At 61.2% G+C, this 56,748-nt stretch carries 53 protein-coding genes (2 of these 53 running past the window's edge); 25 read left to right on the top strand and 28 right to left on the bottom strand.

Annotated elements, in window-relative coordinates; genetic code table 11:
• From FBT96_RS09355 to FBT96_RS09340, 4 genes are all read left to right on the top strand, one after another.
• Positions 1–850, top strand: partial view of a DUF2493 domain-containing protein gene (locus FBT96_RS09355; RefSeq protein WP_136906017.1) — the 3' portion only. It extends 77 nt beyond the left edge of the window; 850 of the gene's 927 nt are visible here — the last part of the coding sequence; the start codon falls outside the window, past its left edge; its stop codon occupies positions 848–850.
• Between the two features lie 277 nt (positions 851–1,127).
• Positions 1,128–2,891 (top strand): hypothetical protein, encoded by a 1,764-nt coding sequence (locus FBT96_RS09350; protein WP_136906036.1) that lies wholly within the window; start codon positions 1,128–1,130, stop codon positions 2,889–2,891.
• Complete coding sequence (locus tag FBT96_RS09345) at positions 2,888–4,438, top strand: hypothetical protein (protein WP_212635377.1); 1,551 nt, start codon at positions 2,888–2,890, stop codon at positions 4,436–4,438. Before FBT96_RS09350 ends, FBT96_RS09345 begins: the two co-directional genes overlap by 4 nt.
• Entirely contained in the window at positions 4,435–9,843 is a 5,409-nt protein-coding gene (locus tag FBT96_RS09340; RefSeq protein WP_212635376.1) for an FtsK/SpoIIIE domain-containing protein, read from the top strand. The genes FBT96_RS09345 and FBT96_RS09340 overlap by 4 nt, the downstream gene beginning before the upstream one ends.
• A gap of 12 nt (positions 9,844–9,855) precedes the next feature.
• Here the strand turns inward: FBT96_RS09340 and FBT96_RS09335 are convergent, their stop codons facing one another.
• Genes FBT96_RS09335 through FBT96_RS09320 form a run of 4 tightly spaced genes read right to left on the bottom strand, consistent with a single transcriptional unit; the run spans position 9,856 to position 16,162 of the window.
• Positions 9,856–10,695, bottom strand: a complete 840-nt coding sequence (locus FBT96_RS09335) for a phosphoadenosine phosphosulfate reductase family protein (RefSeq protein ID WP_136906016.1) — start codon at positions 10,693–10,695, stop codon at positions 9,856–9,858.
• On the bottom strand, positions 10,692–14,006 hold the full coding sequence (locus FBT96_RS09330; protein ID WP_136906015.1) for an ATP-binding protein: 3,315 nt from the start codon (positions 14,004–14,006) through the stop codon (positions 10,692–10,694). Before FBT96_RS09330 ends, FBT96_RS09335 begins: the two co-directional genes overlap by 4 nt.
• The gene (locus FBT96_RS09325) at positions 14,003–14,923 is read right to left on the bottom strand and encodes a DUF4007 family protein (protein ID WP_136906014.1); all 921 of its coding nucleotides are present in this window, start codon (positions 14,921–14,923) and stop codon (positions 14,003–14,005) included. Before FBT96_RS09325 ends, FBT96_RS09330 begins: the two co-directional genes overlap by 4 nt.
• Positions 14,924–14,932: 9 nt before the next feature.
• On the bottom strand, positions 14,933–16,162 hold the full coding sequence (locus FBT96_RS09320) for a cysteine desulfurase family protein (protein WP_212635375.1): 1,230 nt from the start codon (positions 16,160–16,162) through the stop codon (positions 14,933–14,935).
• 275 nt (positions 16,163–16,437) lie between these two features.
• Between FBT96_RS09320 and FBT96_RS09315 the strand changes: the two genes are divergently transcribed.
• On the top strand, positions 16,438–16,800 hold the full coding sequence (locus FBT96_RS09315; RefSeq protein WP_136906013.1) for a bactofilin family protein: 363 nt from the start codon (positions 16,438–16,440) through the stop codon (positions 16,798–16,800).
• A 6-nt stretch (positions 16,801–16,806) separates the two neighbouring features.
• On the opposite strand, the gene FBT96_RS09310 is transcribed toward FBT96_RS09315, so the two are convergent.
• On the bottom strand, positions 16,807–17,067 hold the full coding sequence (locus FBT96_RS09310; protein WP_136906012.1) for a WGR domain-containing protein: 261 nt from the start codon (positions 17,065–17,067) through the stop codon (positions 16,807–16,809).
• A gap of 96 nt (positions 17,068–17,163) precedes the next feature.
• Positions 17,164–17,373: a hypothetical protein gene (locus tag FBT96_RS09305; protein ID WP_136906011.1), complete on the bottom strand. Its 210-nt coding sequence runs from the start codon at positions 17,371–17,373 to the stop codon at positions 17,164–17,166.
• A gap of 124 nt (positions 17,374–17,497) precedes the next feature.
• Between FBT96_RS09305 and FBT96_RS09300 the strand changes: the two genes are divergently transcribed.
• Positions 17,498–17,923, top strand: coding sequence for a hypothetical protein (locus tag FBT96_RS09300; RefSeq protein WP_169583352.1), 426 nt, complete (start codon positions 17,498–17,500; stop codon positions 17,921–17,923).
• A gap of 39 nt (positions 17,924–17,962) precedes the next feature.
• Here FBT96_RS09300 and FBT96_RS09295 read toward each other — a convergent pair whose 3' ends face one another.
• Together FBT96_RS09295 and FBT96_RS09290 are read right to left on the bottom strand one after the other, a co-directional pair.
• The gene (locus FBT96_RS09295) at positions 17,963–18,637 is read right to left on the bottom strand and encodes a hypothetical protein (protein ID WP_136906009.1); all 675 of its coding nucleotides are present in this window, start codon (positions 18,635–18,637) and stop codon (positions 17,963–17,965) included.
• A complete protein-coding gene (locus FBT96_RS09290) occupies positions 18,634–19,398 on the bottom strand; it encodes a ParA family protein (protein WP_169583350.1) in 765 nt (254 codons plus the stop codon). Before FBT96_RS09290 ends, FBT96_RS09295 begins: the two co-directional genes overlap by 4 nt.
• A gap of 1,056 nt (positions 19,399–20,454) precedes the next feature.
• Between FBT96_RS09290 and FBT96_RS09285 the strand changes: the two genes are divergently transcribed.
• From FBT96_RS09285 to FBT96_RS09270, 4 genes are all read left to right on the top strand, one after another.
• Positions 20,455–20,928, top strand: coding sequence for a plasmid mobilization protein (locus FBT96_RS09285; RefSeq protein WP_169583348.1), 474 nt, complete (start codon positions 20,455–20,457; stop codon positions 20,926–20,928).
• Positions 20,925–22,802, top strand: coding sequence for a relaxase/mobilization nuclease domain-containing protein (locus FBT96_RS09280; protein ID WP_136906006.1), 1,878 nt, complete (start codon positions 20,925–20,927; stop codon positions 22,800–22,802). Before FBT96_RS09285 ends, FBT96_RS09280 begins: the two co-directional genes overlap by 4 nt.
• A 10-nt stretch (positions 22,803–22,812) precedes the next feature.
• The gene (locus FBT96_RS09275; RefSeq protein WP_136906005.1) at positions 22,813–24,657 is read left to right on the top strand and encodes a type IV secretory system conjugative DNA transfer family protein; all 1,845 of its coding nucleotides are present in this window, start codon (positions 22,813–22,815) and stop codon (positions 24,655–24,657) included.
• A 265-nt stretch (positions 24,658–24,922) separates the two neighbouring features.
• Entirely contained in the window at positions 24,923–25,564 is a 642-nt protein-coding gene (locus FBT96_RS09270; RefSeq protein ID WP_169583346.1) for a VRR-NUC domain-containing protein, read from the top strand.
• 115 nt (positions 25,565–25,679) lie between these two features.
• Here FBT96_RS09270 and FBT96_RS09265 read toward each other — a convergent pair whose 3' ends face one another.
• The 14 genes from FBT96_RS09265 to FBT96_RS09200 all read right to left on the bottom strand — a co-directional run bounded on the left by FBT96_RS09265 (position 25,680) and on the right by FBT96_RS09200 (position 37,090).
• A complete protein-coding gene (locus tag FBT96_RS09265; protein ID WP_136906003.1) occupies positions 25,680–26,654 on the bottom strand; it encodes an ATPase, T2SS/T4P/T4SS family in 975 nt (324 codons plus the stop codon).
• Entirely contained in the window at positions 26,654–27,976 is a 1,323-nt protein-coding gene (locus tag FBT96_RS09260; protein WP_136906002.1) for a TrbI/VirB10 family protein, read from the bottom strand. The genes FBT96_RS09265 and FBT96_RS09260 overlap by 1 nt, the downstream gene beginning before the upstream one ends.
• A 1-nt stretch (position 27,977) precedes the next feature.
• The gene (locus tag FBT96_RS09255; RefSeq protein ID WP_136906001.1) at positions 27,978–28,727 is read right to left on the bottom strand and encodes a TrbG/VirB9 family P-type conjugative transfer protein; all 750 of its coding nucleotides are present in this window, start codon (positions 28,725–28,727) and stop codon (positions 27,978–27,980) included.
• Positions 28,724–29,383 carry a virB8 family protein gene (locus FBT96_RS09250; protein WP_169583344.1) on the bottom strand — a complete coding sequence of 220 codons (660 nt, stop codon included), beginning with the start codon at positions 29,381–29,383 and terminating at the stop codon, positions 28,724–28,726. The genes FBT96_RS09255 and FBT96_RS09250 overlap by 4 nt, the downstream gene beginning before the upstream one ends.
• Before the next feature lie 32 nt (positions 29,384–29,415).
• The gene (locus FBT96_RS09245; protein ID WP_136905999.1) at positions 29,416–30,435 is read right to left on the bottom strand and encodes a type IV secretion system protein; all 1,020 of its coding nucleotides are present in this window, start codon (positions 30,433–30,435) and stop codon (positions 29,416–29,418) included.
• A 3-nt stretch (positions 30,436–30,438) separates the two neighbouring features.
• Positions 30,439–30,945, bottom strand: a complete 507-nt coding sequence (locus FBT96_RS09240) for a hypothetical protein (protein ID WP_136905998.1) — start codon at positions 30,943–30,945, stop codon at positions 30,439–30,441.
• Positions 30,942–31,664 carry a type IV secretion system protein gene (locus FBT96_RS09235; RefSeq protein WP_169583342.1) on the bottom strand — a complete coding sequence of 241 codons (723 nt, stop codon included), beginning with the start codon at positions 31,662–31,664 and terminating at the stop codon, positions 30,942–30,944. The genes FBT96_RS09240 and FBT96_RS09235 overlap by 4 nt, the downstream gene beginning before the upstream one ends.
• Positions 31,665–31,747: 83 nt before the next feature.
• A complete protein-coding gene (locus FBT96_RS09230) occupies positions 31,748–32,800 on the bottom strand; it encodes a lytic transglycosylase domain-containing protein (RefSeq protein ID WP_212635374.1) in 1,053 nt (350 codons plus the stop codon).
• A gap of 59 nt (positions 32,801–32,859) precedes the next feature.
• Entirely contained in the window at positions 32,860–33,066 is a 207-nt protein-coding gene (locus tag FBT96_RS09225) for a hypothetical protein (protein ID WP_136905996.1), read from the bottom strand.
• The gene (locus tag FBT96_RS09220; protein ID WP_169583340.1) at positions 33,063–35,441 is read right to left on the bottom strand and encodes a VirB4 family type IV secretion/conjugal transfer ATPase; all 2,379 of its coding nucleotides are present in this window, start codon (positions 35,439–35,441) and stop codon (positions 33,063–33,065) included. The genes FBT96_RS09225 and FBT96_RS09220 overlap by 4 nt, the downstream gene beginning before the upstream one ends.
• Positions 35,431–35,706 carry a type IV secretion system protein VirB3 gene (locus FBT96_RS09215; RefSeq protein ID WP_136905994.1) on the bottom strand — a complete coding sequence of 92 codons (276 nt, stop codon included), beginning with the start codon at positions 35,704–35,706 and terminating at the stop codon, positions 35,431–35,433. The genes FBT96_RS09220 and FBT96_RS09215 overlap by 11 nt, the downstream gene beginning before the upstream one ends.
• A gap of 66 nt (positions 35,707–35,772) precedes the next feature.
• Positions 35,773–36,045 carry a TrbC/VirB2 family protein gene (locus FBT96_RS09210; protein WP_249306404.1) on the bottom strand — a complete coding sequence of 91 codons (273 nt, stop codon included), beginning with the start codon at positions 36,043–36,045 and terminating at the stop codon, positions 35,773–35,775.
• 51 nt (positions 36,046–36,096) lie between these two features.
• Entirely contained in the window at positions 36,097–36,807 is a 711-nt protein-coding gene (locus FBT96_RS09205; RefSeq protein WP_346655936.1) for a lytic transglycosylase domain-containing protein, read from the bottom strand.
• Positions 36,779–37,090: a hypothetical protein gene (locus FBT96_RS09200; RefSeq protein ID WP_126976265.1), complete on the bottom strand. Its 312-nt coding sequence runs from the start codon at positions 37,088–37,090 to the stop codon at positions 36,779–36,781. Before FBT96_RS09200 ends, FBT96_RS09205 begins: the two co-directional genes overlap by 29 nt.
• Positions 37,091–37,268: 178 nt before the next feature.
• Between FBT96_RS09200 and FBT96_RS09195 the strand changes: the two genes are divergently transcribed.
• The 3 genes from FBT96_RS09195 (at position 37,269) to FBT96_RS09185 (ending at position 39,323) form a co-directional block, all read left to right on the top strand.
• Entirely contained in the window at positions 37,269–37,571 is a 303-nt protein-coding gene (locus FBT96_RS09195; protein WP_136905992.1) for a hypothetical protein, read from the top strand.
• A gap of 54 nt (positions 37,572–37,625) precedes the next feature.
• On the top strand, positions 37,626–38,261 hold the full coding sequence (locus tag FBT96_RS09190) for a hypothetical protein (RefSeq protein WP_249306403.1): 636 nt from the start codon (positions 37,626–37,628) through the stop codon (positions 38,259–38,261).
• A gap of 216 nt (positions 38,262–38,477) precedes the next feature.
• Positions 38,478–39,323, top strand: a complete 846-nt coding sequence (locus FBT96_RS09185) for a hypothetical protein (protein ID WP_136905991.1) — start codon at positions 38,478–38,480, stop codon at positions 39,321–39,323.
• Between the two features lie 74 nt (positions 39,324–39,397).
• Here FBT96_RS09185 and FBT96_RS09180 read toward each other — a convergent pair whose 3' ends face one another.
• The 4 genes from FBT96_RS09180 to FBT96_RS09165 form a co-directional block, all read right to left on the bottom strand.
• Complete coding sequence (locus FBT96_RS09180) at positions 39,398–42,568, bottom strand: efflux RND transporter permease subunit (RefSeq protein ID WP_136905990.1); 3,171 nt, start codon at positions 42,566–42,568, stop codon at positions 39,398–39,400.
• Positions 42,565–44,028 (bottom strand): efflux RND transporter periplasmic adaptor subunit, encoded by a 1,464-nt coding sequence (locus FBT96_RS09175; RefSeq protein ID WP_136905989.1) that lies wholly within the window; start codon positions 44,026–44,028, stop codon positions 42,565–42,567. The genes FBT96_RS09180 and FBT96_RS09175 overlap by 4 nt, the downstream gene beginning before the upstream one ends.
• On the bottom strand, positions 44,025–44,420 hold the full coding sequence (locus FBT96_RS09170; RefSeq protein WP_136905988.1) for a FixH family protein: 396 nt from the start codon (positions 44,418–44,420) through the stop codon (positions 44,025–44,027). Before FBT96_RS09170 ends, FBT96_RS09175 begins: the two co-directional genes overlap by 4 nt.
• A 556-nt stretch (positions 44,421–44,976) precedes the next feature.
• Positions 44,977–45,417: a MerR family transcriptional regulator gene (locus FBT96_RS09165; RefSeq protein ID WP_136905987.1), complete on the bottom strand. Its 441-nt coding sequence runs from the start codon at positions 45,415–45,417 to the stop codon at positions 44,977–44,979.
• Between the two features lie 89 nt (positions 45,418–45,506).
• Here FBT96_RS09165 and FBT96_RS09160 point away from each other — a divergent pair, with 89 nt between their 5' ends.
• The 5 genes from FBT96_RS09160 to FBT96_RS09140 are packed head-to-tail and all read left to right on the top strand — an operon-like array spanning position 45,507 to position 49,964.
• The gene (locus FBT96_RS09160) at positions 45,507–47,774 is read left to right on the top strand and encodes a heavy metal translocating P-type ATPase (protein WP_136905986.1); all 2,268 of its coding nucleotides are present in this window, start codon (positions 45,507–45,509) and stop codon (positions 47,772–47,774) included.
• A 4-nt stretch (positions 47,775–47,778) separates the two neighbouring features.
• Positions 47,779–48,402: a methyltransferase family protein gene (locus FBT96_RS09155; protein WP_136905985.1), complete on the top strand. Its 624-nt coding sequence runs from the start codon at positions 47,779–47,781 to the stop codon at positions 48,400–48,402.
• Positions 48,399–48,884, top strand: a complete 486-nt coding sequence (lspA, locus tag FBT96_RS09150; RefSeq protein WP_136905984.1) for a signal peptidase II — start codon at positions 48,399–48,401, stop codon at positions 48,882–48,884. Before FBT96_RS09155 ends, lspA begins: the two co-directional genes overlap by 4 nt.
• Positions 48,871–49,308, top strand: coding sequence for a disulfide bond formation protein B (locus FBT96_RS09145; RefSeq protein WP_394347664.1), 438 nt, complete (start codon positions 48,871–48,873; stop codon positions 49,306–49,308). The genes lspA and FBT96_RS09145 overlap by 14 nt, the downstream gene beginning before the upstream one ends.
• Positions 49,305–49,964, top strand: a complete 660-nt coding sequence (locus FBT96_RS09140) for a DsbA family protein (RefSeq protein ID WP_136905983.1) — start codon at positions 49,305–49,307, stop codon at positions 49,962–49,964. The genes FBT96_RS09145 and FBT96_RS09140 overlap by 4 nt, the downstream gene beginning before the upstream one ends.
• A 6-nt stretch (positions 49,965–49,970) precedes the next feature.
• Here the strand turns inward: FBT96_RS09140 and mntR are convergent, their stop codons facing one another.
• The gene (gene mntR, locus FBT96_RS09135; RefSeq protein ID WP_136905982.1) at positions 49,971–50,423 is read right to left on the bottom strand and encodes a manganese-binding transcriptional regulator MntR; all 453 of its coding nucleotides are present in this window, start codon (positions 50,421–50,423) and stop codon (positions 49,971–49,973) included.
• Positions 50,424–50,544: 121 nt separating this feature from the next.
• Between mntR and FBT96_RS09130 the strand changes: the two genes are divergently transcribed.
• Complete coding sequence (locus FBT96_RS09130) at positions 50,545–51,870, top strand: Nramp family divalent metal transporter (RefSeq protein ID WP_136905981.1); 1,326 nt, start codon at positions 50,545–50,547, stop codon at positions 51,868–51,870.
• Positions 51,871–51,964: 94 nt separating this feature from the next.
• Here FBT96_RS09130 and FBT96_RS09125 read toward each other — a convergent pair whose 3' ends face one another.
• Complete coding sequence (locus FBT96_RS09125; protein ID WP_136905980.1) at positions 51,965–52,558, bottom strand: L,D-transpeptidase; 594 nt, start codon at positions 52,556–52,558, stop codon at positions 51,965–51,967.
• 265 nt (positions 52,559–52,823) lie between these two features.
• On the opposite strand from FBT96_RS09125, the gene lnt reads away from it, so the two are divergent.
• The 6 genes from lnt to FBT96_RS09100 form a co-directional block, all read left to right on the top strand.
• Positions 52,824–54,386 carry an apolipoprotein N-acyltransferase gene (gene lnt / locus FBT96_RS09120; protein ID WP_136905979.1) on the top strand — a complete coding sequence of 521 codons (1,563 nt, stop codon included), beginning with the start codon at positions 52,824–52,826 and terminating at the stop codon, positions 54,384–54,386.
• On the top strand, positions 54,383–54,556 hold the full coding sequence (locus tag FBT96_RS20660) for a hypothetical protein (protein ID WP_164517408.1): 174 nt from the start codon (positions 54,383–54,385) through the stop codon (positions 54,554–54,556). Before lnt ends, FBT96_RS20660 begins: the two co-directional genes overlap by 4 nt.
• Before the next feature lie 104 nt (positions 54,557–54,660).
• Complete coding sequence (locus FBT96_RS09115; RefSeq protein ID WP_136905978.1) at positions 54,661–55,254, top strand: SCO family protein; 594 nt, start codon at positions 54,661–54,663, stop codon at positions 55,252–55,254.
• Positions 55,255–55,257: 3 nt separating this feature from the next.
• Complete coding sequence (locus tag FBT96_RS09110; RefSeq protein WP_136905977.1) at positions 55,258–55,731, top strand: copper chaperone PCu(A)C; 474 nt, start codon at positions 55,258–55,260, stop codon at positions 55,729–55,731.
• Positions 55,732–55,769: 38 nt separating this feature from the next.
• Positions 55,770–56,312 (top strand): SCO family protein, encoded by a 543-nt coding sequence (locus FBT96_RS09105; RefSeq protein ID WP_169583339.1) that lies wholly within the window; start codon positions 55,770–55,772, stop codon positions 56,310–56,312.
• Between the two features lie 16 nt (positions 56,313–56,328).
• A protein-coding gene (locus FBT96_RS09100; RefSeq protein WP_169583337.1) for a M23 family metallopeptidase crosses the window boundary here: on the top strand, positions 56,329–56,748 show its 5' end (the start). 744 nt of this gene lie beyond the right edge of the window; only the first 420 of its 1,164 coding nucleotides appear in the window; it begins with the start codon at positions 56,329–56,331; its stop codon lies off the right edge, out of view.

Below are 56,748 nucleotides of genomic sequence, written 5' to 3'. Positions count from 1 at the left end.
TGGCTACCGCCCCGCAGCGGGCGAGGCCGATCCCCGGATCACGCCCGAAGACCACGTCATCCAGACCGCGGTCGCCGACATCTTTGACGCCCTGATTTCCACCATGGCTGACACTAGCCTCGATTTCGACCTCGACGAGATCCTGTGGTCGACCGTCAACACCTTCCACCGCGCCGCCGAGCGGATCGAGACCAAGCTCGATGATAACGAGCAATCGCAGAAACGCCTTCAGAGCGAACAGGACGGCTCCGAGGTGAAATCCGTCCAGCTTGAAACCCTGATCGACATTGGGCAGGGCCTGATCGACCGGCGTGAGAGCATGGAACTCTTCCGCGAAACCGCTGCCGACCTCTTCCTCAAGGCCACCGGAACCCATTGGTCACCGCGTTCGGGATCGCGCACCAGCCATCGCCACCTGACCGCCGCGATGATCGACAGCCGCGACTTCATCGCCGCCAAGAAACGCGCAGAGACGGAAAGCCTGGTGCCTCCGGGCCCGAAGGTTGCCTTCTCGGGTGGGGACACCACTGATCATCGGCTGATCTGGAATCGTCTCGATCAGATCCACGCCAAACACCCCGACATGGTGCTTTTGCACGGTGGATCACCCAAAGGTGCCGAGCGCATCGCGTCCACCTGGGCCTCCAACCGCAAGGTGCCGCAGGTCGCCTTTAAGCCGGACTGGACCAAACACGCCAAGGCCGCGCCCTTCAAGCGCAACGACCAGATGCTGGACTGCATGCCGATCGGCGTCGTGGTCTTCCCGGGCACCGGCATCCAGGACAACCTGGCCGACAAGGCCCGCAAGATGGGCATCCCGGTTTACCGCATGGCGACAGGCAGCGCGTGAGCGCTGCCTACCAATTGCTGACAACCGCTTTTATCAAGGTTCGGCACTGGCTGGTCAGCAGGAAGACCCTGCGACCATAGCCGTGCAGTTGTAGCGATTGGCTCCCTTTTCGCGTAGGAGCAATGTGTTGGCCGCATCTTTGCTCTTTGCGATCATGCCTTGATGTCCTACCAGTTAGGGTAAGCGGATTTGGGGGGTGTATTTGTCTGAGGTTTCTTCGGCAGCGACTTGGGTGCGGTTTCTGCGGAACTATGGCCCCATTCCAACCAACGACAACATGTACGATGAGTCGATCCAGCGTGCGCTTAAACGCCACAAAATCGTCCCGATCGCGTTACCAGCCCAGTTCCTGGCGGATTTCCTGATCAATTTCAAAAGCGACTCGCCACTTTCGCAGATCATTACCGGTACGGCGGGCGACGGTAAGACCTACCACTGCCGCGAGGTCTGGCTCGCACTCGGTGGTGATCCAGAGGTCTGGAACCTGGGGTCGAAGATACAAAAGCTTGATCTCGGCGGCCGCACTTTGGTCATTGTCAAGGATCTAAGTGAGCTCAAAGACGACGAAGGAGCCGAACTGATCGAGGCGGTCGCGCGGGATGTGGTAGACCCGGCCGCGCGCACCTTCTACCTGCTCGCTGCAAATCACGGCCAACTGTTGGAGAAACTCAAGACTTCGCCTCACAACGCGGCGGTTAAGCGTTTCGCGAAGGCTGTCGAGGATCTGCTCGTTACGGGGAAAAGCGAAGATCTTGACGTTCGATTGCAGCTGAAGGACTTGAGCCGGGCACCGGCGGCAAAGATGACCGCTGACATCATAGATGCGATCACTCAGCATGGTGGGTGGAGCGGCTGTGCTAGTTGCCCGTCCCAGGCCGATGGTCTCATTTGCCCAATCCGCGAGAACCGTCGTCGCCTAATGGCGCAGGACGACGGAAATCCACTTCAGCATCGTCTCACGTCGCTGATTGAACTGAGTGAGCGCAATGGGGGTCATTTCCCTGTTCGTCAACTTCTAGCTCTGATCGCGAATAGCTTACTAGGGCATCCTGAAGCCCGGGATGGGCTTATGTCGTGCGCAGACGTGCCGAATATTCAAAGTTCAGGGAGTGCCGATCTGGCAAGCATCTATCGCAACATCTTCGGCGAAAATCTCAAGCCGAGCCGTGCTGAGAAAACCGAACTGTTCAAAAAGCTGAACTTGTTCGGAATCGGATCGGAGACCAGCAATCGAGTAGATAATCTTCTCGTCTATGGCGCCGACGACCCGGCCCAAGCCGAACATTACGCAAAGCTGGTTCAATCTGATCAAATTTATGGTGTAACGCCCGCTTTCAGCCTGGCACAGCGAAGCTATCTCGAAGGAGAAGAAGGATCCGATCGAAGCCAGTTTCTCGATGCTCTACGCTCCCAGCGTCAACGGCTCTTCTTCACCCTGCCAAGTGAGTTGGTCGAGACATATCAGCTCTGGGATCTGACGGTGTTCCGATATGCGGGCCTCTACTTGGAAGTCGCAGAAAAGCTCAAGGATAAACAAGCGCTTCCACGTCAGGCGCTTGGCCAGATTGTGCGTGGTTTGAACCGAATATTTACTGGGATGCTGGTGCAGAACCAAGATGAACTCGTCCTCGCAACGTCGGGAAGCTACTCGCAATCAAAACGGAGCCCGCTCCTTGACGAAGTGATTTCGGTCCCGCGCGCTTCGGGCGAGGAAGTCAGTCTTGTCGCGGACGGCGTCGGTGGGTTCGGAGCGTCAGTTAGGTTAGTCAGAGGCAATGACCTACCACTTGTCACGCTTGCGCTTTCGCCGACACGCTTCGAATTCCTGGGTAGGGTTGCGGAAGGGGCGCTGCCTAGCAGTTTTTCTCTTGAATGCCATGAAGATCTGCTCGCGTTCAAAGCCCGGCTGCTCAGGGAGACAGAGAACCGACGGAACCTGGATGTTGAAGCGCAAACTGTCGAAGGAGAGCTTGTGCTGAGATTTATCGAACTTGGAAGCGATGGGCGCGCGAACCCACGCCGCGTTGTGGTGCGCGCATGAAGATTGAAGTACTTGGCCGCCCAGAGTTTTTCGAGGATAAGAATGGGCCTCAGCTATGGGTAGATGAGGCGATCTGGGGACATCGCCTCCATGACGAGCAATCGCCTTGGCTCACTTTTATGGAATTCCTGACAGTGCTTTTGGCAGAGCACAAAGCTGGTCGGACGCTCGTTGAGGGGGCACTTAACAGCCTTTCCTATCGCCCCCAAGTTCAGCTCAAGCTGCGAAATATCGTCTTCAACAACCCCCACGTTATGACGGTCGAGGCCGAAGCTCGGTCAGATGACATGGCCTGGTCTCTTTGGCTGGATAAGATGGCACAGAGCGCAGGCGGACTCGAGCACTCCGATTTCTCCTACCTGCGTGATCGCTTCGAGCTGTTTCAGGACTTTGCCGCCGTCGTGAAGTTCCTTCAGGGATCGGCGATCGAGGGAGCCAGCAACAAGCGGTGGAGTTCAAAGTTCGTCTTCCCATTTGGGCCCAGTGCACTTTACGAGGACGTGAGCGTTAGCCCAAAGGGAGGCATTTCAACTGACCGGCGCTTCTTCGCTCGGACCGGAGAAATCTTGTACCTGATGCTGTGCCGCAGCAGTCGCGCTGCCGACCTGCGAAAAATGCTGGTTGAGAAGTTTCTCGAGAGCCCGGCACCCTATGATGGCATGGTCCGCGCCCTACAGGGCGAGCCTCAACTGGCCCGGGTTGAACGTGCCGGTTCGTTTCTGCCATGCGCATCCCATCCCATTTTCGACAAGCTGGCGGAAGACTGGTTGGCGATCCTTGCAATGCCGATCCCAGCTTACGACATGATCCCACACTTGGTATCAGTCACGGGCCTCAACATCATCCTGTATCAGCTCGATCGTTCTTGCGAAGTTCTCGAGCGCGATCCCGCTACGATAGTCTGTGAGATCGTTTCACCGAGGAAGTCAGTCGTTCGCGATTTGTCGGCTGACTCATTCCAGTACAACAACATGCTCTCTCATCAGGCGCTGGAACGCTACATCCGGACGGCAACAGAAGGACCCGATTGGCTCGCGGCTGTCGCTTCAGACGAACCGATGCTCAACGCCGCAGACATACTAAAGAGGGCTTTTGACTGGCCAGATCCCGACGAAAGCGAAGACATAGCCGACGCTCCCGACCAACTGGTTGCCAAGCTCATAGAGCGGGCTCTCACTCGACACAGGCAGCATGTCGGTAAGGTGCATGCGACTTGGGCACGTGCGATCGGCCTGTCTTCGCGCCGATCGAGTCGCCGCGTCCGCTATGCGCCAACCGACCGTTTACTCAAAACTCTCGTGATCACTTGTGTTGAACGCCGTATAGAGTTCAAAGATTTTCTGGCGCGACTGTATGATCGCTACGGGATCATCATTGGAGATGGGCAGGCCCGTGCCTTCGTCGACAGCGGGAATGCTGATCAAGAAGATTTTTCTGACAATGCTCGGCGCTTAGAAGAGCGTCTCGCGAGTCTTGGATTATTGAAGCGGCTGTCAGATTCCTGCGCTTACGTCGAAAACCCATTCTATCGGTCCGAGTCAACGTGAAACCTTCAGAACTCATCGGCGCTGCAGGCGCCCAGTCTCTTCGCATGCGTCTCAACAGTTTGGCCGACGATGACGGAGTTGCGCGTTTCCTGCTTGATCGCCTGACCGGTGAGCAGGTTGCCGCCATCGTAACAGCATTGCTGAAGGATCCAGCTACCGATCTGCGCCTAAAGATTGCGATTCCCAGGTCTTTGGTGGCCGGATACGAGTTGCCTGATCATATTGTGACGGACGAGCGCACTGTTGCGATCCGGAATGCGGACTGCGACAGGCCAGCCCTTTTACTTGCCAACACGGACGATGATCAGGGCGCTTCCCTGCAGGATGTTACCTTGCTCGGTGCCAAGCAACTCACGGAGGATCCTCATCCGTGGGTAGAGTCGGCAAGCGCGGGCTTGGGACTGCCTGAAAGCCAAGTCGGCATTTGGAAGGCTGCCCTCCGAGGACTGAATGCGGCCGATGACTGGACGCTGCATCAAATTTCTCACTACGTTGCTCAGACCCGCCTCTGTGTTGCGGAACAGTCCAAGCCGGTTGTGGAAGCTTTGGGTTGGGCACTTCCTGCCCTACACTTGCCTCGCGACAGTGGCTACTTTCTCAGTATCCGTGAAAAGGACTCTGGGCAGGCGCCTCGATGGAAACGGATGTACGAGAAACTCGTCACAGATCGGAAGCCGTTGTTGGTCAAACAGCGGTCGAATCGTCAAGTCATCGATAGCGAGGAGCTTCGTTCCCATTTTGAAGTGGTGCGCGATGAGATCGTCGTCGAAGCGCATACGACCATCGAGAAGTTCATCGAGGCTGCGCCCAGTTGGGGCCCGGAAGCAGCGGAGCTTGCTGCCTTCGAGTGGGAAGCGGAAAATATTCTGCAGCTCTTTTCCGGGCTTAAGCAGAAGAAGACGACCCTTCCCGAAGAGACAATGAATTTCTTTGAGTTCGATCTACCTGGGCGATTGAGTGACGCCGATATCGAGTACCTTAATCTCCTCAAGAAGCGATCGCTTAAAGAAACGCGAGACGACGATCGTGACTTCTTTGAAAGTCACAGGGAAGATCTTGCGCAAGACAGATCGCTGAGGGCGAAGTGGGAGCGCTTCATATTCGGGCGCCCAATTGAATGTGGCGATTTTTCCGACGGTTTACTGCGGGCTGTAGAGCGGCTTTTCGGACAAGTTACGCCCTCTGTCGGCGCGCGCAAACTGGTCATCAGATCCTCCCGCCGAACGAAAGGCCAATGGTTGGATATCAACGCCGATGTCGGCCTTGCATTCGGTTTGCGCTACAGAGGTCTGAAGCCGTTGATGGGGCCGAACGTCCTTTGGGATGTCCCTCATCTGTTTGAGTATGAAGCGCTACTTGAGAGCGCCAAGCGTCGAAAGAAGTATCGCAAGAACGTTTCTACGTCGCGCTCAAGCCTTCAGATCAAGTTCGATATCGCCCTGGAGACTGGGACTGGTGCCGGTGCGGATCGCGCCGTTGTGCAATTGATTTGGCAGGCCCAACCGAATGCCATAGGTCTTGAGCTGCCGCACGAGATCGCTCGTCTCCTCAAGCGCCCTTTGGTGCGTGGCAAGGTCGCAAGACTTTCGGTCAGTCAGAAAGGGGCCCTGCAGTCCGTTTCACTGGCCGATGTCGGAACGCTGCAGCCAGCCTTCGGCCAGGACGCAGGTTCATTGGTGCCGCGAACAAATGTGGGCGATGACATCGGAAAGCTCTTTCCAAAGCAGTTGAAGCTTGCACTTTCAGGTGGCCGCGTAACTGCAGCTGGCGGGCAGGCCATAGAGGCGGCTTGGAGGAGATTTTCTGACCTTTACTGCAGCGCCTTGAGCGACCTGCAGAGGTCCGGATATGCGTCGTCAGTGCTTCTTGAGCAGGCGAACTCGTATGCCGATTTGCTTCGAAGCCTCCAAGTGCACGCTAGCGGCGACATCAACCGTCGTGACCTTTGGGAGCCAGTTCTGGCCATCGGAACAGTCCAAGTCACCGGTGGAGCGCCCTCCGCCATTGTTGCCCCGTGGCATCCAATGCGCCTCGCGGGCACTGCTGTAAAGGCCAGATCGTTGACCGGCCTGATCGACTACTTGCTTTCCGACGTTGATGTCAATTTTGGTGACTCGAGACTCTTCTTTTCGGATCTGAGAGAAGAGCTTGCCCACCCACTCTATCCAGAAATCGCGGTTGGCTACGACGGTACCGAACCAGTGCTTTTGGCAGAGACCGGGACCGTGAATGACTACTCGCTGCTTGAACGCCCGGTCCGAGATCCATCCGAAGCGTCGACGGATGTCGACCCCGCTGAAGCTGCCAAGCAGATCCGGGGACTCATTGAGCGTTACCTCGACCTACAGCCACACGAGGGCTCAAATCTGAGTATCATGCTGTACAATTGCGATGCGGCAGGTCTCCCGCTCGCGACAGTGAATGCGCTGAGCTCTGTCCAGGACCAAGACGAAGTGCACTGCAATGTTTTGGTTCGGCATCGCGATCGTTCGAAGCTTGGACATGTCTACGGGGAGCTATTGGACCGTTCCGATGGCGATCCTGATGCGGTGGTTGTCAGTGAAACGTCGCGGAACTTCATGTCCAAGCTACGCATCGGAGTAATGCTAGACAGTGGAAGTCCTGCCAGTGACGGAACTACTCGCGAAATCGATGTAGCTTTCCTCCATGACGTCGTGTCGCGGCAGGCAAAGGAGGCATGGTTCTCGGTCCCTGCTGAGGCTCATAACCCAACAATGCTGGAACATGTGCCGGCACGTTGGTCCTACCGACGCGTTACTGCGGAGGATGAACTCAAGGCGACGAGCTATCTAACATGCCCCAGGCAGCCAGACGCGGGTTGGGCTTATGTAGACGCTGTCGCTTGCATCATTCGGCGTCAGTCGCACAGCGCAAATGAGCACTACATCCCCGCCCGGCAGATCTCGTTCCAAGATCAAAGCCTGAAGTTGATGTTCGACGAGGTCCATTCTCTTGCTGAATGGGTTGCGACATATGATGACCTTCTCGACAAGCGACAACTTGCCGCCCAAGGCATAAACGTTATTCGGTACAGGCGGCAGCGTTCCCACGGCCGAAACATGGTCGTTTCCTCGACTTCTGAACTGCGGATTCTGCATGTCTTGGTCAGGCGACGTCTCGCCGAACTTTCCTTGGGTATCAGTGAGGAGAGGTTGTCTGCGCTCGCAAAGCGGATGATTGACGATGCTGCCGCCATCTCGGGAGATATTGTGCTTCGTGCTGCGAAGCGCGGTGTTTCGGCAGGTGAACTGATCGGCTTGGTGCTCAGTCGGGCCTTGGTCGCCGAAGAGCTGGGCGATAGTGCCACAATCGCTTGGTTTCTACTCGACGACTATGCAGAGTGGCTCGGACAGCGCGAGGAAGGGATCGCAGATATACTTGCCCTGTCTGTTACGTCGGGGCCGAATGGTGATGCTCAACTTCGAGCGATCATTACCGAGGCAAAGTACATCAATGCCACAGGGCTTTCGGAAGCTTCTCGCAAGTCACGACAACAGTTGCGGCATACGGTCGCTCGGATGGACGATGCGCTGTTTGGTGATCCCGGTCGTCTGGACCGGGACCTTTGGTTGTCGCGCATCGCAGATCTTTTGCTCGATGGAACGGCGGCGCTCGGGAACGCCGCCCTTCTTGAGCGTGTTCGGGATGGGATTCGCAGAGGATCTGTGCCCATCGACATGCGAGGGTATTCGCACATTTTTGTATCCGGTCCTGCGGATGACGGAAGTTCGCTCGGGGAGCAAGATCTGCTGGTCGATATCGCAAATGGGCTCCAAGAAACCTTTAGCCGCGAAGGCCTTCGCCAACTGATCAAGGCCTATGAAGCACGAGCGACACTTGCGAGCCTTCGATCCGCCCTTGGCGAGGTCAAGCCCTGGGATCAGGCGGCTTATCGAGAGCCTGCAGCGAGAGTGGATTGGACCAACACGATCTCTATTGACCCAAAGGGGGCTCTGCCTACACCAACCATAAGTGACTTCGATGATGATGAAGACGCCATTGATGAAGTCATTCCCAAACCGCCTGCTCCGACTGAGGGCTCGGGCATTTCGAGCGGCATTACCACTGAACCGAGCGCTGATCGTGATCTTTTCAGTCCCGAATTGGTCGCAGTGACGGAGGAAGAAAGTGGGTCGGTTGATCATGTCCCGACCTCCACTTCGACTGCGCCGACTGAAAGCGAAGGTCACCCAGAGCTGTCGCAGGCTACGCTTCAAGAGTTGGTCCAGCGTAACGCCGAGACAACCAAGGCCGCCTCGGCGGAGGAAGACAGCTGGTTGGAGCAGACCGCGCAAAAACTGCGGACAGCCCTCTTAGGGTATAATCTTCAGGCCAAGATCGTCGGGACAAGATTGACTCCAAACGCGGCACTGATCCGGTTTCTCGGCAGTGATCGCCTAAGGGTCGAAGACATTGAAGCGCGGCAGTCCGCTTTGCTCACCACACACGGGTTACGGTTGATTTCGATCTCGCCTCTGCCCGGCGAGATCGTTGTGGGTGTTGCTCGGCCGCAGCGCCAGATTGTCTCTCTATGGGATGTCTGGGCTCGGCGGGAAATCAACCGAAATGCAAACGGCGTGAACACGTCGTTCGTGCTTGGGCTGAAGGAGCTCGACGGCGAAATTCTCTATCTGAACCTGGGTGGAGGGTTCGGCGGAGGCCAGGCCCATGAACCGCATACCTTGGTCGCCGGGGCAACTGGCAGCGGGAAGTCTGTTTTGATCCAAGCTCTCCTTCTGGACATCGCGGCAACGAACCCAAGCGCTCTCGCACACATACATCTCATTGATCCGAAGATGGGTGTGGACTACGCTGCTATCGAGCGCTTGCCCCACCTCCAAGGAGGAGTCATCGTGTCGCAAGATCAGGCGATGGGGGTCATGGAGACCCTAATTGCTGAGATGGAACGACGTTACGAACTGTTCCGAGCAAATGGCGCTCGGGACATTCGGACCTTCAATGCAAAGGTGACATCTCAAGACAGGTTGCCGCTTAAGTTTCTGATCCACGATGAGTTTGCTGAGTGGATGCTCACCGAAGACTATAAGGCCGCCGTAACCGCAAATGTCTCTCGTTTGGGGGTCAAAGCACGTGCAGCTGGGATCCACTTGATCTTTGCGGCGCAACGTCCCGATGCGAACGTGATGCCAATGCAGCTTCGTGACAACCTCGGCAACCGGCTAATCCTGAAAGTAGCAAGTGTAGGGACATCCGAAATTGCCCTAGGTGTGAAAGGTGCCGAGCAATTGCTCGGTCTCGGCCATCTGGCTGCTCGTCTTTCGGGCGAGCCAAGCATCATCTTCGCGCAGGCGCCTTACCTTTCAGATGATGACATTGAGCGGGCGGTTGACGCGATTGCGACTTACGATGGTCAGCCTGTGTAAAGTCGGGCTGACCTACTTGTGGCAGATGACACAACCACCCGCGTCCTCGTCGATCCCATATGCTTCATCGACGGAATCTGGGGTACGCGCTGATAGCGGGTTGATCCTTCGGCTTCGGCGCAGTCGCTCCCTGCGCTGCTCGTAGTCCAGCTTTATCTGCTCAACGCGCTTGGGGTTGATCAGCTCTGTAAGGCTTTCACCTTGGGTCCAGGTGAAGGGGGAGCCGTCATTCAGAGCCGTTTTCTCATAGGCCACGGCTTCCTTAAAGCGCTCCGGGTGGTGCTCGGCCAATCTTACCCACTCGATCTTCTGTTGGTAGAAGCAGAAGGTACAGCCTGATCTGGATCGCCAACTGTAATAGGCGGGTTCACCAACTTCCGCCTGACTGAGAATTTCAAGCACACCGGCGCGATCTATCCCGGCGTCACGGAGAGGCAAGTGTACTTTCATGTTCGGATGGGTCGACTGGTAGCCCTCGCGGCTCGGCTCATCAGATCGAATGGCAACGTAGGAGTGGACCACTGTTCCTGACTCGAGGTCGTCCCGAAGCCAATGCTCCAGCGGCCTCAATTTGAGTTGGCGAGTGCACCAGCGTGTTCGGGGCGACGGCAAGAAATTTCCGTACTCTGACAGCCAGAAGTCGAAGTCTCGGTCCGGGTTCAGACGTGCAATTGGCTTTCCAAGGAAACCCTCAAGCCTGTCCAAGAACTCATAGACCTCTGGGAGCTCTTTCCCAGTGTCTGTGAAGAAATATTCGACCGGTAGCGTCGGATGGTGTTGGCGCATGTAAACAGCCAGGGCAGCACTGTCACGACCCCCGGAAACCCCCAGAATGTGTCGTTCTCGACTCATGCTGTTTTTTCCTCTTCTTCCGACTCATCTGCGGCCAAACTTGCAACAGCCCGAGCGAGAGCAGCCAATTGCATTTGGCGATCGGCTTGATCGGCGCCCAGCGTTGCCAAAACTCGATCGGCTAGGTTCGCTGCGGCAATTTTCTCCAGATCGGTGAGAACAAAGCTTCGCATCAACGGAGGAGTGAGCGGATCCAGCCCCACAACCAACGCAAGGGCCTCTGTATGTGAGCGGCGATCCCGAACGACCGCTAGTGCCTCAAGTTCGCGGAACCGGCGACCGTAGCGCGCAACTTCGGTAAGTGCTTGCTCACGATCTCGGTCCGACCAGTTGCGTGCTGGGCGATGCAAAAGCATACTGACCAAGCCTTCAATGTCGCCGGTCCCCGTCTCGATAGCAGCAGCGCGCGCCGCGAAGGCCTCAAAATTGTAGTCGTTGGTAAGCCCTTGAGTAGTGGCGGCACGCTCCGCGACACCCCGAAAAGTTGCTGGATCGACGCCGAGGGCGCGTGCCGATACCGCACGCAGCTCTTCCAAAAGCGTTGGGTAGGCTGCTTCGCACTCCGCCAAGGCACTCAAAACTAGGTCGGGCGTCAGCCTCTCAGGAAAGGCCTCCGGCAGTGCGTCAAAGAACATCCCCTCAGGATCGCTGGCTTTCAGCACGACACGCCTGACAAGTTGTGCATCCGCGCTTACCCGATGTGTCCTTGCAGCATAGGGCGGCAACGCCTCAAAGCGTTGGAAGAGCGCTTGAGCGACAGGAAGCGAACCGATCTCGTCCTTAAGGCCGAAATAGCGGGCGAGACCGCCCAAGAACGCGGTCTCACGGACGGACCTGTCGATCTTCCGTAACCGAAAATCAGCTGGACGCTGCAGGAGCTTGTCGACGGTGACATCGTCGATAGCGGTTTGGAAAACCCCATCGATATAGACGGCGACTCTCGATCGATTTGCGAGCATGTAAGAAAGCGCCAGCACCGGCATAACGCCGGCTTTGAGGCCAATAGGCGGTTTGGCCCATAGCCCGTATATCTGCTCCAGGTTCTGATCGCCAGCTTGGTCAATCACTGACCAAGCGGGCTGCAAGGACCGCCCTTCCGCGCTATCGTCTGGGGCAGCGAAGTCGAAGCATCCGGGCTCGATCTCTCGATGAAGGCCGAACGGTTTCACCACTGTAAGGTACAACCCCAGTTCTGCAGGATAGCCGCTTATTCCTAGGTCTTTGGAGCCGTATCGGCTGACCATAGCATGCGCCAGATCTCGTAGTGCCGCCATCGAGTTAGATGAAGGACGGTCGCGCTGCAGAAGCTCACTTTTGAGAATTGGCGTGTCGGGAAAACCCGCATCAGCGAGGGCGCTTGCCACCGAAGCGAGTGAGGTCGAAGTGGCAAGGTCGGGTTTTGGTGAAAGCACCCATTTGGCACTGGCAAGGGCCCTTTCGAGTGTACGGTGCAATGTATCGACACTCTGTGATTGTCGCGCAGCGAGTTCTCGTCTAGCGATGCGATCACCTTCGAGCTGCGGGTGATCACGGAACACGCGCTCGACAGCGATGAGTTCAACAGCGCTGGCGCAGACGGCGCCACCCTCGGTCGTTTCGCCTATGGCAAAAATTCGACGACTATCTTTCAGCAAGCAAGCGACCGACTTGCATAGCTGGCCGAGCCCCTCGTAGCCCATCGATCCGTCATCCAAGAGGAGGATCAACGCGCCACTGCCACGCTCCTGCCTCGCTAAGATCTCTGCAGCAACACTTTTGCCGGTATCGGTTTTGCCAACAAGTTGCAGAGTAATTTCAAAAGTTCGTAGGGCACCACTCAAGAAATAGTGGCGCTTAGCCGTGACGAAGCCAAGTCCAACGCGTTGCGGGATCCCTGCAAGTTGTGCGGTGTCGATCGGCGTGATCGAGCGCGTAACGGCCTCGTCTAGGTCGAAATCACTTCCAGCAAAAAGCGCGTATCCATTGAGCCTCGGCTGCCGAATTAGGACTGCCCAGTCGAGCAGGTTGGCGATGGCGGCGCGGCGCTCATCATCGGCCACTCCAGGGACGGCGTAGGCGAGAATGTCATCCGCAAGTGCAAGGCCGGACCCGTTTCGGAAGAACTCAATGATCGCTGCAGCTTTGGTCAACGCAACGTGGAGGTCAGTGCCTTTTGCTGCAGCCCGCTCAATTGCCTCGAAAGCAAGGCTGAACCGGCCACCATCGTTGCCGCTCGCGAGCGCCATGCCAAAGTTTGATGACAAATAGTCCCAGAGGCGCGCAGGATCATATGTAGCTTCGCCGTTGTCGGTAGACTGAAGGAACTCTTGGAACCCGTTGGGTTCAGCAGAGCTCAAGAAGCCGAAGACACTGCGTTCGTTTTGCGCAAACCTGGCGCGCGAGACTGGCCCTAGGAGGAGGGAAGTGACCGGATTCAAAGGCCAGGTCTGGGCCAAGGCTCGAGACAGTACATCGACTTCTGTTGGTCTGCGGAGGGCCACAGCCTTGGCTACGGCCAAAGCGTTTACCTCTGCAACCCCGGGCTTCGTCTTGCAGGATATCGCTCGACCAAGCAAAGCGACTGTCTCATCTGCTCCGCTGAGAAAGGCAATGTCGTGGAAGCGTCCTTGTACTTTCGCCCATTCCTGACGCGCGTCCCGCGCAGCGCGCGCGGCATACTGTTCAAATGACTGATGTAGGATGCCGATGACAACAAGCCGTCCATTGCTGCGCGAAGCATACTCGGCGATATCCTGGAGAAGGTGGATATCTCCACCATCACTTGCTTCATGCTCGAGCAACTTGCCGAGTTCATCAAGCACAACCAACGTTCCGCTGCTGCTGTCCGCACCTGAAGCCTGGACCATAGAGATCAGAGCTTCATCACTTCTAACCGCCGCATCCCTAGTCGCCGCGTCCCAGCTGAAAGTGATCGACGCAGCATCGGCGATTGCATCCCGCAGGCGCATTCGGCTGCCTGTCACCGCGACGACGTGCCACGAGCCGGCGTCTTCAGGAAAGGCCTGTCGATAGAGAGCGCTGAGCTCTTTGCCCGCGATCTTTTGTGCAATCTTGCGATTCTCTGGGCCGCCGGCGATCAGATTGGCGAGCAGAAGCGCCGCGCTCGACTTGCCGCCCCCGTAAGGCCCAGTCCAAGTAAACGCACCTTGCTTCGAGGCGATCTGGCTGCTCGCAAGCGTCGTCAGCGCCTTAGCAACGCTCGCCTGCATCACATAGCCGACGAGCGGCGGAGTTCCTTTCAAGTCGGCATCCACTCGCGCCGAGCGGGCGAAGCGACGGTCGATCGCGACAAATTTAGACAGCAAGGTCATGCGCTTAATGCCAATTCTTGATGGTCATATGCGCGTTCAACTAGTGAAAGCGGTGCGATGTCTTCGCGTCGTTGGATCTGACGGAGACCGGCCGTATCGGTCCATTGCCAAGCGCCATCGGTCAGGGCATCAAGTCTCATCAATCGCGTGATGACGCTGTCTTCGTCTAGCTTGAAAACCCTGCCAGGGGAGCCGGGGGCATAACAGATCTGCTCTGCAGTCAGAGCGGTCGAGCCGCCTTGACGCTCCCAAAAGTCTGCAAGTGCATATGCGAACACACCATCCCTTAAGCTCGGCTTGGGGCCACGCACAAACTCATACCATCCGCCAAGGCGTGCTTCCCGAATAAGGCCAAGTTCCGCCAAAAGCGGCTCAGCTGCGTCCTCGTTCAGAGCATCCCCGCGACGAACATAACTGCGTAGGAAGACTTCCACATCGCGCTTAAGAGTGCCGCGCGTCGCCCGCCATTTGCGATTCGAGACTAACGATTGAAGTTCATCGATTAGTCCCGTTGCGTCAAACTCAATGACTGCCAGTGCATTGAATGCATAATATGCCGTCGTGGTCATCTTAGCTGAGCTGGCAATATGCCAATGCGTCAACCAAATGGTAGATGGATCTTCGATATATGGATCGAGTTTTCTGTCTGCGAGGACAACTTTGCCAAGCTCGGTTGGGCGAATGACACGATCATCTTCTCGAAAAAACCCCGAGGCGAGCGCCCAATAGCGTATCGAAGCCGCCATATTGCGTCCAACACCAAACTGAGTAATGGCGCCCTGTTCGTGGAATATTGTAGACGGTGCGCCCTCAGCCACCGCATCGAAAGCCTTCTTCAGCCACAGCAGGCGGAGCGGGAACGTCTCATGCCCCGCAAACTGCCCTTTTGAGTCGTTGTTGAATGCACCTTGTCTCATGAGACAAGGCTACTGGCGAACCTCGCCAGTAGCAAGGCGGGAACGACGGATTGACCGAGCAATGGCCTCGGCGGCACGGTCAATGTCGGTCTCCGTTGATGTTCGATCACACAGAATTCGGACCACGGATCGAGCTGACCGTTCCGAAAACCCCATTGCTTCAAGCACATGGGACATTTTCAGCTGCCCACTGTTGCAGGCCGATCCGGTAGAAAGCGACACGTGAGGTGCGACAAGTGCGCAAAGGCTGTCAGCGTCGACTCCGTCGATTGATATCGCTGCACTGCCTGGAACGACGAGATGGTCCCCGGTTATGCGCGAGAAGAGAACATCCTGTTTGCGCAGGGCATCCAGCAGACGGCCGATCTTTGAGTTTGTCTCGGCAGAGTTTGATCGTGCCAAGACCTTTGCGGCAACGGCGCAGGCTGCCCCAAACCCGGCAATTAGCGGGACAGGTTCCGTTCCGGGGCGCACTCCTGCCTGTTGTCCGCCGCCACGCATCAAAGGAAAGGGAGGGGGCATGCCCGCGGCAACGTAGAGAGCACCTACGCCCATCGGTCCGTAGCATTTATGCCCGGAAAGGCTGAGGTAGTCGACGTCGAGGTCCGAGACATTGATTTGGATTTTGCCTGCAGCTTGAGCCGCATCAGAGTGCACAAATGCGCCAAATCGATGGGCGATGGCTGCAGCTTCGGCCACCGGCTGAATGATGCCGGTTTCGTTGTTGACCAACATGACAGAGGTTAGGAGTACAGTCTCATCAATCAGGGCTTCGAACGCTTCCAAGTCAAGTCGACCCGTTTTGTCGACCGGGGCAATTACGATTTCAAAACCTTGGGTACCAAGGTATGCGGCGGGCTCTAAGATCGCCTTGTGTTCGACGGCAGACACAATGATTTTGTGGCGCGACGTGTGAGATCGTGCGGCGGTAGCCACTCCGATGATCGCGAGATTGTTCGCCTCGGTCGCCCCGGACGTGAAAATTATCTCTGTCGGAGCGGCTCCAATCAACGAAGCCACTTCATCACGTGCGTCGGCAATGATCCGAGCTGCCCGTTCTCCTGAAGCATTGGGAGAGCCGGCATTTCCAGGGCGTTCCCAAGCCGCCAACATCGCGGTGCGGGCCTCGCTCGCTAACGGCATTGTCGCAAAGCCGTCGAGATAGACCGGTGCAGACAGTTCGTCGCGTCTGTCGGAATTCATTTCGTTTTGGCTACCCACGGAAGTACTTTGAGACATGACCATTCTCGCATGTGAGCCTACATTGTAGACTGAACGCGAGGCGGTGACCAATCGGTATACCGGAACCGCTCGAACAGCAGTCTTACGCGAACCGCGAAGATTTCTGGGGCGCGTTGTTGATCTATAAAATATGACATAATCAAAATTATGCGTCACACTTCAGGGTTGCTTCCGGGACGCGCTTCTTCGCCGATCACAGTGCCGCGCGTTGCCCTTTCGTTTCGCTTCTGGTCCAGTCGTGCTGCACGAAGTTGAGCTGAGGCAGCACCAAGATGAAGACTCCACATGGCGATTTGGACCGCTGGCCGGACCCGGCCAGTTCTAACGCTCGCCGCAGCGTCTTCGCGCAGGACCTTGTCGTCGAAGGCGATGCCTCCTCCAGTGGACCGATCGAGGTCCAAGGCAATGTCGTTGGCTCACTGCGGGCGCCGGAGATCACCGTGGCTGGTTCAGGTCGTGTTGAAGGTTCCGTCGTCGCCCACGACCTCGTCGTGCTTGGGGCGGTTTCCGGCAGGGTCTCAGCGCGAAACGTTCAACTCGCGCCGAGTGCGGTCGTGCAGGCCGACGTCACCCATGAGCGGATCGCCATCGAGGCCGGTGCCGAGTTGGAAGGCAGGCTTCAGCGCAAGGCCTGACAAATCTCACACCGCAAGGTCTGGCGGCAGCATTTGGCCGGCAGGCAGATAGCCCCGCCGAATCTTGTCTTGAAGAATTTGCAATGCCACCTTCTTCGCGTCCTCCACGGTGGCGCAGGTCTCGATACTCGTCCGCCCGTGCGTTCCAATCCGGCCCCAGGTTCGCACGATGCTGACGTCGCCAAACAGAGTCGCCGCAACATCGATGCAGTAGAACCGCGCCATGTTGGCCCCAGGGTCGATGCGGTGCAGATGTGCCAGAGCCATGCCGGTCCTCCGCTGCACAGGTTCCGCCCTGCCGTTCTCCAAGTCCAATTGCAATTCTGAATCGATCCGGGTGCTCCGATTCAGAAAGCTGATGGGTCATGGTGACGGATCGCCCGGTGTTTCCTCGACAACCTCGACCCAGAGGACGCCACGCAAGGTTTCTTCCGGGACCAGCCACACGGTCCTGAACCGGCCATTCACGGTGCGGTGCCGTTCTGCAACGAGTTCCCGGTCTCCGCGGTCGATCCGCCACAGGCGACGATCGATGGTCGGGCTTTTGGAGCTGCTTCTAGCGACCTCTTCCATACCGGCCTCCTGTCATCCGCTGACGGCTAGCGGTCATGGACATGAACTCCGTCAGAACATATCTAACGAGATCAGAAGTGGTGCTTTGCTGTCGCCACGCGAACCACGAAAGGCTTTCCTGTCGATGCATGTTCTGTCCCCCGTTCTGGCTGTTTCCGCGTTTGCGGCGATGTCTGTTCCCGTCCACGCGCTTGACGATTGGACAGTCGGTGTCGAGCGTGGCCTGCCGACCTACGCGCTCACCAGCGAGGCGGGTGAGGTGCGGCTTGTCTGCGATCCGGATCGCGTCTTCGGGCCAACGCCCAACGGCGCGCTCGTGGTTCGCTTCGTCAAAGACGCCGCATCGGACATGGTCGTCGTTCTCGCAAAGTCGGGCGAACAGGCACGCCTGCCGGTCAAGAACGGCATCTCTGCCCAAGCGACAGCTGACGCCGCGGAATGGGCGAAGATGGTTGCGACTTTCCGCACAGGCGGCGAATTCGCCTTGGTAACGAGCGTCGACAGCCTGACCTTCGAGACAGCGGCACTGCCCGATCTTGCCTGCGAGTAACCGCAGGCAGTTCATCGATTTCTGTTGCATGGGTGAGGTCTATCTGACGCGTCGCGCCTCGATGAGCTGCGACGCGATTGCGGCGAGGAAGGCACCAACGATCGTCGCCCGGGGCTCGATCAGCCAAGGGTCATCAAGTACCGCATGCATAGCCCGGATAGCTGAATTTTGGGCGTAGACGGTCATCGGTTCGCCGACCGCCATGTCCGTGGCTGCCATGGTGAAGATGCGCTTCGCCTCGTCGACATACGGTGTGAGATCATCTTCCGCCAAGAGCCGCCGCAGTTCGGCGCGGGCTTCCTTGGCAAAGGCGCGCAGCATGTAGGCTGGGGTCACGTCGCCCGCGCCAGGGATCTGCTCAAGCTGCTTCTCGGTTGCCAGCGGCAGCCGAAAGAGGGCCACCAGCTTCTCTTTCCGGGGCCTCGCCAACCCACTGGCAGCACATTCGGGCGGCGAAGCGGGGGACTGCGGCTGACCACTCTCCCCTTCCCTCTTCCCGGCAATCTCCGGGTCGGCCAAGTGCTCCGTCGTCATGTCGGGAAGCTGGGCCTTGCCGCACTCGACATTTCCTCCCTGCTCCGGCGCACGCCGTTCGGCAAGAATGCGCGACTGCACCTCGCGCGATGACCGCAACCGTGCGGCGGAGTTCTGCAGGCCTGGTTCTTCCGCTGCCGGGGAGGGTGCGACACGTGCAGGAAGGCGGAAACGGCTCATGCCGGGATCACCTCGTCGATCCCGGTGAGAACGAGTTCTGCGACTTCGAGCTGGCGTGTGATGGCGTCGGCCACCAGCCGACCGCCGGGGGCCTTGGCGTTGGCGCGTGCTGCCGGCCCAAGGGGGCCGTGGTAGCCCAGCTGTTCTAGGATACGCGAATGCGGGACGATCACGTCGAGATGGTCGAGACGCAGGATCTCTTGCAGCACGTCCTGGTCGCGCTTTGGCAGTTGCGCCATTCCCCCTTCCCGGGTTGCGGCGTCGATGATCTTCGGCCCCGCGTCCATGACGAGGACCCGGACCGCCGGGAACCGCTCGCCCTCGGCAATCGAGGCGCGGAGGTCATCCATCCAGAGGACGGCGCGATGCGTCATTTCCCATTCGGCGTAGACGGGGCGCGCGGGGATCAGCACCAGATCGGAGATTAGGCAGAAGTCCTCGGTGTCGGTATGGGTGCCCGGTCGGGTATCGATCACGACGAGATCGACGCCCCGCGCTTCCTCGGCTTCGAGGAGCGACAGAAGCCCTTCCACACTCTCGGGCGGTGAGAGGATCGCAAGGCTCTCCGGCCAGACGGGCTTCTGCGCACCCTCCCAGGCTGCCAGTTCGAAACTGTCGCGCCAGCGGCCGAGTTGGGCATTCACGTCGCCATCGATCAGGGTGACGCGACGCCCGAGGTTCAGTGCTGCAGACGCGAGAAGCATGGCGGTTGTGGTCTTGCCCGAGCCGCCTTTGGTCTGCACGATGGTAATGACTTGCATGAAAACGCCTCCGCAAACGGTACTCGTTACCCTTTGCACCGACGTCCGGCGCTCTTTCATGACGCTGCGGAAGGCGGTGCACCGCAGGCAAGCCAAAATCAAGCGAAGCCGTTGTAAAGGCGTCACTAATCCGACCGGCGTGCGGTGCGCCGTTTAGGCATAAGGTTGCAGGAACGTCAAATGGGATGTGCCGGAAGTTGTAACACACCGCCGAAGCCTTCATGTTTCCTAAGGATTCCCGCAGCCGTGATGCTGCGGCGCGGCGTCCGAGCAGCCCTGAGGCCTGCCCGCAATCGTGGCAGTTTGCCCTCCGGCCCGCATGACGGTTTGCATGTCTGCATGTCTGCATAGGTGACAGGCCGCATACCTGCCCTGGAACCTGTCCACATGGCTGGTCCGAAGGCCAGGCGAAGTCGGCCTTCATCCGAGGACGATCCGGAACTTGACCCGCCAACCGGCTGCATCCCGGACAATCTGCCTGCTTGCCTGTCTGCCTGCTTGCCAGTTCGGCCAGTGACGGGTTGACGCTGTGCCGATTTAGCCTGTGGCTTCACGCCCAACGCCATTGATGGTCTGCCTTGGGTCCGCCGTGGGCAGGCCTAGAAGCATCCGGAGACCCATTTCCCGGCCCCTCTCCCCTTCCCGGGCAACCCTTTTTTCAGACTGTCGGACCGTTATCTGCAATCCCTCGTGGAGGGACCGCACAGGTGTGGAAAGTCCAAGCTTTCAAGGCGCTCGACCCCTTTGGTCTCGCCTCAAACGGAGGCCTGACGGCAGGGGCGCGGGGATGCAGTCGGCGGGCCAGCCGCCGACCCCTGACGCCATATTGAGTCCTCACCGGCTGTCCGGTTTCCGCACGCGGGCTCCTCTTCGGAGGAGCGGAAACCGGCCGGTGAGGACGGTTGGCAGGAACGGTGGTGTGTGGTACATGATGCACGATGACTGCAAAACACATGTAATGATGCAATGCCACGCTCACGCCTGACCTCTACTGAGACTGCAGCCATCACGGCGCGGCTCCTCGCTGGCGAGAGCGTCGCGGCCGTTGCGAGGTCTATGGGCCGTTCCCGCCAGGCGCTGTCACGGATCAAGGGCAGCCTTGACCGGAAGGAGGTGCGGCGGCTTTCGGTGAAGCTGAACATCCGCATCACGGAAGACGAGCATGCAGCCTTTCAGGCGGTTGCCGAGGCAAGCGGTCTGACGGTTTCCGAGGCAGTCCGGCATCTGGTCAGACAGGCAAGCGATCGTCTGGCCATCCAGGCAGACGAGCTTGATGCCATCGCTGCAGCCAGGCGGGAATTATCCGCCGTCGGCAACAACCTCAACCAGATCGCCCGTCTGGGGGCGGTTGGCCGTCTGACTTGGAACGCCCGCGATGCCGCCCTGGTGCGCAAGGTTGGAGCTCGGGTCGATGACCTTGTTGAAGAGGTCGTCCACCTTCTCTCGGCGCTTCGGGCCAAGCAGGGACTTGGTGATCAAACATCTCCTTTCGTTGTAGCGACTGATCCTTCTGCCGAGGCATCGAAATGACCCGGTCTCCTTCCGTCGAGGATCTGGTTCTCGGTCATGTTCTCGACGACCGGCGTCGTGGGCGGGGCGGTGGCGAGGGTGCTGCGTCCCGTCTCGGCACGCGCAAGGAACGTCAGACCCGGGCGCTTCTGCGAAACGCTGGAGGACCACGCGGCTGGCAGTCGGTCGTCAAACGAATTGCAGGTGGCAGTGCCCGCACCCCGCAGGAGCTGAAGCGCCTTCTCGACTATGTGGCCCGGGAAGAGGGGGTGCAGAGCACCTGGTGCAATCTGGCGGGCTATGAACGCGACTTTGACCCTGCCCGAACGGAGCGGACGGCCGATATCTGGTCTTCGACCTGGACAGGCGCGCCGCGACGGGGACATGCCGATCACATCGTCCTGAGCTTCCCGCGCGGGGTGGACGCCGAGCGCGCCGAAGTTATTGCCCGGGAATGGGGGCAGGCTGTGTTCGGGTCCGGTGAGTATGGGGATGTCTGGCGCTACGTTGCTGCCATGCACAAGGACACTGACCATCTGCATGCGCATTTCGTGGTCGACAAGCATGGCATCGAGGAAGGCCGGTTCCTGTCGATCTGTCGCCACGCCGCGCTGAACTTCGATGTGATGCGCGAGCTTCACGCCGAGATCAGCCAGTCGCATGGGCTGAACATCCTCGCTTCGTCGCGCCTTTCCCGCGGCATCATCGAGAACCCGCCGCGACAGTCCGAGCTGCGTGCATCGCGAGAGGGCGGGAAGGTCACACCCCCTGCCCCGCCACCGCTGTCCGACGGGGAGCGGAGCCGACGGCTTGCCGCGATGCAGGGCTTTGCCCGTGAGTACGAAGCCTTAGGCGATCTCGCCGGCCTTGCCGCCGCAACTGGCACCAAGGCGAACGCCTCTTCCTACCTTTCCCGGCTGGCCCGGGCGCTTGGCGCCTCTGCCGCCGCTCTCAGACAAGGAGTTCCCCTGATGCCCGATCACTCGCTTCATGCCGAAGGCGACCCCGCCGCGCGGGTTGAGGCTGCGCGTAGCGATATGATCGCGTCGGCCACTGAGGCTTGGGAGGCAATTCGCGCCATGGAACCCTCTGCCGAGCGGGTCGACCTTGAACGAAGCTTTGCCGAACAGGCGCGCGCCTCCCTGAAACTCGCGCCCGACAGCATCCTCCTAGCAGAGCATGCCCAGGTCGCAGACCGAAACACCGATCCCTACCACAACCCGACACTTGCCTCGCTTGCGCGACTGGAGCAGGGCCAGACCGAGGGTGTTTCTCTCGATGAAGGTCTACGCGCGACCCTTGCACATGTTCGCGACGAGATCGGCGAACGGCTGACGGCGCTGTTCTCGATCCGGGAAGATGAGCTTCGCATAGCCGGCACGTCCGTCGAAGAAATGGTCGCCCGCTTCAGTTTGGCCGAGCGCAGTGAGGGCCAGCGGGCGAGCTGGATCACCGAGCAGCCGAACACAATGCAAAAGGTGTTCTGGATGGAAACGGAGCGCGCCCTCGGCCAGGAGGTTCGGGCAGAAGTCGCCGCTTTCAACTTTGCGCCGGAGTTGACGGAGGCCGTCGCGCGCGACCAATTGCTCTCCGCCGATCGCCAGATGAAGCTCTCCGAAGTGCCCGCGCTGGAAGCCATCGTCGACCGCCTGCACGACACTCTGAAACCCGAGGATCTCGACCGTGTCCGGTCCGGCGATCTCGCACCGCTCAACGAGCAGGTCCGAGATCCAGCACTCCGGGCCGCCGTCGCGCATGAGTTGAAGAACGAGGGCGACCTCGGTCAGTCGAGCGAGGTCGGACCCTGGGCGGACCTCGCACGGGCGCAACATCGCGCCGCCGAACTGGGACAGCGCGATCGCGCCGTCGAGCGCGACACCGGCCACGAACTCTGAGGACAGACCCATGCTCTCGAATCTCGACACCGCCTGGCGATATCCGCTGGCGCTGCTTCTTGGCCTGCTGACCGGTCTCTACATCGGAGGCATGCTGGCCACGATCTATGTGATCACTGCCTTCCGGGAGAGCCTCGATACGCTAAGCCCGTTGGGCCCCTGGTTCCTTCGCTACACCTGGGCTGACCTTGCCGCGCGGCCTTCGGTCCTGCAGGGCGCGCTGATCATCACTGGCGCTGTCACAGTCGCCCTGACGCTCGTCGGCTTGGCCGGGGTGCATCGCGGCCGCCTCAACCAGTATGACGACGCGCATTTCCAGTCGCGCCGTGAGTTGAAGCGCAACCACATGGTCGGAACCCTCGATCAGAACGGCTTCATCTTCGGCAAGCTTGGCCTCCCGAAATCCGACGCGCCCTTTGTGATGGCGCCGCCCGACCGCTTCCCCCATGCGATGATGATAGCGCCTACCGGCCGCGGGAAAGGCGTGGGCTTCGTCATCCCAAACCTCCTCCACTTCTCAGGCTCCGCGATCATCCTCGACGTGAAGGGCGAGAACTTCGCGAAGACCTCGATTCATCGCAAGCACGGGCTGAAGAACAGCATCTGGTACTTCTCGCCCTTCGATGAGGACCGTGGTTCGCACCGGTTCAACCCGCTTGCCCGGATCGCCGCCCTGCCCTCTGCCGAGCGTCAGTATACCGCGCTGAACTCGATGGCCGACCTCTTCCTCATCCCGGAAGGCGAAAGCGCGCAGAGCTTCTTCAATGCGGGCAAACGGCTCTTCATCGCCTCCTGCCTCTACGCCATCGAGCAGCGCCGCCCGACCTTGGGCTTTGCTGGCGAAATCATGGCCGGAGGCGGCGACAAGAAGAAGAGCTATACGGCCATTGCCGAGACGACGAACATCCCGATCGTCTCCCGCACTTTCCTCGAAATGGCCGACGTCCCAGAAAAAACCCTCGGGGCTTATGTGTCGGTCATCCAGGGATCCGGTCTCGAGCTTTGGAACGACCCCGCAGTCGACCGCGTGACCTCGGCAAGCGACTTCGACTTCTCGACTTTCCGCCGTGATCCCCAAAGCCTCTACATCGTCGTCCAGCCAGAGCACCTGAAAACCCTGGCCCCCCTCGTCCGCCTTCTCTTCGCGGATGCCATCGCTTCCCTCCAGCGCCGTGAGCCTGGGCCTGACGAGCACCATGCTGTCATGTTCCTGATGGACGAGTTTGACCAACTCGGTCGGCAGCCCCTCGTCCTCTCCTCCATCAAGACCATTCGCAGCTTCGGCGGCCGATTCTTCATCATCTCCCAGACCATTCCTGGTCTCGATGACATCTATGGCGAAACTGGGCGGCGTTCTCTGCAGGGCGGCGCTGGCGTGCAGATTTACATGACGCCGCAGGATGACCGGACGGCCGAGGTGCTGTCGAATGCCTTAGGGCGCTCCACCATCACCGCCGTGACCGAAAGCCAGTCGCGGGTCCGGGCCTTAGAGGACAGTGCGAATGTCAGCAGGCGTTCGGAAGAGCGGCCGCTGATCTCGGCGAACGAAGTGCTGCGGTTTTCGCTGGATGAGGTGCTGGTGCTGCCCGAGGGGCAGTATCCGATCCGGGCGCGGCACATCCGGTACTACGAGGATCGGCATTTTGCGCCGATTGATCGAGCGCGGAAGGGGAAGGCGTTGCCGACCATACAGGGTAGCGGAGCGGCTGGAAGGCAAGCGCCTGTCGGGAAGCTGCCAGGGTTGACTGCGTCCCCTGGACCTGCGGGCGCCGAGGTCTTCGGAGAAGCGGCACGGGTGTTTCAGGAAATTGCGAAGAGCGCCAAGCAAACACGGAAAATGCCGGCTCGGGTCTAACCGGTGCTTGGTCGCTAATCCTCATCGCATGGTCCTACGGGCAGATCCGGCCTAAAGCCGACGGTCGATTATAGGTCGCGTCTGCGATCACTATCACGAAGGGAATGCCCAGGTGGTTGAGCTAATCGGCGAGCGGCGTGATCACCGTTCGGCGCAGCCAGTGGTCGAGAACGGCCAGATCAGGTCGGTTAGTATCGACAAAAGAAATTCGCTTCGCCCAGTCGCGTCCCTATGAGAGATTTTGTGCATGAATAGGACCGCTACCATGACCGAAGCTGCAGCTCGGACGTTAGGAACCGGCTACGAGACGATCCGTCTCGTCCATCACGGTGCCAAGCAGTGGTCATTTGCCGAGGAGCCGCCGACGGTGGTCGAAAACGCCGCCCTGCAACACTACGCAGCCGAAGGCTGGGATGGTGTAGCCGTCGAAGGGCTCTCTATAATGTTCCTCATCAAGCTAGCGGCCTTTGTTGAAATCGATCCACACCACGTGATGGGGTGCACGGAAGCAATCTTTTCTCGTAATCTGATAAATCCCAAAACTACCGCTGCGGAGCTCCTTTCCACGATGGTTTCGGCGGACCGCAGCCGCATCATCCGGAACTCCCAGATCATTCGACCCGGCAAGCAGTCTTTTTTCCCTGGGTTAAGGAAAACGGACCTGGTCTGCCTGTTTGACGCTCTTGGTCCGGACAGACTTCATCAAATCGCGACGATCTTCGCGAAAGCACCTTATGAATTCCGTTCAGGATGGCCCGACCTCACGCTCTGGAATGGCAACCAGGTGGCCTTTCGGGAGATAAAGGCCCCGGGTGATAAGATGCATTTTTCGCAGAAGCGACTGTTGTCCGAAATCCTTGTGCCGCTCGGTTATGATGTCCGTCTAGTAGACGTCCTGCCGGAATAGGGTTCCAACGAAGTGATCTTGGGATTGCGAAGGCCGACCGTCAACGGAATGTTGCCTCTTGATTGCAGCTGGACCAACATCGGCTGGGGAATTGCTGAAGCCGCAGCCGCGACCCTCACATACACACCATCTCCGCCACGCCGCGCTGCCCACCCTGCCGCGAAAGCTGAACCACAAGGTCCACACTTCCCTCACAGTACCGCTTCACTTCCTCGAACCCCATGCCCAGCCCTGCGGCCATGACCATGATCGCCAACCGATCAATGGCCTTCCGGGCCGTGTTAGCATGAATGGTTGTAAACGATCCGCCGTGGCCGGTGTTGATCGCCTCGAGAAACGTCCGGCTTTCCTCGCCCCTCAACTCCCCGAGGATGATCCGATCCGGCCGCATACGGAGGGAGGCCTCCAACAATCGCGCCGGGGTGCGCTCTCCCTGGGCGCTGCGGTCCGCCTTGAGTGCGACAGCATTGTCCTGGCGCGGGAAGAGCTCAAAGGAATCCTCGATGGTCAGTATCCGCTCTCCCGGGTCCACCATCGACAACAAAGACCGAGCGAATGTCGTCTTGCCGGTCGAGGTGCCGCCTGAGATCAGGATGTTCATGCGATCCTCGACGCAAAGCCGCATGGCATCGACAACTTGCCCGGCCTGAGCCAGCTTCAGCGCCTCCCCTGCCTTTTCCCGACGCTTGGCGTCGAGATCGACGAGACAACCGTGTAAGAGGCGCGGCTCGATCAGCTGATCGGCGGAAACCTTGAATGGCCGGAACGTGATAGCCATCCCGCCTTCCACGATGGGCGGCGCCACAACCTGCGCCCGGATCGCCATATCGCCCCAGACGATCTTTCCGGAGACGGTCGGCTTTTTCTCCGAGAACTGTACGCCTACCGCCGAAGCGATAGCCTGCCCAAGGTTGGTCGACAGGACTCGATCAATCGAGAGATGCGCAACCCTCTCCATGTGGGTTGCACCCTTTCGCTCGATCCAGACCTTTCCGTCCGGGTTGATCGCCACCTCAACCAGATCGTCTCGCATAAACAGGGGGGCGATCGGCGTGAGGTAGGATCCGAGGAAGCTCGGCCGATCATCCATCACCAGATTTCCAAGTCGCGGTCGACCATGACCGTGATCGCGGCCCCGGGGGCGACCGTGATGATCGGCGGCAGGCTCGCATAGGTCTCAACCGCTGAGCCCATAGCCGAACTAAGGTCCTCGCCCATGCTCTCGGCCGTGTCGGAACTGATCTCGTCGGTATATTTCGCGGCGGCGACGGCTGGAGCGGCCCCGAGAAGGGAAATGAGCGCAGCTGACCCGAACCTGGTACCGAAGCGCGTGTAGACCTTGCCGATGATGCCGGAGCGTCCTTGGGCATCGCCACCGAAAGCCTCCATCTGCACTGACTGCCCATCCGGGGTGACGAGCCGCGTCCAGGCCACGAGGATACGTCCCTGACCGATGGCCACGTCTGAGGAATAGTCACCGAAGAGACGCGAGCCGGCGGGGATCAGGATCTGGGCCTGATCGAAGGACCAGACTGGCCGGGTCACGATCGCTGTGATCTGGCCAGGCAGACTCGAGTCGACCGCATTCTCGAGCGTCGCTTCGATCATTGTGCCCTGCAGGACAGTGTTCGGCGGATTGGCGATCACCTGGCTTACTTCAGTGGCGGTGGCTTCCCGCCCCGACTGCACAAAATCCCGACCTGTCGCATCTCTGCCCTCGGCAAGGGCGTCAGGCATCCCCATACCGGCATCCCCTGCCACACCCTTTTGACCATCATCGAAGACGACCGAAGGCGAGGCCACGCGGGCCGCAAGCTGCGCCTCGCGCTCGGCACGCTTGGCAGCCAATTCGGCTTCCCGCGCGGCATCAGCAGCACCAGCGGTGTCGGCGCTTCCCTTTAGAACGGCGATCTCCTGCTCGAACTGCCGCCGCATGTCCTCCATGAGAGCAAGGTTCTGGGACTGAGCCTCTTCGAACGCAAGCGCCAGTTCCTTGGCTGTCTGATTCTTCTCGGCATCGGCCCTGTCGGCAAAATCACCCAATTCGCGCTGCAGCCTCTCGACCTCGGACTGGAGTGTGGCGTTCCGCGCTTCGAGGTCTTCGCGCTGTGAGGCCAGTTCCCCTTCGATGTCTGAGAACCCATCACCGGCGGGCTTCGCTTCCGGTCCCGGCTCAATCGCTCCGAAGGGCGAGCCGCCCGCCTGATCCTGGAATTCCTCGACGGCGGAGGTTTCCACATCGGGGATGGCGCGGCTGGAAGGCCAGATAGTCCAGAGCGCGGCAAGGCTCGCGCCTGCCACCAGCGCACCCATGCCAAGTCGCTGCTGCCGTGTCATCTTCGGCTTGGGCCGCTCGATCTTGTAGTCCTGCTCGGCGCCGTTCTGCGGATCGGTCATCTCCGGATCAGCCATGTCAGAACTCCCAGCCCTGTAGCTTGGCGAGCAGGGCCGGATCTGTGGTCACGCCGCCATCCACCCGCTCAATGCAAAGGACCTGCGTGCCGATCCGGATCGAATAGGCGGAGCGCAGGCCCGAGACGCGGACGATGCTGCCCCGCGTGCCGGAGTTCAGTGTCATCTCGCGGCCCGTCGCATCGACGCCGAAGATCGAGGGCCGAAGACCTGGTGCGAAGGCGAAGTAGGTCGCTTGCCCATCGTTCCAGATATGGACGGGTTTAAGGGTCTCGTCGCCGGACCAGGCATAGCCGATGTCGCGCGACCCTGCGGACACGGTGCCACGGGTCGCCCGGCTTGTGCCCGTCTCGGGATAGCGCAGGACCAGCCGATAAGTCGGATTGCGGGACCGGCCCTCGCTGATCGACAGCGAGATCGTGCGCCGCCCGGTATAAATCGTCATGTTGGTCTCGGCCGCGGCAATCAGGGGTTTCACGGAAACCGTGGTCCGGTTCGAGAGCACCTCGACCTCGAAGGCTTCGCTGTCGCCGAGAAGGACGGAATCAATCCGCTCCCCGGCACCCAGTTCGATGGCGGTGTTCACGCGCAGATGCGTGTCGAGCCGGATGACATCGACGGGGTTGTAGAGGACCGACCGGACGCGGGCATCGGCGCCCATCGACGCTGGGGCGACTTCGGCGTGGCCAATGGTCGTGGCGCCAAAAGCGCAGGCAAGGGCGATCCCCGGGAGGAGGAGAGAACGGGTCATGGATTGGTCTCCAGGGTTTCGGCGTCAACGCGGTAGGCCGAGACGGTGAAGCCGAGCGGGTTTTCCCAGACATGGGCGAGGGAGCGCTCGGTCTTCGGCTCGAAGGCGAACTCGACCGTCGCGACGAAGGGCTGGGTCACTGGCTCCTGCTTCGTCTTGCGCAGGGTTTTCAGGAAGCGGATCTGGGCGACGTTTGGCGAAAGGAAGGTGATCCGGCGTACGGTCACCGTGACTTCCGCGCCGGGCCCATAGACATCGGGTGGATAGGCCGTGTTTCCCCCGCCTTTCGACCAGAGAAGCCGCAGGCTTTCCTCGGCGCTCCCCGTCGAGCGGCGCTGCACGCTCTCAAGCCGGGCCTGAATGCCTGCAAGGAAATAGCCTTCGCGATCGGAGACATAAGCCACGAGGAGGCTTTGTTTCAGAGCCTCCTGGTCCTCGATTCCGGTGGGGGCGACCTGCAGGATGTTTTCGGCGTCCCCGGTCTGGCGATCAACGAGAACTGTGAAGACCTGAGTTTCCCTCAAGGGCAGAACGAGGACCAGTGCGCTTGCAAGGATCAGGCTCAGCCCGCCTGCGGCACTCGCGACGATCCAGGCACGCCGGGCCGAGAGGCGGGGCTCCAGCACGAGATCGACATCAAATCCATGCGCCTCCATGGGCGGTCCTCCACTTCTCGAGTTCTGGGGCATCAGCTTTTGTCCGGTGTCCGGCTGGCGAGCCACATCGCCGTCTGCACGGCGGACCGCCCGATCTGTCCGGCGGTATTGCCGTTCAGACGTGCGTCCGATGGTCGGCGGCCGCCGGCATCCAATCCAGCCGCTCCCCGCCCTGCGCCGATCCCGGACGCGATGCCGGTGCGCCCGTATCCCTTGACGCTGTCAGCTGTACGGAAAGTCGAGGCTGCGACGCTACCGAGACCGGTCGCGGTCGACGCGAGCGACTGCGCGATCGTCGGCACCATGGCCATTAGGCCGGTGCCGAGCATCATGACGACCACAAAGCTCAGGACGTCGCCGATGGTTTCGACCGAGGCCAAAGAGGCGGGCGTCAGGTCGCGGGCTATTGCGATGGTGAAGGCAGCCATGCCCGAGGTGAGCATCGGGTAGAAAGCAAAGCCGAGGGCGAGGTTCACCCATCGATCGAAGAGCGGGGCGGTGACCTTGAAGAGCGTGCAGGCTATCGCGATCGGCGCGAAGATGACGAGGACGCCGATCATGATCTTCGCGGCCGAGATCACGATGATCGACACCGTCGCCATGAGGGCAGCGACAAGAAACATCAGGAGGCCCGCTAGGGCACCGGTGATGTAGCTGCCATTCTGGCTGATCGCCTGTCCGACATCGAGCGCTTGCAGGTAGAGCGAGTCGAGCCCTTCATAGAGATTGCCCGATCCACCGCCGAAGGCCTCGAGGACGACGGCCCCTATCTCGCTCGGGGCATTGGTCAGGACACCATAGACCGCATTGAAGTTGGTCCAGGACGACAAGAAGGCCGACGCAACTGCGATCCGAACCATAAGGCCGAGCCCGTTGCGCAGGGTCATCGGGACGGCTTGAGCCATCAGGTTGATGCCGACCAGTGCCACTACCATGACCGATCCGACTCGGAAAACCGGTACGATCTCGGCGGCCACGGCGTCGAACGCAGTTGCGCCAACCGCAGTTGCGGCAGCATCGACCTGGGTCAGGATGTCGGCGATGATGGCCATGGATCACATGGACCGGCAGACGGTCTCGAGGTCGCGATAGCGTGCCTCCGTCTCGCGTTGGTGCTGCGTGAGGTAAGCCTCAAGCTCGGCACGATCGTCGTTGACGAGGTCTGCAGCCGGCTTGCCCAGAATCTCCGACGTGAACATGTCGAAGCTGAAGCTATCGAAAAGGCAACCGCATGTCCCCGCCTCCAGGGCCTTTATCTTCGCCGCCGTGATGTAGGCCTGTCGCGATGCCCCCTTGAAGCGCCAGTCGGTGATCCCCTCGGTCAGATCGATCACCTCTTCGCAGGCAGGCCTATCTGCGGCGGCAAAGATCCCGGTCCCGCGCCGCTGCATTTCGGTCAGGAGATCCAGCGCGGCCTCCGCATCCTGCGCCCATACCGCTTCCCGGGTTCTTTCAGCCAGCTGAACGTCGCTCAATGAGGCGAGGTCCTCCGCTGCGGCGAAGTTGGCAAGGCAGACGAGGACAGCAACCGCCGCGATCTGGTGAGACGCCCGCCGCATCATTCGGCCCCCGAGTAGTCGAAGAAGCTCTTTTCCTTGGCCTGTTCTGCGGCCCAGTTGACGCCCGTCTGCCCGGCGGCCAGCCCTGCAGCCGCGTTCAGGCGCCACATCTGGCCGAGCATGTAGTTGGTCTCGGCGGCCATCCGGGTGTTGAGGTCGATGCTTTCCTTCAGGCCTTCCTGGTTGGCGATCTCGTCGACAAGGCCGTCGATCCGCGCGAGGCTTTGGGCGGCTTCCTCGTAGGAGAGCTGCGCCACGCCCATGGCCGTGGCGCTCGTAGCAGCGGTCGTCGCGATGAGCTTGTCCTGCGGGTTCTCCGATGACGACAACCCAGCAAGAGTTTCCGAGGTCAGGCCGGCCCCTTCCAGCGTGTCGCGCATGTATTCGGCGGCCATCTTGTCGCCCATGGTCACATCGCCATCTAGAAGGCTGTCCAGGAGCCCATCGAAGTCCCCGATGGTCAGTGCGTCCTGGAAGCCGGAAAGATCGGTGATCTTGGCCGCCCGCGAGCGCAGGTCCTCTACCGAATTGTATAGGCTTGCGATCTCGTTCAGGCCCGAGATCGATCCGAGAATGCCTTCAAGGTTGGTCAGCTGCTCGAGACCGGTCTCGACCTGCTTTTTCAACTCTTCGATCTGCGCGATCTGGTTTTCTGCGTCGCGCAGTGCCGCCTGCAGCTGCTCGATGTTCTTGGCAAGGTTGGTGCCGTCGATAACGGGCACGCCTTGGGCCAGAAGAGGTGATGCCAGAAGCGTTGCACAGACGGCGAGCGCGAGACGCGCCCTCGTTCGAAGGACGAAAGGTCTCACGGAGTGTACTCCCAGAAGGTGGTGTATTGCAGGGATTGCGCGGCGTCCGAGAGCCCTCGGGCTGCCTCGACCTTGACGGCACCGGCGCGGAGCCGCAGCGTCAGGGCCATGAGGCGCGCGCGTTCGGCAAGCATATAGGTGTTCTGGTCGACCGCTTCTTTCGGGGTCTGGGGCTTGGCCTCTTCAAGAAACCCCTTGATCCGGGCCATCGCCGCCTCGATCTGCCCCGACTGCTGGCCGGAATAGCCGATGAAGGCCGAGGACATGTTGCCCCACTCGGCACTGGCGCCCTCCACCCCCGCCAGCGTGCCCGTTACGTCCGCGCCGGTGATCACCGAGAGGTAGGCGTCGTAGTAGCCCGAGATCCGGCGGACGTAATTCTGGGTTTCCTCGAAGGGTGGGATGCCGCCGTATTTCTGGACGTTGCCCGGTCCGGCGTTATAGGCCGCGAGCGCGAAGTCGATCCGGCCGAAGCTGTTGAGCTGGGTCGCGAGATAGCGTGCGCCACCATCGAGGTTCTGCAGCGGGTCGGTCGGATCAACACCGAGATCGGCGGCAGTGCCGGGCATCAACTGGCAAAAGCCCATGGCCCCGACCGGGCTGATCGCCGCGTTAGAGAACCCGCTTTCCTGCTTCACCAGCGACTGGAAAAGAATGCGCCAGGTCGTGGGCGTGAGCCCGACCTTCACGACGCCGGGATGCGTTTCATACCGCGCCGCCATGGCGATGATCATCGCCTCGACCGTCTCGCCTTCACCGAAGAGCCGCTGGCTTTCCGGGCTTGTCTCCTCAAGGGGATAGACCTCGGCGGCAGGAGGGAAGGTCCCCTCCCCCATCTCGAAGCCGCTGAGGTCAGTCACGCCGGTCGTATCTGCGAGGAAACGCTCATAGGCGGCCAGCTGGTCGTCTTCGATCTCGCTGAGTTCTGTGCGGGTGCTGAGTTTCTCCCCCTGCTTCACCGCGTCCTCAGCCTGCTCGACAAGACGCGAGATGAAGTTCGACAGTCGCGAGCCGTCGATGATTGGCACGCCCTGGGCCAGGAGGCCCATAGGCACCGCAGTGCCGAGGAGAAGCCCGAGAAGGAGAGGGGCACGACGCATGAGGTGGCTCAGTTCTCGCAACGGGCGTCGGGGTCGTTCATCGTCGAGACGATGACGGTCGTGCCGTCACTTTGCTCCCGCGCAGCAAAGTATTTGCCCTCGGCTCGGAACTGGCCATGGCAGGGGGAGACGGCCCCCGTCTCGACGCCAGCGCAAGCGGAAAGAAGGGTGAACGCGAGAAGGGAAGTGGGGATCAGGCGGTTGCTTAAGGTCACGTCATGTCCTTCCAGAAATCGGGTGTGTCACGCCAGCCATAGGGGGCGCGGTCTTCGCCAGATCGGCCGCCGCCAAGCACGGCGAGGGCGGGCCCAAGAGCCGCGAGATCCATGTTCACGAAGACCGAGTCCCCGGCCGAACGCAGGAGGGCGAGGCGCAGGCCACCTGTGGGCGTGCAGAGGAACTCGGCCTCTTTCTCGTTGAGCCGCAGGATCCGGTAATCCTCGGGGTTGGCGCGCGGGTTCGGATAGAGAAGCTGGGTCACCACGCTTTCCGCGATGATCTGTCCGACCTTGACCCGGGTCAGATGGGTCGGAGTCTGGGTCAGCATCATCACCACGGCGTTCTTTTTTCGCATGGTGACAAGCCAGTCATGCAGCCGCTTCTCGAAGATCGGATCGTCGAGCATCTTCCAGGCCTCATCGATGACGATGAGGGTCGGACGACGATCCTCGATCACCCGTTCGATGCGGCGGAAGAGATAGGCGAGAAGTGCCGAGCGCTCGGTTCCAAGATCAAGGATCTCCGACATGTCGATGCCGACCACATCTTCGGAAAGGCTGATCTCGGAAGCGGCCCCGGGCCCAAAGAGCCAGCCATGTCGGCCTCCCCGCCCCCATTCCCGGACCCGGCCCACAAGGTCGCCCTCGTCGTCTGTTGACGCGACGAGGGTGGCGAGGCCATCGAACGTCCTGAGCCGCGGATCGGCCGTGACAATCTGACGGACAGCGGCGTTCAAGCTGACGGTTTGGGCGGTCTCGAAGGGGCGCGACCCTGCAAGGATGTCACCAAGCCAGTCGGTGAGCCAGGCCGCACCGCGCTCATCGGTCTCGGTCTGGAACGGATTGAGGCCGGTCGCCTCGCCGATCCTGATCGCAGAATAGCTGCCACCCAAGGCGCGCACGGCCATCTCGAGACCGCGGTCCTTGTCGATGACGAGGATGCGGGCATGCACTCGCCGGGCCTGCGCCATTAGAAAAGCGGTGCCGAGGGTCTTGCCCGACCCCGTGCGGCCCAACACCAGCGTGTGGCCGGCGCTCGGCTCGGCACCGCGCTCGCCCTTGTCGTGGAAATTGAAGCGGTAGAGGCTTGAGGTGACCGTTGGCAGCGCCGTGATCGTCTCGCCCCAGGGCGACTGTGCCTTGGACCGGCCTTCCGTCACCCGGTGAAGCGCCGCGAGATGGGCAAAGTTCTGGGCTGACAAAAGTGATGTGCGCGGGCGGTAAGCCCAATTGCCGGGGGCTTGAGCAAACCAGGCCGCGCGGGCAGCGAAACTCTCGCGCACCAGAGTCGCCCCACAATCCTGCCCGGCGCGCCAGACTTCGGAGGCGGCTTCCTCAAGCTGTTCCGGGGTCTCGGCCGTGACCATGACGGTCAGGTGGTGCTTGCCGAAGACCTGCCGGCCCGAGGCGACGTTGTCCGCGGCCTCATAAAGCTCCTGACGCAGGGTTTCGGCGGCATCTTCGGAGGCGCGCATCTGGCGTGCCGTGCGCTTGATGCGCTCTTCGATTTCGTTGTTGCGAGCGGGCGTGAAGCTGTTGGTGATGACGATGTCGTAGGGCAGTTCCAGCGCGTCGAGCATCCGCGCCCAGGTGCGGGCCGGATAGGATTTCACACCGAAGATCGTCCCGAAGCGCATCCCGACGCCGGTTTCGATTTCCACCCGCTTGCCGGCAAAAGTCATCTGCGATGACGCAACAGCCTCGGCAAGAAACTGGCCGCGCATCGGAAGCACCTTGGCCATCGGCTGCCCAAGAAGGACGCCAAGGAGACCAAGCCATTCCCCGGAAGAGATGCTTAGGCGCCGAAAGCCCAGACCCTGGCAGGCCCCGGCCAAAAGGCCCATCGCTTCATTCAAGCGTTCGGTCCTCTGGCCTAAGTCGCCTGTGAAGGCTGCCTTAAAGAGTGCGCCAATCAGCGGGGCTCGTTTCAGCGCCGTGGGGCGAAGGATGAGCGAGACCACCAGCACTCGCCGCTTCAGGGTGCGTGCGTGAAGATGCGCCTGCCAGCGGGCATCGACCATTGCCGCGAACGCCTCCCCGGAACCCTCTCCATCGAAGGGCTTCACTTGGGGTGCGTCCGGCAGGGTCAGCTTGGAGACATGGAACCCGAAGCCTTCGCCCAACTGGCCGATCAGCCGCGCAAGCGAAGTGGTCGCGAGTGAGAGGTCCCCTTCTTCCCTCGTGAAACTGTCCTGCCCTTCGACCACGGCCGAGGCGATCAGGTCACCCTGCCGGGTCAGGATCAAATTGTCCGCGGGCGCGGAGAGCCACGGCAAGTGCCGGGCGAGGGTCTCGGCTGTAAGATCCTCAGGCCGCAAGACAGATCGAAGCGCCGGCGTGGCAGGGAAGAGAGACTTGAGGTCAGCTGACATGGCGATCTCCGCCAAAGGCCGACTTGCCATGTGTGCGCGGTGTCCGGGAAAAGACCACCGCGACCGTCTCGAAGAGGTGCGGGTTGCGGTCTGCCACGAACCACAAGACCGGATAGCCGATGACGCCGATCAGCAAGAACCGCCAATCGTTCGCGCCCACGAAGGGAATGACCGAGCCCAGCATCAGGCTCACGAAGTAGCCGATGGGCAGGCCGAAGATCTTTGGCGGCCGGGTGAGGCCGAGAAACAGGGGCGCGTCATGCATGGGGAACATCCGAGGGATCGGCCAAGCCGGGTGTGCAATGCCACCCGGTCTGGCGCCGATCCCGCCTCAGGGGGCCGCAAAGCCGTCGATGATGGTCGCGGCCGAGAAGACGAGGACCACACCGAAGAAGATCGCAAGGAAGAGGGGCCAGTTCAGGCGGCCGGTGAACATCATGTAGCCCGCAGCCACGACGGCGAGGATCGCAATCAGCCGCCCGATCGGGCCGGTCAGCCCGTCCACCACGACCTGCAGCATGTTTTCGAGGGGGTCGAGGTTCTGCGCGAGGGCAGGCTCTGCGAGGATTGCCGCGAAAGGCAGCGCCAGCAAAAGGGTATGCAAAGCCAGGCGAGGCAATCGCGCGCCAAAAAAGGTCCTAAACATGTGAGGGAGTTACTCCGAACTGAGGGTTGCGTTGGTCAGCCGCAAAACCTTGGCCACATGGCCCTCGGTCTCGGCATAAGGGGGGATGCCGCCATAGTCGCGGACCGCTTCGGGTCCGGCGTTGTAGGCTGCCAGAGCAAGATCGGCGGCGCCGAAGTCCTCAAGCTGGGTGAGGAGATAGCGGGCCGAACCGTGCAGATTGTCTTCCGGGTCATGGGGATCGACACCGAGGAGTTCGGCGGTTCCGGGCATCAGCTGACCCAGGCCGATGGCACCGACCGATGAGCGCGCATCCGGATTGAAGGCGGATTCCACTCCGATGTTGGCCCGAAAGAGTGCGAGCCATTCCGTCCCGGAGAGCCCGGCCGCCTTCAGCGCTGGATGGCGGAGGTAGTCGTCGCCGACGTCGAGTACGAGATCCTCGATTTCGGCTGTGCCACGCGGACCCCTGCCCTTCGGGGTCGTGCCATAGGACGCAAGCACAACGAGACCGTCGTCAGCTGCATCGGTCTCAACACCATCTGTGAACTCGACGCCGTTCAGATCGCCGCGCTTGGGAAACTCTTTGCCAAAATCGAGAACGCTGGCCCGAACCCGCAGGTCCTCTGTCCCTGCGCCAAGGTCGATGACCTCGGCCACGGCACCTTGTGCGGCCATGAGCCAAAGCGCCAGCCCGCCGCAGAGGGTCAGATCAGGGTATGGGCTCCACCGCTGCGTCATGGGTCCAGGTCGCCTTCTCTCCCTTCTTCAAAGGAACGGGGACCGTGGTCAGACCCAACTCGACCGCGAAGGAGATCAGACCGGTGACGGTCTTGAACTCCCGGGGTTCGAGCCCGCGCGAGATCACCAGAAGGGCTGTCTGGTCGCCAAGGCGCAACTGGATCCGCCAGGTGCCTTGCCAGACATTGAGAACCTTCTTTGCGTCCTCGACACAGAGGGCTTCGACGATGCCGCCTTCGGTCAGGGCCTCCTTAAGTCCGGCCTGCAAGATCACCGGGGTCAAGTTCCTCATGGGTTGGCACCTTCCGAAAGCAACACGCTCACGGCAGAACATAGTGCATGTTGCGCTGATGAGAAACATGTCGTCGCACAACATGGCGCTCACCTAGCGGTAGAATTCTGTTGCGTCAATAGAGGTGTTTTGCAATTCATGCACATGTTTTGAAATCCCCGGATCGCGCATGTCCTTTCTCCTCTCTAGACGCGCTCACCTCGTCGTCGCCACCCTGCTCACGACGCCTGTCTCCGGGGTCTCTCAAGCATCGACGGCCTTGGACTGCCTGCCGCCGGTCCCGCCTGCACCGTTGACCGATGCGGCCACACGTGCCGAATATCGCGTGGAGATCAGGCAGGAGTTCACGGCCTACTTCGATGAGGCACAGTCCTATCTGCACTGTCTCGACGCCGCGCGAGCCCAAGTGTCCGAAGAGATCAACCGTGCGATCCGCGACTACCAGGCGCTCGGCCCCGAGCCTGACGGTTGACCGTTCCAGATCAGGCCCCCTTTCCATCCCCGGCATCATCAAAAGGAAACCCCCATGACCAGACTACGAGCTGCGGCCACCCTCGCAGCGACTGCCGTGTCCCTTTCTCTTGCGACGCCCGCCGCCGCCTACCCTGTCGATTGCGCGATCCTTCTATGCCTCGCTGGCGGCTGGCCAGCCTCGGCAGAATGCGCCCACGCCCGTACCGTCTTCATTGCCCGGATCACCCCATGGCCAGTCGAGCCGCCGCTGCAGATCTGGAACTGTCCGATGCGGGCGACTTTCCTTGGTGAGGCGAAACCGATCGAGCGCCTATTCGACATCGGCGTTCGCGGTGAGCCGCTCGTCTCAATCCCGGCAACGCCGTGGGTGCTTCAGCTCGTCCAAGACCGGGCGGATGTCGACATCTCCGATCCGGCGTTTGACTTCGTCCGCTCGATCCGCGTGTTCGAAATCACCTACCAGCAGCGACGCAACTCTGACGGCGACTGCAACAGCCGGGGATCGGTCTACATGGGCACCTATGGAGCTCAAGGCGACTACAGCCGTCGCCGGAGCAGCGTTTCTGCGGTTCCGACCGCCTCAGATCTCGCCGTGCCGGCGGACTGCCGTTCTTATTGGCACCGGTCTGTCTTCGTCGAATGGCGCGACTATCAAGACAGCTACGGACACGAAGAGGTTCACTACTAAGAACCTGAAGGACCGCCCTCCCTCCAAACGATCGAAAGACCGGATCCCTAGAAACAGAAACGACGCCAGACCATAGGCCCGACGCCGCACTGATTTCCTCGTGGTGGTAGGAATCTAGCGCGAGCTTTGGGTCCGTTCAACCGGCAAATGCCTTTGCCGGAACGAAATTTTGCACGCTGAACGGTCTGGTGTCGCCCAAAGACGGAACGACACACCATGGAACTCACCACTGGCGCCATTCTGCGCCGCATCACCGAAACCCCGCTCTCAACTGCGGCCCATAAGCTCGCGACCATCATCCTCGACGGGATCGCCTGGAAGGACGGCTACAACGGGCTCGAGCGCGGGACGGCTGCGTTCACACTGGCGCACCTCGCCGAGAAGATGGGCGTGTCGCGGCAGCACTTGACGGCGCTCCTGGTCGAGCTCGCGGCGTCCGGCTTGGCGCTGGCCCGGTGGAAGCCCAATGGCAAGTTTGCGCCCTGGCTGTTCCGGTTCGGGGGGCATATCGCAACTGGAACAGCGCCAGATGTCGTGTCAGTTGCAGGCGACACATCACTATCTAGAGAGTCTAAGAACAAAACTATCTTTGCAGGGAAGATCGAGATCGGAGTAGGAACGAACGTCTATCGAACACCTTGGGCAGATTTGATCAAGGCTGCAAAGACATCGCTGGCCTGCTGGAACGTCGACACGCAGGTCATTTGGGAGCGCTTCCTTGCATTCAATCGGTTGCGAGGGAATGCCCATGTCCCGGCTGGTTACTTGCTCGGCTTCATGCGGCGCTGGCGGACCAGTTCGTCAAGCCGGGCTCCAACGTTTTCATCGGAGCCGGAGCCGCTGGCCAAAGAAGATCCCAAAACGCTCGAGCTTCATCAGCAGATTCGGGCTGCTCCGAGCGCCAACCGACAGTTTCACGCATCGGATTTGTGCAGCCTGATTGGCCAAACCGCCTACGATGCTCGTGTCCTAAATGTCGTCCGACAGTTCGGCTGTCCAAGGTTCACTGCAATCCTCGCCGTGCACGGACGCGCCGTTTTGGCAGGAGAAATCTCCCGATGAGATGGCTTGACGCGGAAGAGAGACCTCGGACTTGCTTGCTCAAATCATTTTTGCTGGGGTTTCTCCGACTACTTTCAGGCCAGGGATTGACCCATTGGCTTCACGACGGCACCACCGTTGGCAATGTCTTTTGCCTTCGCCAGCCCGCGTCCCTTGATGAGCGCATAGACGGCCGGAATCACGACCAATGTCAGGATGGTGGACGACACCATGCCGCCGATCATCGGCACGGCGATACGGCTCATGACCTCGGACCCTGTGCCATGCGCCCAGAGGATTGGCATCAGGCCTGCCATGATGGCCACCACGGTCATCATCTTGGGCCGCACCCGTTCGACCGCGCCGACCATGATCGCGGCATCCAGATCGGCGCGGGTGAAGGTGCGGCCAGCGCGGGCGACCTCGGCCCGGCGTTCAGCCAGCGCATGGTCGAGGTAGATCAACATGATCACCCCGGTTTCCGCCGCCACGCCAGCCAGCGCGATGAACCCGACGGCGACTGCCACGGAGGTGTTGAACCCCATCCACCACATCAGCCAGACCCCGCCGACGAGCGCGAACGGCAGCGACAGCATGACGATCAGGGTTTCGGTCAAGCGGCGGAAGTTCAGAAAGAGAAGCAGGAAGATCACTGCCAACGTCAACGGGACCACAATTGCCAACCGCGCCTTGGCACGTTCGAGGTATTCGAACTGACCGCTCCAACCCAGCGAATAGCCGGGCGGCAGGATCACTTCGCCAGCCACTGCCGCTTGTGCCTCGGCGACATAGCCGCCCAGATCGCGGCCCGCAATGTCCACGAAGATGTAGACGGCGAGCTGACCGTTCTCAGTGCGGATCGACGTCGCACCCCGGGTACGCTCGACAGCGGCGACCGCGCCCAGGGGCACAGTGCCACCACCCGGAAGTGCCACCTGCACCTCCTGCGCGATGGCCTCAGGATCCTGTCGCAGCGCTGCGGGATAGCGCAGTGCCACGTTGTAGCGCTCGCGTCCCTCGACGGTCTGGGTGATCGCCTCGGCCCCAAGAGCCATGGCGATCACCTCCTGCACGTCCTGGATCGACAGGCCGTAACGCGCCAGCCGTTCACGGTCCGGCACGATATCGAGGTAGTAGCCGCCAATCACCCGTTCGGCATAGGCGCTGGTGGTACCGGGAACATTCCGCAGCACCGCCTCGACCTGCCGCGCGACTGCCTCCATTTCTGTAAGGTCGGTGCCGAAGACTTTCACCCCCACAGGCGTGCGGATGCCGGTGGCCAGCATATCGATGCGGGCGCGGATCGGCTGGGTCCAGGCGTTCGAGACGCCGGGGAATTGCAGGGCGGCGTCCATTTCCAGCCGCAGACTTTCCATCGTGACGCCATCGCGCCACTCATCCTTCGGCTTCAACTGAATGATCGTCTCGAACATCTCGGTCGGGGCCGGGTCGGTTGCCGTCAGCGCACGGCCCGCCTTGCCGAAGACTGTCTCGACTTCCGGGAAGCTGCGGATGATGCGGTCCTGCATCTGCATCAGTTCCGCTGCCTTGGTGACGGACAAGCCCGGCAGGGTGGTGGGCATGTACATCATCGTGCCCTCGTCCAGAGCGGGCATGAATTCGGACCCCAACTGCCGCGCGGGCCAGATTGTGGCGACCAGTGCCACCAGCGCGAGCGTGATTGTGAACACCCGCGCCCGCAGCACCCATTGGATGACGGGTCGGTAGATCGCGATCAGGGCGCGGTTCACCGGGTTGCGGTGTTCCGGCACGATCCGCCCGCGCACGAAGATCACCATCAGCGCGGGCACCAGCGTCACTGACAAGAGCGCTGCGGCCGCCATGGCGAAAGTTTTGGTTGCAGCCAAGGGGCCGAATAGGCGGCCCTCTTGCCCTTCCAGCGCGAAGATCGGCAGGAAGGAGACGGTGATAATCAGCAGGCTGAAGAACAGCGCCGGGCCAACCTCGGACGCGGCTTCGATCAGCACTTCCACCCGTGGCTTGCCGGGTTCCGCCCTCTCCAGATGCTTGTGGGCGTTCTCGATCATCACGATGGCGGCGTCGATCATCGCGCCGATGGCAATGGCGATGCCGCCAAGGCTCATGATGTTGGCGCCGATGCCGAGCGCGCGCATGGCGGTGAAGGCCATCAGCAGACCCACGGGCAGCATGATGATGGCTACCAGCGACGAACGGACATGCAGCAGGAACACGAAGGTGACCAGGGCTACGACGATACTTTCTTCAAGCAGGGTCGTCCGCAGGGTCTCGATGGCCGACAGGATCAGGTCGGACCGGTCATAGACCGTGACGATCTCCACCCCATCGGGCAGGCTTTGCGCGATGGTCTCGATCTCGGCCTTGGCATTGTTGATCACGTCGAGAGCATTGGCACCCACGCGCTGAAGCACGATGCCGCTGGCGACCTCGCCTTCTCCATCCAGCTCAGCAATGCCCCGGCGCTCGTCGGGCACTATCTCGACCCGCGCAACATCGCGCAAAAGGACCGGGACGCCGCCTTCGGCGCGGATCGGGACCATCTCAAGATCACCGATGCCGTCCAGATAGCCGCGCCCCCGCACCATGAACTCGAATTCCGACAGCTCGACCGTGCGCCCGCCGGTGTCCATATTGCTGGCCGCAACTGCCTCTCCGATCTCGGACAGGGTGATGCCAAGCGCCCGCATCCGCACCGGATCCACGGTGATCGAGTATTGCTTCACAAACCCGCCGACGCTGGCGACTTCCGACACGCCATCGGCACCGCTGATGGCAAAACGCATCACCCAATCTTGCAATGACCGTAGCTCGGCCAGGCTCAGGTTCTCGCCCTTCAGCGCGTACTGGTAGACCCAGCCCACGCCCGTCGCATCCGGCCCAAGCGCGGGCGTCACTCCATCCGGTAAACGTGCTGCGGCGGCGTTGAGGTATTCCAGCACGCGGGACCGCGCCCAATAGGGGTCCACGCCATCCTCGAAGATGACGTAGACAAAGGAGATCCCGAAGAACGAGAACCCCCGCACGACCCTTGATTGCGGCACAGTCAGCATGGCCGAGGTCAGGGGATAGGTGACCTGATCCTCGACGACCTGCGGCGCTTGCCCCGGGTATTCGGTCAGCACGATCACCTGCACATCCGAAAGGTCCGGAATGGCATCGATCGGCAGCGTGCGTAGCGACCACAGGCCTGCCGCGACGGTAAAGACGGTGGCAAACAGAACCAGCAGCACATTGCGGGCCGACCATTCGATAATACGGGCGATCATGGGTTGGCCTTCGGGGTGGCTTCAGGCGCTGCCAGGGCAGCCAAAGCCGCATTGAGGTTGCTTTCGGCGTCGATCAGAAAGGTGGCGGCGCTGACAACCGTGTCACCCGCCTCGATGCCGCTGACGATCTCGATCATGCCGCCGCCTTTGCGCCCCACGATCACAGGTTCGGGCCGGAACCGCCCTTCGCCCAGATCAAGGATCACCACCTGCCGGTCGCCGGTGTCGATCACAGCACCCTCGGGCACCTGCACCACGGGTGCGCCGCCGAGCATGATTTCGACCTCGGCAAACATGTTGGCGCGCAGACGCCCGTCCGGGTTCGGCAATTCAATCCGCAGCTTTCCCGTGCGGGTCATCATATCGACTTCGGGGTAAATGGTGTCGATACGGCCCGAAATCGGGCCATCTGTGAGGCCCCGAAAACTCACGCGAACCACTGCTCCTACCGCAATCTCCATCAGTGCCGCTTCAGGCACTTCGGCGATGACCCAGACAGTCGAGGTGTCAGCGATGCGAAACAGCGTCTCACCCGCCTCCGACATCATGCCCTCGACTGCCATGCGCTCCAGCACCACGCCGCTGCGCGGGGCCATGATAGGAATACTGACCGTCGTCTGGCCTTCAGTCGCGATGCGGTCGATCACCTCGCCCGGCACGCCGAGGTTTTCCAATCGTTGCCGTGCGCCGTCCCTCAACCGCCCTTCCGACCGCACGTCGGTCAGGAACTGTGCAAGAGCGGCAGCGATCTCGGGTGAATAAAGCGTCACGAGCGGTGCGCCTTCGGCGATCGTGCTGCCCGTGGTCACATCGGCAACGGTTTCTATGAAGGCGTCGGCGCGCAACGAGATCACGCTGATCCGGCGTTCGTCCAGTTCCACGATGCCCGGCGCCCGTAATGTGGCCGCCAGAGGTGCCAACACTGCTTCGGCCGTCCGCACCCCGGTGCGCTGCAACTTGCCAGGGCTGACAGTGACCGAGCCGTCATCACTGTTTTCACCGTCATAGACGGGGATGTAATCCATCCCCATTGAGTCCTGCTTCGGTACTGGCGAGGTGTCTGGCAGGCCCATCGGGTTGCGGTAGTAGAGGATGGTCCGCTCACCTGTTTCAGCCATTGCCATTTCTGAACTGGGCTCGGGCGCAGGGCCCAGCGAGAGATCCTCGCTGGCGAGAACAGGCAGGAAGGCGCGCCCATCTGCCGTTTGCCGCTCGGATACCGACCATTCGGGCAACCCATCCGGGTGCCTCCAGTAGATCACCGGGCCGGTCGGCTCTGCTTCAGGGGCGTCAGCACCCGGCATGGCGACTGCGTCATTGCCCATCAAGACGGCAAGCTGCATCTCAGCCATGCCTATCAGGCTGGCCACGGTGATTCCCTTTTCGCCTGCGGTCAGCCCGATCCATCCGGCACTGCCTGCAACAAGGACTGCGGCAGTCAGCTTGCCAACCGCGCTCATGGCTCGGCTCGCAATTCCAGTTCTGCCTTCACGGTTTCCGGTTCACCCTGCACCTTGGCCGCCACTGAAAACCGCCATCCCCCCGCCATGGTGAGATCCGTGCTGAACAGGTAAGTGCCCGGACCTTCGGCCGGCAATGCGGTGACGGGGGAGGTCATCGTCTCCATTCCGTCGGGGGCCATGTCCATGCGTGTGGCATAGATGACCGCGCCCTCGACCGGCTGGCCGGTGCGAAGATCGGTCAGACGAAGTTCAATCGTTACCCCAGAACCGACACGATGGTCGGTCGAGACGATCTCGAAACGGTAGTCGTCTGCACCTGCCCAGAGGGCAGATGCGCCGATGAGAAGTGCCAGAACAGAGCCGCAAATGCGGCGGAACATGTTTGTCATGAGGAAGACCCTTTGATTGCAGCGAGAGCGCACCCGCGAAGCCAATTGGCGCAGGTGCAAACGGCAACATCCGCGTGCTTGCGCACGCGGCAGGGTCAAATGCGGGGAGGTCGCCTCAAGCCATCCGGCGGAAGCCCGGATGGTGGATGCAGGTCAGGAAGCATCAGGACTGCAGCAGATGCCTCCTCGGTAACAGAAAGCCCTGAGACTTGTACCAGAGCGAGCATTGTCATTCCGCCACGCGCCATCATTTCGCAGGCGACGCCGCATGCCTGGACATCTGGGCAATCGCCTTCGCAGCACGGGTCGGCTACTGCTGCGATCTCCGCTGCAAGTCCGGCCGATACCTCACTGACTGTGGCCCCGAACAGGGACACAGCCAACAGCACTGCTAAAAAGGGTCGGACTATCCACGACATTCAGAATGCATGACATGAGAAGAAAAATTCGGCAACGCACATCCGGTTGAACGGAGTGCCGTTGATGCTTTAGCGGCCCGGGGCGGCGTTTTCTGGACAAGGCGGTGCTGGCTTAAATGGCGAGTGTTGCGGGTTCGTTATTGCGTCGCCTCTGTCTCCGGATGCCGATGATCGGTCGCGCAAAGCGAATGGTCGCCCAGAACTTCGATGACACGGCAATCGGCAATCTTGCCACCCGCACATTGAACGACCATGCGCTCGAGTTCGGCCTTCAGCGCGGTCAGTCGCGCAAGGCGGCTTTCGACTTCGATCAGTTGCGACCTTGCGATGGCGTCGGCGGCAGCGCACGACTGATCCGGTCGGTCCGACAGGCTCAGGAGGTCGCGGATCGCTTCGAGCGTGAAGCCCAGATCGCGGGCGTGCCGGATGAAGGCCAATCGCTCCTGCGCCTTGCGGCCGTAGAGCCGCTGGTTGCCCGCGCTGCGTTCAGCCTCGGGAAGCAGGCCGATCTGCTCGTAGTAGCGGATCGTCGGTACCTTTACCCCGGCGGCCTCGCCCAACTTTCCGATAGTCAGCATCAGATTCCCCTTGAATCTATAGTTGCTAGAGACATTAGGTTCCTGATTCGATGAAGGCAACTGCCCGCTTCTGGGCGGGAGGAAAGAAGATGACAGGTTCAACAAGCGAAACATCCTGCGACTGGACCGTGTCCGGCATGGACTGCGGGTCATGTGCGACCAAGATCAAGGATGCAGTGGCGCGGCTTCCCGGCGTCAGCGGTGTCGAGGTTGCGATCATGTCGGAACGTCTGCGTTTGACGCTGGATGAGGCGCAGACCGGGCGCGACACGGTCGAGAAGACCGTGCGAGCCCTTGGCTACGGGATCGAGCCCCGCAAGGCGGGCGCGAAGAAGGACTTCGTTCTGCCCGGCGCCGCCCCCGTGGCCGAACCTGAGGACGCTGCGGGCCACGACCACGGCCGGGCAGCGATGGCCAATGCAAAGACCGACGACAGCGGGCACGGCAGCCCCGGCCATGTCCATGACGACCCCGCAGATCGCGGCAAGCGCTGGTATCAGACGGGTAAGGGCAAGCTTGTCATCTTCACCGCGCTTCTGCTGGGGGCCGCGTGGATCATCGAGTATCTTGCACCCGAGATCGGCAAATGGGCCTTTATCGCGGCTTGTCTGATCGGCGTGGCCCCGGTGGCGCAGCGTGCCTTTGCGGCGCTCCGGATGGGCCAGCCATTTACCATCGAGAGCCTGATGACCATAGCCGCCATCGGTGCGCTGTTCATCAATGCGGCAGAAGAGGCCGCGCTGGTTGTCTTCCTATTTGCCGTGGGCGAAGTGCTGGAAGGCGTGGCCGCAGGCAAGGCGCGGGACGGCATCCGGGCGCTGGCCAATCTGGTGCCGAAGACCGCGCAGCTGGTCACCGGCGACACCACGCGCGAGGTGCCTGCCGCAAGCCTGTCCGTGGGCCAGATCGTGCTTGTCCGCCCCGGCGACCGCATTCCAGCCGATGGCGAGATCACCGATGGCACCTCAGGCGTCGATGAAAGCCCTGTCACTGGCGAAAGCGTGCCCAAGACGCGCGGGCCGGGGGAATCCGTGTTTGCAGGCTCGATCAACACCGAGGCCGCCTTGCGGGTCAAGGTTACCAAAGGCCCCGAAGACAACACGATCGCCCGCATCATCCGCCTTGTCGAAGAGGCCGAAGAGGCGCGCGCGCCGACCGAACGCTTCATCGATCGGTTCAGCCGCTGGTACATGCCCGCCATCGTTGCCGTGGCGGCGCTGGTTGTGCTGGTGCCGCCGCTGGCCTTTGGTCAGCCTTGGGACACCTGGGTTTACCGCGGCCTTGCCCTGCTCCTGATCGGGTGCCCTTGCGCGCTGGTCATTTCCGTCCCTGCCTCCATCGCCTCGGCCATGTCCACCGGGGCGCGGCGCGGGCTGTTGATGAAGGGTGGTGCTGTGATCGAGGCGGCGGCGAAGGTCGATGTCGTGACCTTCGACAAGACCGGGACGCTGACGCATGGCCGCCCGCAGGTGACGGATCTGGTGCCGTTCGGGGCTACCACCGAAGCTGAACTTCTGGCCGTTGCTGCGGGCGTCGAAACAGGGTCGAGCCACCCGCTGGCGATTGCGATCCTGAACAAGGCCAAGGACGCGGGCGTTTCCGCGCTGCCCTCGCAAGACGCCAAGGCGCTGATGGGCAAGGGCGTTGTTGCAACCGTGGGCGGCGCTGCGGCCTATGTGTCCTCACCCCGTTACGCGATGGAAAACGGCGGGCTCGATGGTCTTGGCCTGCGGCAGGCCACGATTTTCGAGGAGGACGGCAAGACCGCCGTTGCCGTGTTCCGCGAGAAAGCCCCACTTGGGTTGATCGCCATGCGGGACGAGCCGCGTGCGGATGCCAAGGACGCCGTGCGCCAGTTGACGGCCATGGGGGTGACCGCAGTTATCCTGACCGGGGACAACCCGCGAACGGCTGCCGCTATCGCCGGAAGCCTTGGGCTGAAGTTCGAAGCCGACATGATGCCCGAGGACAAGCTTGCCTATATCCGCGAGATCGGCACCCAAGGTGGCGTCATGATGATCGGCGACGGCATCAACGACGCGCCCGCGCTAAAGCAAGCATCGGTCGGCGTGGCCATGGGATCAGGCACCGATGTAGCGCTTGAAACCGCCGATGCGGCGATCCTGCGCGATCGGGTGACCGACATTCCCGCAACGATCCGGCTGTCTCGCGCGGCAATGGCCAACATCCGCCAGAACGTCACCATCGCTTTGGGGCTGAAGGCGGTGTTCCTGGTGACTTCGGTCTTCGGCCTGACCGGCCTCTGGATCGCAATTCTCGCCGACACCGGTGCAACCGTGCTTGTGACGCTGAACGCCCTGCGCCTGCTGCGGTTCAACCCTGAACGCGAGAGCTGAGCAGATGATCTCCGGATTTGGCTGGGCCGCACTGGCCCTTCTCTTCGGCTATCTGGCACTGTTCTTCTGGGGCAGCGCGCTGGCCGCACAAGCGGCGGGGCGTCCGGTCTGGCTGTTCGACCGTGCGACCGGACGCGACCGGCTGGCGGCAATCGGGTTCCGCGTTGCCTTTGCCCTGGCGTTCTTCGGGCCGCTTCTCTGGCTCGCCGTGCCTATCCTGCACAAGATCGATCCGCTTTGGACCGAGGGGCGCGCCGTCCTCCTTGGTCTGATCGGGGTCTTTGTCGCGGGGCTTGGCGCGATGGTGGCCTTTGCCGCTCAGATGTCGATGGGATCATCCTGGCGCGTCGGCGTGGTGGGCGGCGAGACGGGCGATCTGGTCTCGGGCGGGCTCTACCGTTTCAGCCGCAACCCAACCTTTGTGGGGCAAGCGGCGCTGCTGACGGGTGTTGCCATGGCGGTTCCGGCAATCCCTACAATCATGGCCCCGCTCCTGTTCCTCTGGTCCGCCAGCACGCAGGTCCGGTCCGAAGAGGCCGCCCTGCGCGTGGCAATCGGGCCGGACTATGATCGTTACGCTGCGTCGGTCCCACGCTGGATCGGCATCAAGAGCAAGGCCGCAGAATGACCAAGATGATGCTGATTTCCCTGATCGCCGCTTCCGTGGTGGCGGACCAGTTGACCAAGGCGGCGGCGCTGTCGCTGCTATCGCAGGGGACCGCGATCCCAGTCATGCCGGGCTTCAACCTTGCACTCGGGTTCAATACGGGCGCGAGCTTTGGCATGATGGGCGGGGTCATGGCGGGAAAGCCGCTTTTGATGGCGGCGCTGACCGGCGCGCTGACCCTTGCTTTCGCCCTCATGGCATTCCGGGCGCAACATGCGTTGGAACGTGCAGGCTTTGCGCTGGTCGTGGGCGGGGCGCTTGGCAACATCATCGACAGGCTGCGGCAGGGTGCCGTGACAGATTTCCTTGATCTCTACTGGCGCGACTGGCACTGGCCCACGTTCAACGTCGCCGATATTGCGATCACCTTGGGCGCAGTCCTGATCCTCGCCGCCTCGCTTCCCCTTCGCCGCCGCAAGGAGCCGGTTCTTGACCAAAGCTGACCCGGACACGCTGTCGCGCGACGATCTTGCCCTGACCGCCGCCTTCCTGATCGCGCTGGCAGGCACCCTTGGCGCGCTCTTCATCGGTGAAGTGCTGGGCCAGATGCCGTGCACGCTCTGCTGGTATCAGCGCATCGCTATGTTCCCCTTGGTGCCGATCCTTGGCCTGTCACTATGGCGCGGCGATGGCATGGCGCGCGCCTATGCCCTTCCGCTGGCCTTCGCCGGGCTGGCGCTGGCGGCGTGGCATTCGGGCCTTTACGCAGGGTTTTTGCCCGCGCCAATTGTGCCCTGCACCGAGAATGGCCCCTCCTGCACCGGTGAGGCGCAGATGATCCTTGGCCTGCCGATCCCCTATCTTTCCGCGGTCGCCTTTGCGGCGATCCTTGCCTGTCTCTTCTTTCCGAAAGGACACCGCCCATGAACCGCCGCACCCTTTTGATCGGAACCTCAGCACTCGGGCTCGCTGCCTTCGCGGGTGGCGCCTACGTGCTGAACCAGCGCCGCGCTGCCGAGGCAGAAGCGGCAGCCGCCGCGGCGCCTGCGGCCGACCAGGCGCTTCTGGTCCGGGACTATTCCCCCAGCTTTGGCCCCGCCGATGCGCCCGTCACACTGGTCGAGTTCTTTGATCCGTCCTGCGAGGCCTGCCGCGCCTATCACCCCGTGGTGCAGGAGATCCGGGGGCAGTTTCCGACGCAGGTCCGCGTCGTGCTGCGCTATACCGTCTTCCACGAAGGCTCGGACGAGGCCGTGCGCATCCTCGAGGCCGCGCGGATGCAGGACAAGTTCGAGCCGGTGCTGGACGCGCTGCTGGAACAGCAACCGGGCTGGGCCGTGCATGGTGCGCCGCAGATGGACGTGGCCTGGGAAATCGCCGGGGCCGTGGGGCTCGATCTCGAAAGGGCGGAAAGCGACAAGTTGTTTCCGGGGATCACCGGCATCCTCAACCAGGACGCCGCTGATGTAGAGGCTCTTGCCATCCGCCAGACCCCGACCTTCTTTCTGAACGGCAAGCGGCTGGAGAACTTCAGTGCCGACAGCCTGATCGCAGATGTGCGGTTTGCGGTCGAGAACAGCTGAGGCCGATCAGGACCGACTGGCAAAGGCTGCGAACAGCGCCAGCGTCCGTTCGCTGACGTGATGCTCGATGCCTTCAGCGTCACGCTCTGCCGTCTCGGGGTCAAGGCCAAGGCTGATCAGAAAGCGCAGTACGATCTCGTGCCGACGCCGGCATTCTTTGGCCAGCGCGCGGCCCGCGTCCGTCAGAAACACCGACCGATACTTTGCGCGGGTGATCAGCCCCTCGCGCGCCAGCCGGTCGAGGGTCTTGCTGACGGTCGGCACCTTCACGCCAAGGCGGGTGGCGATGTCCACCGGGCGCGCCTCGCCCTGTTCGTGGATCAGTTCGGCGATCAATTCGACATAGTCCTCGGCCAATTCATTGCGCCGTGCCTCGCGCACGCCCTGAAACGCCTCGGTGCGCGGGTCTGCCGGGCCGTCGTGCGGCGCAGTGCGGGTGTGAGGGTCGAACTCGGTCATCTGCAGAGTATCGCATGGGATGGATTGACAAGTAAAGTCTAGGGGCAGATTGTTAGCACTGTCTAACTTTATGCGCCACGTCTTGTCGGGACCGTGACGAAACCCGGGAGCGCTATAGACCATGTCCATCCCAGCCTGGCGACAAGAGCGCGAAGCCCCCTCGCTTTCCGAGGTCTTCCGCACCATCGCGGTCGGCAATGGCGGCACCAGCCGCTTCCGTCGGTTCCTCGCCTTCATCGGCCCCGGCTATCTGGTGGCCGTGGGCTACATGGACCCCGGCAACTGGGCGACCTCGCTCGCTGGTGGCGCGGCTTTCGGCTACACGCTGCTGTTTGTCGCGCTTCTGTCGAACATCATGGCGATCCTGCTGCAATCGCTCTGCGCTCGGCTGGCGGTCGCCTCGGGCCGCGATCTGGCGCAGGCCTGCCGCGATGCCTTCCCGAAATGGATGTCGGTCCCGCTGTGGGTCTTCGCCGAACTGGCCATCATTGCCACAGACCTGGCCGAAGTGATCGGCACCGCCATCGGCCTCAACCTCCTCTTCGGCATCCCGCTCGAGATCGGCATCTTCATCACCGCCGCCGACGTGTTCCTGATATTGTGGCTGCAGAACAAGGGCTTTCGCTGGATCGAGGCGCTGATCATATCGCTAATGGCGCTGATCGCCGCCTGTTTTGTCGTGTTGATTGCTCAGGCCGACCCAGTCTGGGGCGAAGTCATCGCAGGCTTTGCCCCAAGCCGCGACATCTTCAACAACCCGACGATGCTCTACCTCGCGCTTGGCATCATCGGCGCGACGGTCATGCCGCATAACCTCTACCTGCATTCGGGCATCGTACAGACCCGCGCCTTCGGGCTTGATCTTCCGTCCAAACGCGAGGCGCTGCGGTTGGCGACTTGGGACAGCACCATCGCCCTGATGTTCGCGCTGACGATCAATGCCGCGATCCTGATCCTCGCAGCTGCAGCCTTCTACACCGTGGGGCAAAACGACGTAGCCGAAATTGACAAGGCGCATCTGTTGCTGGAGCCCTTGCTCGGTTCGTCGCTCGCGCCGGTCCTGTTCGGCGTAGCGCTTTTGTGCGCCGGTCTGAACTCCACTGTCACCGCCACCATGGCCGGACAGATCGTGATGGAAGGCTTCATCAACCTGCGCATCGCCCCTTGGGCGCGACGCCTGATCACCCGGGGCCTTGCGATCATCCCGGCGATCTTCGTGATTCTGCTCTACGGCAGCGGCGGCGTCGGCGAACTGCTGATCCTGAGCCAGGTCGTGCTGTCATTCCAGCTTCCCTTCGCCATCGTGCCCTTGGTGATGTTCACAGCCAGCCGCGCCAAGATGGGCGAACTGGTCGCCCCCCGCTGGCTGACCGGCCTTTGCTGGCTGATCGCCGCCGTGATCATCGTGCTGAACGTGAACCTGTTGTCGACCGTGCTATTGGGCTGAGGACACTTGGCCTAGCGAAAGCAAGCAAACATCAGCCCGCCTTCCGCCTAGCTTTCGGGCGACGTCAGCCTGATGCGTTCAGAAAGCCATAGACCTAGATCAGCAGCACCTGAGTGCCAACCTGCGCCAAATCATAGAGTTCAATGACATGCTCATTGTAGAGGCCGATGCACCCGTTCGATGATCTACGACCTATCTTCCGGGTATCATGGGTGCCGTGGATCAAATAGGCAGGCCAGGACAGATACATTCCGCGGACACCAAGCGGGTTGTCCTTGGATCCGCCTTCGACCATCTTCGGCCAGTCCGGGTTGCGCTCCAACATCGAAGCCGTCGGACGCCACGGTGGGTTCACGGCCTTGCGGACAATTTCGGTCCGCCCGAGCCGTGTCAGTTCCTCGGACAGAGGGACTGAAGAGGGATAGAGCCGGTAGATCGACTGATCCTCTGACCAATAATGCAGCGCGCGTGACTTGGTGTCCGCCAGAATCGCACCGCCCTTAGTATTCTCAAAATAGTCCCGCCACTGAGGCATCCGGAAGCTGGACACGTTGTTCCGCACGCTGCCGGATACAGGAGCCTGAAACTCGGTCGTGCCGTCCTGCGCCAAGGCTGGTAAGGCCGCAAGACCCGCCATCCCGACTGCTCCGCCCATCAAGGCCCGTCGCCCGATCCGATCATCGGCCATGGATCACTCCTTAATCTAGGTTTTGGATTGGTGAGTAACGATCTCTTGCCAGCGGGACAAATCAAAGAGCCGTTAGCGGCGCACGGTTTGGGCCGATTGCGCGACAAACTCCGCGCCGTTCATCGTGCGAGGCTTCGGATCGGTCCCTTGAAGTCGACCAACAGCTCGACACTCTGACATTGCCGTGATCCAGAAACGCATACCTTGCACCTCAAGTAGCTAGAGCAATTAGCCCTCGCGTCTCAAGACGGGGGCTTTCGCAGGATTGATCATTTCAGACGCACATCTCTTTTCCGGCAGAAAACTGCTCCAAGGTCTGCCCAGTTTGGGCATGGCCCTGGCCGCTGGCGCCATACTTGTCCTGGCCTTGCCGCCATATTCGATCCTGCCGTTTGCGCTGATCGCCTTCGCTGTGCTGGCAATTATGTTGCATGGCACGCCGTGGCCTGTCGCATTTCGACTGGGATATCTGTTTGGCTTGGGCCAGTTCATACCCGGGCTCTTCTGGATCACGGAGAGTTTTCAGGTCGAGGCGGACCGGTTCGGATGGTTGGCCTTGCCTGCCGTCCTCGGTCTTGCGGCGCTGCTGGCAGTGTTTCCAGCAGCCGCCTGTGCCCTTGCCGCCCGAATGGCGCGCGCCGGATTGCCGCTGGCTCTTTCGCTCGCGACAAGCTGGACCGGCCTTGAATGGCTCCGGGGGCACGTTCTGACGGGGTTTCCTTGGAACCTTGCCGCCTACACGCTGGCCGACTGGTTGCCCCTCGCACAAGTGTCCTCCCTGGTCGGCAGCTATGGGCTGGGGTTCCTCTTGGTGCTTTGTTCGGCACTGGTCGGGCTGGCTTTCCGCGCGCCTGCTCGCAGGTTGCAGGTCATCCGTTTCGCCAGCGCCACCGCAATTGCGGTCACCGTGGCCGGTTTCGGCGTTGCGCGCCTTGCTTTATCAGTTCCCCCGTCAGAGCGCGGCGCACATATCCGCGTCGTGCAACCGAACATCGCGCAAAGCGCCAAATGGGACGAAGGATCCCGGAAGGCCAACATCCTCCGACTTCTCTCGCTTTCTGCACGCCCCGGCGACTACGATATCCTGCTTTGGCCAGAAACTGCATGGCCAGGGTTTCTCGCCGAGGACACTGGGGCCCGCGTCATGCTTGGGTGGCTCTTGCCGAATACTGCCGTCCTATTGGCTGGCAGTCCTGAGCGGGAGGTCACCGCTGACGGGACGGTGTACCGAAACGCTGTGCTCGCCATTGCGCCGGACGGTTCCGTCCTGACGCGCTACGCAAAGCATCACCTTGTTCCCTTTGGCGAATATGTGCCGTGGCGGAGTGTCCTGCCATTTCAGCGATTGGTCGAATCTCTAGGTGATTTCCTCCCCGGTCCGGGTCCCCGCACCCTTGCATTTGGCCCACATCCCTATGCGGGCATCGCGATCTGCTACGAGATCATCTTTCCCAGCCATGTTGTCGATGATGCCATCCGACCGGACTGGATCTTCAATGCGACCAACGACGCCTGGTTCGGCACCTCCATTGGTCCAAAGCAACATCTGGCGTCAGCTCGGATGCGGGCCATCGAAGAGGGGCTACCTCTCGTGCGGGCCGCAAATACTGGAATTTCTGCAGTGGTCGATGCCTACGGCAAAACACAGGCGATCCTGGACATCGAGACTTCTGGCGTAATCGACATGCGTTTGCCGAGGCCTCTACCACCGACCCCTTACGCCCGTCTTGGCGACTGGTCCGTGCTTCTTCTTGCACTCGGCTCTTGGGGGGTTTTCGCTTTCTGGGTTTGGCGCGAAATGACTGTGGTGAAAGGAAGCCAGAAATGATCGGACCAGTTTTCGGGATCGTCGGATTCCTGTGTGGCTACTATCTCGCCCAAAAACGCGGCGGCAAGACGCTTGACCGCCTGCAGTATGGCGCAGGCTTCGGCATCGCTTTCGGGCTGTTCGGCACCCTCCTCGGCATTGCCCTCGCCAGATTTCTTGGGGCGGCCTGATCGGCGAAACCTCGCCGGTGCTGAACTCATCACCTTTTTGTCGGTTGAACCTCTAGTTGCTCGAGGTTCTAGACCGCGCGCTGTTCTCATCGTCTGGACTGTTCATGCGTCTTCGTTCGTTTCAGATCATCCTTTGGGTCGCCGCCACGGCGGCGGCTTTCGCTTTCGCGGCAGTGCGGTGGTGGCCGGCAGCGGACGACACCCAAGCCGCAGCGTCTGCCTTCACGCCCATCTTCGCGCTTGCTGACAGCGAAGGTCGCGTCCGCACGACGGACGAATTCCGCGGAAAATTCCTTTTGGTGTTCTTCGGCTTCACAAGCTGTCCGGATGTGTGTCCAACCACGCTCTCCGAAGTTGCGCAGGTTATGGATGACCTTGGATCGGACGCGGGATCGGTGCAGCCGATCTTCATCTCGATCGATCCTGAACGGGACAGACGGCTTGGGCTGGCTGATTATACCAAAGCCTTCCATCCTGCGATCCTCGGCTTGGCCGGCAGCGAGGCCGAAACGCAGGCTGCGGCCGCAAGCTTCAAGATCTTCTATGAGCGGGAGGCCGATTCCGCTTCGCAAGACGGGTACACGATGGCGCACAATCCCGGCCTCTATCTCATCGGCCCGGATGGCGCGTGGCTGCGTCAATTCACCTACGGCACACCGGCGGCCGAAATCCTTTCCGACCTTCAATCGAGACTTTGAGCCATGAAACACTTTCTTCTTGCTGCAGCGCTGATCATCTCTGCATCTGCAGCGATGGCCTGCGAGACCGTGACCATCGGCGATCTGACGGTTGAGCACGCCTGGTCCAAGGCGACAATCGGCGCGGGGCGTCCCGGCGTCTTCTATGTGGAGATCACGAACACCGGATCGACCGACGACGCGCTGTTGGGCATCGCGACGCCTGCAGCCGCTATGCCGATGCTGCACGAGACTGTTGTTCAGGATGGCATCGCATCGATGCCGCATGCGATGTCCGTCCCTGTGCCGGCCGGCCAGAGCGTGCAGCTTTCTCCGGGGGGATATCACGGCATGCTGATGGGGCTGACCACCGCCCTCAAGGAGGGCGACAGCTTCCCGGTTACCCTGTCCTTCGAAAAGGCCGGTGAGGTTACCGTGAACGTCGACGTCCTGTCCTTGCGTGCGGAGGGTCCGGATTGCGCCGACGCAGGGCAATAATCCTCGGTGCTGGAGGGGCAGTCGGAGCCGTCGCCTTCATGCTGGGCGTCGGCGCCTATCGCACGCGCAAGCAGCCAACCCGCAGCGAGCGCCTGCCCTTGCCAATTGGCGAGATGTCCTGGACATTGACCGATCACCGTGGCCGATCCGTCCGACCGAAAGACTGGGCTGGCCGCCCGGCCATGGTGCTTTTCGGCTTCACCTGGTGCCCGGACGTCTGCCCGACCACATTGAGCGACATATCGCTCTGGCTCGAAGAACTGGGTGCCGACGCCGATCGCATGATTGTCGCGTTGATTTCGGTCGATCCGGAGCGGGATACGCCAGACGTCCTTGCCGACTACGTCGGCAATTTCGATCCACGCATCCTGGGGCTTACGGGATCTGCTGACGAGGTCGCGCAGGCCGCCGCAGATTTTCGCGCAACCTATCGCCGCGTCGCCAAGGATGCCGGTGACTACACGATGGACCATACCGCCGGTGTGTTCCTGTTCCATTCCGATGGGCGCTTCACCAGCATCATCGACTTTCACGAGGACCGGCGCTTCGCCGTTCCCAAAATCCGCCGAACCCTCAGTTGAAAGGTCATTCTGCCAGATGATCCGCCCCGCATTTCTGATCCTTGCTCTCGCGTCATTCGCCCCGCTCCAGGCAGTGGCCGATCCTCCGACGGCGCATTTGCCCATGGCGTTCGAAGCCACAATCGAACCCGGTGACACCTTGGACAGTGTCCTTGGTCACTCAGGAGTCCCCTTGACGATCCGGGCAGAAGCCGCATTGGCACTTTCGGGAGTCTATGACCTGACCGACCTGCGACCTGGTCACCGGGTCGAATGGACTGCGGCGTCCGGAGATCCATCATCGCTGACACGCCTGTCGCTCTTCGTGGAAGATGGTGTAGAGATCGCTCTCACCTTCGACGGGCCGATCGCGGCACGACGGCTTGACCCACCGGTTCGTGAGACGGACCGGCGGGAGACCTTGACCCTCGACGGAACCCTTTACGACGCCTTGATG

Origin of the sequence: Rhodobacter capsulatus, from assembly GCF_005144475.1 — a bacterium.
Lineage (GTDB): Bacteria > Pseudomonadota > Alphaproteobacteria > Rhodobacterales > Rhodobacteraceae > Rhodobacter > Rhodobacter capsulatus_C.
The sequence above is the reverse complement of the archived record's forward strand: the minus strand, read 5'-3'. Positions and strand labels throughout refer to the sequence as shown.

Excerpts from the sequence above, each read along its gene's own strand:
- FBT96_RS09350 (WP_136906036.1), top strand. The coding sequence starts at position 1,128 with ATGTACGATGAGTCGATCCAGCGTGCGCTTAAACGCCACAAAATCGTC.
- FBT96_RS09345 (WP_212635377.1), top strand. The coding sequence starts at position 2,888 with ATGAAGATTGAAGTACTTGGCCGCCCAGAGTTTTTCGAGGATAAGAAT.
- FBT96_RS09335 (WP_136906016.1), bottom strand. The coding sequence starts at position 10,695 with ATGAGTCGAGAACGACACATTCTGGGGGTTTCCGGGGGTCGTGACAGT.
- FBT96_RS09330 (WP_136906015.1), bottom strand. The coding sequence starts at position 14,006 with ATGACCTTGCTGTCTAAATTTGTCGCGATCGACCGTCGCTTCGCCCGC.
- FBT96_RS09325 (WP_136906014.1), bottom strand. The coding sequence starts at position 14,923 with ATGAGACAAGGTGCATTCAACAACGACTCAAAAGGGCAGTTTGCGGGG.
- FBT96_RS09320 (WP_212635375.1), bottom strand. The coding sequence starts at position 16,162 with ATGTCTCAAAGTACTTCCGTGGGTAGCCAAAACGAAATGAATTCCGAC.
- FBT96_RS09315 (WP_136906013.1), top strand. The coding sequence starts at position 16,438 with ATGAAGACTCCACATGGCGATTTGGACCGCTGGCCGGACCCGGCCAGT.
- FBT96_RS09310 (WP_136906012.1), bottom strand. The coding sequence starts at position 17,067 with ATGGCTCTGGCACATCTGCACCGCATCGACCCTGGGGCCAACATGGCG.
- FBT96_RS09305 (WP_136906011.1), bottom strand. The coding sequence starts at position 17,373 with ATGGAAGAGGTCGCTAGAAGCAGCTCCAAAAGCCCGACCATCGATCGT.
- FBT96_RS09300 (WP_169583352.1), top strand. The coding sequence starts at position 17,498 with ATGCATGTTCTGTCCCCCGTTCTGGCTGTTTCCGCGTTTGCGGCGATG.
- FBT96_RS09295 (WP_136906009.1), bottom strand. The coding sequence starts at position 18,637 with ATGAGCCGTTTCCGCCTTCCTGCACGTGTCGCACCCTCCCCGGCAGCG.
- FBT96_RS09290 (WP_169583350.1), bottom strand. The coding sequence starts at position 19,398 with ATGCAAGTCATTACCATCGTGCAGACCAAAGGCGGCTCGGGCAAGACC.
- FBT96_RS09285 (WP_169583348.1), top strand. The coding sequence starts at position 20,455 with ATGGGCCGTTCCCGCCAGGCGCTGTCACGGATCAAGGGCAGCCTTGAC.
- FBT96_RS09280 (WP_136906006.1), top strand. The coding sequence starts at position 20,925 with ATGACCCGGTCTCCTTCCGTCGAGGATCTGGTTCTCGGTCATGTTCTC.
- FBT96_RS09275 (WP_136906005.1), top strand. The coding sequence starts at position 22,813 with ATGCTCTCGAATCTCGACACCGCCTGGCGATATCCGCTGGCGCTGCTT.
- FBT96_RS09270 (WP_169583346.1), top strand. The coding sequence starts at position 24,923 with ATGACCGAAGCTGCAGCTCGGACGTTAGGAACCGGCTACGAGACGATC.
- FBT96_RS09265 (WP_136906003.1), bottom strand. The coding sequence starts at position 26,654 with ATGGATGATCGGCCGAGCTTCCTCGGATCCTACCTCACGCCGATCGCC.
- FBT96_RS09260 (WP_136906002.1), bottom strand. The coding sequence starts at position 27,976 with ATGGCTGATCCGGAGATGACCGATCCGCAGAACGGCGCCGAGCAGGAC.
- FBT96_RS09255 (WP_136906001.1), bottom strand. The coding sequence starts at position 28,727 with ATGACCCGTTCTCTCCTCCTCCCGGGGATCGCCCTTGCCTGCGCTTTT.
- FBT96_RS09250 (WP_169583344.1), bottom strand. The coding sequence starts at position 29,383 with ATGGAGGCGCATGGATTTGATGTCGATCTCGTGCTGGAGCCCCGCCTC.
- FBT96_RS09245 (WP_136905999.1), bottom strand. The coding sequence starts at position 30,435 with ATGGCCATCATCGCCGACATCCTGACCCAGGTCGATGCTGCCGCAACT.
- FBT96_RS09240 (WP_136905998.1), bottom strand. The coding sequence starts at position 30,945 with ATGATGCGGCGGGCGTCTCACCAGATCGCGGCGGTTGCTGTCCTCGTC.
- FBT96_RS09230 (WP_212635374.1), bottom strand. The coding sequence starts at position 32,800 with ATGGGCCTCCTGGCCCAGGGCGTGCCAATCATCGACGGCTCGCGACTG.
- FBT96_RS09220 (WP_169583340.1), bottom strand. The coding sequence starts at position 35,441 with ATGTCAGCTGACCTCAAGTCTCTCTTCCCTGCCACGCCGGCGCTTCGA.
- FBT96_RS09215 (WP_136905994.1), bottom strand. The coding sequence starts at position 35,706 with ATGCATGACGCGCCCCTGTTTCTCGGCCTCACCCGGCCGCCAAAGATC.
- FBT96_RS09205 (WP_346655936.1), bottom strand. The coding sequence starts at position 36,807 with ATGACGCAGCGGTGGAGCCCATACCCTGATCTGACCCTCTGCGGCGGG.
- FBT96_RS09195 (WP_136905992.1), top strand. The coding sequence starts at position 37,269 with ATGTCCTTTCTCCTCTCTAGACGCGCTCACCTCGTCGTCGCCACCCTG.
- FBT96_RS09190 (WP_249306403.1), top strand. The coding sequence starts at position 37,626 with ATGACCAGACTACGAGCTGCGGCCACCCTCGCAGCGACTGCCGTGTCC.
- FBT96_RS09185 (WP_136905991.1), top strand. The coding sequence starts at position 38,478 with ATGGAACTCACCACTGGCGCCATTCTGCGCCGCATCACCGAAACCCCG.
- FBT96_RS09180 (WP_136905990.1), bottom strand. The coding sequence starts at position 42,568 with ATGATCGCCCGTATTATCGAATGGTCGGCCCGCAATGTGCTGCTGGTT.
- FBT96_RS09175 (WP_136905989.1), bottom strand. The coding sequence starts at position 44,028 with ATGAGCGCGGTTGGCAAGCTGACTGCCGCAGTCCTTGTTGCAGGCAGT.
- FBT96_RS09170 (WP_136905988.1), bottom strand. The coding sequence starts at position 44,420 with ATGACAAACATGTTCCGCCGCATTTGCGGCTCTGTTCTGGCACTTCTC.
- FBT96_RS09165 (WP_136905987.1), bottom strand. The coding sequence starts at position 45,417 with ATGCTGACTATCGGAAAGTTGGGCGAGGCCGCCGGGGTAAAGGTACCG.
- FBT96_RS09160 (WP_136905986.1), top strand. The coding sequence starts at position 45,507 with ATGACAGGTTCAACAAGCGAAACATCCTGCGACTGGACCGTGTCCGGC.
- FBT96_RS09155 (WP_136905985.1), top strand. The coding sequence starts at position 47,779 with ATGATCTCCGGATTTGGCTGGGCCGCACTGGCCCTTCTCTTCGGCTAT.
- lspA (WP_136905984.1), top strand. The coding sequence starts at position 48,399 with ATGACCAAGATGATGCTGATTTCCCTGATCGCCGCTTCCGTGGTGGCG.
- FBT96_RS09140 (WP_136905983.1), top strand. The coding sequence starts at position 49,305 with ATGAACCGCCGCACCCTTTTGATCGGAACCTCAGCACTCGGGCTCGCT.
- mntR (WP_136905982.1), bottom strand. The coding sequence starts at position 50,423 with ATGACCGAGTTCGACCCTCACACCCGCACTGCGCCGCACGACGGCCCG.
- FBT96_RS09130 (WP_136905981.1), top strand. The coding sequence starts at position 50,545 with ATGTCCATCCCAGCCTGGCGACAAGAGCGCGAAGCCCCCTCGCTTTCC.
- FBT96_RS09125 (WP_136905980.1), bottom strand. The coding sequence starts at position 52,558 with ATGGCCGATGATCGGATCGGGCGACGGGCCTTGATGGGCGGAGCAGTC.
- FBT96_RS20660 (WP_164517408.1), top strand. The coding sequence starts at position 54,383 with ATGATCGGACCAGTTTTCGGGATCGTCGGATTCCTGTGTGGCTACTAT.
- FBT96_RS09115 (WP_136905978.1), top strand. The coding sequence starts at position 54,661 with ATGCGTCTTCGTTCGTTTCAGATCATCCTTTGGGTCGCCGCCACGGCG.
- FBT96_RS09110 (WP_136905977.1), top strand. The coding sequence starts at position 55,258 with ATGAAACACTTTCTTCTTGCTGCAGCGCTGATCATCTCTGCATCTGCA.
- FBT96_RS09105 (WP_169583339.1), top strand. The coding sequence starts at position 55,770 with ATGCTGGGCGTCGGCGCCTATCGCACGCGCAAGCAGCCAACCCGCAGC.